The organism is Allofrancisella frigidaquae, assembly GCF_012222825.1.
Taxonomy (GTDB): domain Bacteria; phylum Pseudomonadota; class Gammaproteobacteria; order Francisellales; family Francisellaceae; genus Francisella; species Francisella frigidaquae.
The window spans coordinates 749,729-807,399 of the sequence record NZ_CP038017.1 but is presented as its reverse complement, the minus strand read 5'-3'; the positions used below and the strand labels follow the sequence as shown (position 1 = coordinate 807,399).

Here is a 57,671-nt window from a genome sequence, read left to right as displayed (position 1 = left end):
GAAAACCACATTGTCGACTACGCCATGAGATACGGTAATCCTAGTATTGAGGCTAAAATTAAAGCTCTACATGAGCAAGGTGCTACTGAAATAGCAATATTCCCACTATATCCACAATACTCTGCTACTACTACGGCTACAGTTTATGACGAAGTATATAAAGTTTTAACCAAACTTCGATGGCAACCAACTATAAAAGGTATAAACCCTTATTATGATAATAAACATTATATTGAAGCTATTAGTCAACAGGTTAGTCAACACTTGCAAAAATTAAGCTATATCCCAGATACAGTTTTATTCTCATTTCATGGTTTGCCAAAAGAGTATTTTGATGCTGGCGACCCTTACTATTGTCATTGTCATAAAACTTATCGTTTAGTTAAAGAATCTTTAGAAACTGAATATCCAAATATGGATTTTGAGCTATCTTTTCAATCACGATTTGGGCCTAAAAAATGGTTAGAACCATACACTACAGCAAAGTTAGAAGGTTTTGCTAACCAAAATAAAAAGGTTGTTTTAATAGCGCCTGGATTTAGTGTTGATTGCTTAGAAACTCTAGAAGAACTTGCTATTACAGAAAAGCAAAATTTTATAAAAAATGGTGGCGAAAAATTTAGTCTAATCCCATGCTTAAACGATTCTCAAGCTCACGTTGAAATGTTACACAAAATACTAATCCAAGAACTATGAAAAAAATTGCTATCCACTGGTTTAGGCAAGATTTACGCCTGGCTGATAACCCAGCTCTTAGTCACGCAAGCCAAGCTGATGAAACTATAGCTATATATATTTTTGATGAAAAGCGTCTTATTGGTGGAGCAAGTAAACTATGGTTACACTACTCATTAACAAAGCTAAATGAGTCTCTTAATAACAAACTTAATACCTATATAGGTAATCCTCTTGAAATTGTGAAAACACTTGTCAAAGAAAATAGTATTACTGACTTCTATTGGAATAGATGCTATGACAAATATAGTGTCGATAGAGACACTCAAATTAAACAACTTCTCCAAGAACATAATATAAATGTTAAAAGCTTCAATAGCAGTTTACTTATAGAACCATGGCAATGTAAAAAAGCTGATGGCACACACTATAAAGTTTATACACCATTTTATAAAGAACTTATTAAAATTAGAGAAAATAGACCAAACCTTGGAAAACCAAAATTTAAAAAGCTTACAAAATTAGCTAAGGCAGTTAGTCTAGATTCTTTAGGTCTACTAAAACCAAAACACTCATGGCAAGAAATTATCAAACAGTGGAAAGTTGGTGAAGAAGCAGCTGTCAATATATTGGAGCGATTTTTAGATGAAAAAATTAAAGACTATAAAGTAGCGCGTGATTATATGAGTTTAGATGCAACATCAAACTTATCGCCACACCTACACTTTGGTGAAATATCACCAAATCAGATCTATAATGCTGTACAAAATTTAGATTTAATAGGCAAAAATGAAGAGCATTTTATAAAAGAACTAGTCTGGCGTGATTTTTGTTATTACCAAGCTTATTACTACCCTGATTTAGATCATAAAAATATCAATCCAAAATTTGATAAATTTGAATGGCAAAGTGACCAAAACCTACTAAAAAAATGGCAACAGGGACAAACAGGCATACCTATAGTAGATGCGGGTATACGTCAACTTTGGCAAACTGGTCATATGCACAATCGTGTACGTATGATAACTGCTAGCTTTTTGGTTAAAAATTGCTTAATACACTGGAAAGAAGGTGAAAAATGGTTTTTTGATACTCTTTTTGATGCGGATTTTGCTAGTAATAATGCTAATTGGCAATGGGTAGCTGGCTGTGGACTTGATGCAGCGCCCTACTTTAGAATATTTAATCCAGTTTTGCAAGCAGAAAAATTTGAAGCGTATGATTATATTCGCAAATTTGTACCAGAATTAAAAAATTTACCAGACAAATATTTGATAAAGCCATGGGAGGCTAGTGAAGCTATGTTAAAAGAAGCCAAAATTACGCTAGGTGAAACTTATCCAAAACCTATAGTTGACCTTAAAATATCTAGAGAAAGGGCTCTAAGAAGATATAAAAGCTTATAAAATAATCTAAAATATACTTCGAGCCTTTCCACTTAACTGTGTAAATTCACTTACATGAATCTCTGAATTCTATGCTCAAACTCGATAGCGAAATAAGGCATAGCCTCATTCCAATATTTAACAGGCATAGACCATTTTTTAGTCAAATAATCTATAGCCAAGTACAAAGATTTGAAAACAGAGTCATCTTTAGGAAATAGCTTTTTATTCTTAATGACTTTCCTAAACTGGCTATTAAGCGATTCAATCGCATTAGTAGTGTAAATAACTTTACGAATTTTTGGAGGATATTGCAAGAATACAGTTAAATTATCCCAATTATTTATCCATGACTTTGAAATTAAAGGATATTTAGTATCATATTTATTTGCAAAGTTATCAAGCTCAGATTGAGCTATTGCAATGGTATCAGCATCATATATTTTCTTTAACTCTCTAGCTACCTCTTTCTTGTCTTTATATGGCACATACTTAAGACTATTACGAATTTGATGAACGATACAAAGCTGATGCTTTGTCTCAGGGTATATAGCTTGTATAGCATCAGACATGCCTTTTAAATTATCAGTACATGCTATAAATATATCCTGTAAGCCTCTATTCTTTAATTCAGTAAAAACACTAAGCCAATATTTAGCACCTTCATTTTGACTGATCCAAAGACCTAATACATCCTTATGACCAGTTAACGATATGCCAAGAGCCACATACACAGCTTTATTAATAATATGCTTGTCTTCTCTAACTTTAACGACTATACAGTCAAAAAACACTATTGGATAAACTGACTCTAAAGGTCTATTTTGCCATGCTTTAACATCATCAATAATAGCTTCTGTAACATCACTTATAAAGCTTGTACTTATCTTTGTATCATATAACTCAAATAACTGTTGTTGGATATCTGTAGTACTCATACCTTTAGCATACAAAGATATAATTTTTTGGTCTAAGCCGTTTATCTTGGTGACTCTTTTGGGAACTATTTGAGGTTCAAAGTCACTATCTCTATCTCGTGGAACTGATATTTCCAAATTACCTGTGTCTGTAGCTAATGTCTTGTTACTATAGCCATTCCTAGCATTTGATGAATTAGTCCTTTGGTGTTTTGAATAACCAAGATGACTATTCATTTCTGCATCTAGTGCTTTTTCTAATAATCGTTTTGTTAGTTGCTTTAGCAAACCATCTTTCTCAAACATTTGATTAATATCAACACCTGAATCTATTATTTGATCTGCAATAGCTGTGTAAATATCTTCTGACTTCTTATTCTTAGACATTGTTTCTATCCTTAATATTTCGCTAGAAATAATCTAGCAGGTTAATTAAGAATTTACACATTTATTTGGAAAGTCCCTATACTTCTTAACTAAGCCTTTTAGGTTATAGAATTTCCTTTATAGTATTTAAAATATCTCTAGCTATTTCTTGCTTATGTTTATTTCCAAACTCTAAACTACCATCGTTCATCTTAGAAAAAATAGTTATACTACTACTATCTTGACCTAGTACAGATATATTATTAGCGATCACCATATCTAAGTTCTTCTTTTCTAGTTTCGCTTTAGCATACTCTATTATATTTTGTGACTCTGCTGCAAACCCTATAGCAAATATTCCTGGGTAATGTTTTTTACAATTAGCTAAGATATCAGGGTTTTTTACAAACTCTAGAGTTAAAATTTCATCACTTTTTTTTATTTTATGCTCAAATTTTTGTTTTATTTTATAATCAGCTACTGCTGCACACCCTATAAATATATCTTTGTCTTTTGCTAGCTCTAACATAGTTATATTCATACTATCAGCACTAAGTGTCTCAACTATCTTTAAGTTAGGATGTCTAATACTAAAATCTATAGTTGTTTTAGCTTTTAAAACAGTAATTTGCGCTCCTCTTAGTAAAAATTCTTTGATTAGCTCAAAACCCATTTTTCCAGAACTATAGTTAGACAAATACCGAACACCATCTATATCCTCAACTGTAGCACCAACTGTTAGTAATACTTTTTTATCTTTAAAATCTTGCGATCCTGTTAGTAGCTCAAATAACTGTTCAGGTTCATGTAACCTACCGTATCCAATATCACCACAAGCTTGTTCTCCCTGGTCTGGCGAAATTATATTAAAGCCTAAACTTTGTAATTTTGATATATTTTCTTGAGTAAGTTTATTCTGCCACATATTTACATTCATAGCTGGAGCTATATAAACTTTAGAGTAATCATTATTTGCAAGTAGGCACTGACTTAATAAGTCACTAGCAAAACCAGTAGCAAATTTAGCTATCGAATTAGCAGATGCAGGTACAATTATTATTTTGTCAGCCCAACGTGATAAGTGTATATGCGCCATACTTTGCTCATACGAATACATATCTAAATTGCAATCGGTATAAACTTGACAACCCAAAGCAACTAAAAGCTCTGGCTTAATAAATTCTAATCCACCTTTTGTGATAATACTCTTACACTCGTAACCACTTTTTATAAATAGTCGCATAAGGCCAATAGCCTTAAAAGCAGATACACTACCAGTTACACCAAACAAAATTTTATTAGACATTTTGTAGCTCTCTAAATAAACATCCTTTAAGAACTAGAAATAAATTATACAGCCAAATCAGATGTGTAACTATATATAATGACAGTTCCTTATTTATAGAATGCGTTTTCTTTTATAAATAAATATTATCAATAACACCATAAACGCTATAGCTACAGCCATAGTGTTTATATTACTTCTAAAAGTATTTTCATCTGTGATCCAGTATGCAAGTACCATCCCAAAAAAAATACTACTAGTCCGACCTAATGCAAAGATCATGTTACAAGAGAGAGACCTAACCTCTGTGGGAAATTCTCCAGCAGCGTATTGGGCCCACATTATATTATAACCACCTCCTATTAAGCCTATAACTACTCCATAGAAGAATATTGTAGCTGAAGATATATAACTATATATAAATATGCTTAGTAAAAAAATAATTATGTTTATTATAAAAAATAAGTTTGGAGTTTTAAAAAACTGGTTGTAAATACCGCTTAAAATACAACTTATAATGTTCCCTGTAAAAAAGCCAAATAAAAATACTTTTACTAAGATGGCAAAATCAATCTCGGAAGAGATAAACCTTACTAAAGCAAACATAACTGTTATTACGAAAAAATATGGTATTGTTATTAAAAAGTTTAACAGTAAAGGTTTACTATAATTTTTGAACAAGAAAAATATGTTACCAGCGTTTTTAAATTTATCAGACGCATATAAGTGTATAAAATGTGGAGATTCTTCTAATACTTTCCTAATAGCATATATCCCTAAACCAGCAACCCCTCCAAATATAAACATAAATTTGTAAGAAAAAACTCCAAAAAGTGTTGCTACAATACCCCCAAGAACTCCTAGTATATACAAGAGACTCATTCCCCAAGCAGCTAATTTAGGTGGGAAAAATTCAACTATAAGTACTGTAGATACAGCAAACTCACTAGCTAATCCTAAGTAAGCCAAAAATCTTAAGGATAAAAAGACATAAATACTACTAACAAATATTGACAATATAGTAGTAACAGAATAAAGCAGTATACTATATTTAATTACTGTAATCCTGCCAAATCTATCTGCTAATATACCAAATAATATTGCCCCTATTAATATACCGGCCATTTGCACATTATTGGTTAGGTAATACATCTGTTGTATAGATGTTGAATTTAAAACACCAAACTGCTCTTTGAACAAATCTACATAAGAAACGCTCATTACAGTTAAATCATAAAAATCTATAAAATAACCTAAGCATAAAATAGCAAGAATCCATTTAGTATTTTTTTTCATATGAATGAATCTAATTTAATAAAACTAAAACAATATTATAAGAGCAAAAAATTTATATAGCTATAGCCAATTTATTTATTAATACTGTTACAAAACAAAATGCTTAAAAATATCAACAACGTGGTTGATAACGTAGTAGTTTATGGCAAATTAACTTATATCAATCGACAATAATGTTTTTCTCATTAGCAGTTGCTTTACAAAAAGTCACATAACGTTTGTCTGTTACTATCCAATAAAATATAGCTCCAATAAAACCTTCTAACAGATAGTTATCAAGCGGTGCAACAATAGCTAAAAATATTATAAATGGAAGAATTAGACAAGCCAATTTTTTAAAACCTACTCTTTTGTATTCAATACTTCCATATAGAGCCATTAATATTACTAATACTATACTCATATTAATATTTGTTTGAACCTCAATAGTATTTAAAAGTAAAGTTAAAAGTACAAATACTACCAAACCAAATAAGCGTGTACGAGGTGCTAAAGCACCCATACTAATTGGAGCAGCCATATAGCCTATTATATGAAGGCCTGTTACAATTATCATTAAGCCCGCCCAATTATCTGAAAATAATAAAAATATTGCTGATAAGCAAAAATTAGCAAGCAATGATCTTCTAGAGACATTAACTTTGGGTGTTATTTTTGCAAAGTATCTCGGCATTTGTCCTTCAGAAGACATCGCATAAAGCATCCTAGAAGATGCCCCTAGATAGCTATAACCTGTCGCAGATGGGCTTAAAATACTATCAGCGATCAATAAAAAAGCTATATAACCTAACCCCAACATAGTAGCTAGCTGCAACAATGGCGACTCAAAATCTAAACCTGACCAACCGCCTTTTTCTACCAAATAAGCATGTGGCACTGCTTGCATAAAAGCGTATTGTAAAGCTGTATATAAAGCCAATACCAAAATTAATGCTATTATAATAGCTAGAGGTACGTTTCTACTAGGATTCTTAACTTCACTGGCATAAGCTACTACTGTTTGGAAACCATTAAAAGAATATATCAAACCACCTGCAACAATAGCAGTTAAAGCGTTAGAAAATCCAAAGTTGCTATTGTTAGGAATCTCTGAAGAAAACATACTAACATGCTCATTGCTATGTGTAACAGCATATATTATAAATATTATTACAATAAGAACTGGTACAAACATCTTAAAAACTGTAATAGCATTATTAACTTTAGATAAGAGTTTAACTCCATAAAAATTAACTAATAGATATAATGCTAGAATAAATAAAGCAAAAAGCTCCCCTGGAAAGGTAAGAGCATTATCTGTCATAAGCCAGGTCATACTCTTTACTCCAGCAAGATATTGAGTAGTAGCTAATGCTTCAGTAGAAATAACTACAACTATTCCAAACCAGTTTGCAAATGCAAATGGCATGGCGAAGATACTGTTGTGAGAAATAGAGCCTTTCCACTTAACTGTGTAAATTCACTTACATGAATCTCTGAATTCTATGCTCAAACTCGATAGCGAAATAAGGCATAGCCTCATTCCAATATTTAACAGGCATAGACCATTTTTTAGTCAAATAATCTATAGCCAAGTACAAAGATTTGAAAACAGAGTCATCTTTAGGAAATAGCTTTTTATTCTTAATGACTTTCCTAAACTGGCTATTAAGCGATTCAATCGCATTAGTAGTGTAAATAACTTTACGAATTTTTGGAGGATATTGCAAGAATACAGTTAAATTATCCCAATTATTTATCCATGACTTTGAAATTAAAGGATATTTAGTATCATATTTATTTGCAAAGTTATCAAGCTCAGATTGAGCTATTGCAATGGTATCAGCATCATATATTTTCTTTAACTCTCTAGCTACCTCTTTCTTGTCTTTATATGGCACATACTTAAGACTATTACGAATTTGATGAACGATACAAAGCTGATGCTTTGTCTCAGGGTATATAGCTTGTATAGCATCAGACATGCCTTTTAAATTATCAGTACATGCTATAAATATATCCTGTAAGCCTCTATTCTTTAATTCAGTAAAAACACTAAGCCAATATTTAGCACCTTCATTTTGACTGATCCAAAGACCTAATACATCCTTATGACCAGTTAACGATATGCCAAGAGCCACATACACAGCTTTATTAATAATATGCTTGTCTTCTCTAACTTTAACGACTATACAGTCAAAAAACACTATTGGATAAACTGACTCTAAAGGTCTATTTTGCCATGCTTTAACATCATCAATAATAGCTTCTGTAACATCACTTATAAAGCTTGTACTTATCTTTGTATCATATAACTCAAATAACTGTTGTTGGATATCTGTAGTACTCATACCTTTAGCATACAAAGATATAATTTTTTGGTCTAAGCCGTTTATCTTGGTGACTCTTTTGGGAACTATTTGAGGTTCAAAGTCACTATCTCTATCTCGTGGAACTGATATTTCCAAATTACCTGTGTCTGTAGCTAATGTCTTGTTACTATAGCCATTCCTAGCATTTGATGAATTAGTCCTTTGGTGTTTTGAATAACCAAGATGACTATTCATTTCTGCATCTAGTGCTTTTTCTAATAATCGTTTTGTTAGTTGCTTTAGCAAACCATCTTTCTCAAACATTTGATTAATATCAACACCTGAATCTATTATTTGATCTGCAATAGCTGTGTAAATATCTTCTGACTTCTTATTCTTAGACATTGTTTCTATCCTTAATATTTCGCTAGAAATAATCTAGCAGGTTAATTAAGAATTTACACATTTATTTGGAAAGTCCCGAGAAATAGCGCTAGACCTAGTCGTAGCACCTCGCACAGGGTACATTGAAACAACTTTGCTTAAGCACAATGCTATTAACAACACAATACCTGCTGCTAAAACCCATGCTAAAAAAGCCCAATTTCCAGCATTTTTCACAGTCAACTGAGCACTAAACAGCCAACCTGAGCCAACCATACTAGTTGCACCGATCAAAACAGCGCTCACCAACGACATCTTTTTAGAACTATCATCAATATTCATATCGCTTCCTTATTATTAAGTTTAGATTTACCACCAACTCAATTCTCAAATAAATAAGTATTATAAAATTAAACTTAGCATTATTTTTTTTAGTTTACAATAAATTTTACTCCTCTAAACTCATTAAAGATGCATTACCGCCTGAAGCTGTAGTATCAACACTTACAGTTTTTTCTACCACAAATCTACGTAAATAAAGCGGAGATGCTGTTTCTATAGCAAGCTTAGTGCATCTACCATCTTTGGCAACGCTTTCAGCTACAAAAGGTATAATCGCTCCTCTACGTAGTGCCAAAGCTTGATGAACTTGTTTTACAGCAGATACACTACCAGAGAAAGCTACTAGTGACACTTTACTATTAAATAGCAATGCTGATGTTACTTCTTCTGTATCTGATAAAACTAGTTGTATAACCTTAGAATTTATACCTGCTTTTAACATTAGTTGAACAACCTTATAGGCTGTAAGACTTCCTGTATACGCCGGTTTTGCTACTACAGTATTACCAGCAAGCATAGCAGCAGTAGTCTGACCTATAAACCTTATAAGAGCATCGTCACTTGAGCACATGCTTACAACAACACCGCGTCCTTTTAAGCTTAGCTCATCAATCTCACCAGTAGGTCCTGGTAATCGCTTAGGATGAGCAAGCTCTTTTTTAGCTTGTAAACAATAATATGCTACTTGTTGAATAGTCTTATCTATTTGAATGTGAGCCTCTTCTACTGATATTTTTGATTCAGTTACCAAACTAGCAGCAATCATATAGCGCTCTTTCTCCAATAAACTCAAGAACTTCTCTATAAAATCTGCTCTTACTTCAGCATTTACATTATTCCACTGGTCAGATTCAGAATAAGCAATCTCAATTGCTTTATCTACAACATCTACTGTTGCCTGAAAAACTTTACCAATTGTCGTACCGTTGGTGTCTTTTAAGTCATTAAAGCTATTTTTACGAGGAGCATCTCCATTGACGATACTAGTAATGCTGTGTCTATTTTTTATATACTTGCTAGTTAGCTTTTCATCTGTAGCTATTTTTTCAGGGTTATAAACTTCCTCACTAGCTCCTACACCAGATAATTTTTCATTTGCTAGTCTATGCATATAAAAAGGTCCGCCTGCTTTAGGACCTGTACCTGACTTTCCTTGACCGCCAAATGGTTGCACCCCTACAATAGCGCCAACTATATTTCTATTAACGTAAACATTACCAGCTTTAATATGGTTTTTAACATAGTTCATAACTTCATTTATCCTGCTATGTACGCCTGCTGTTAGACCATACCCTGTAGAGTTAATGTCTTTTATAAGTTGAGAAAGTTGGTTTGCCTTAAATCTAAGGATGTGTAAAACAGGACCAAACTGTTCTCTACCTAAATCTGATAGTTTGTTTATTTCAAAAGCTACTGGCATTACAAATGTGCCTTTTTGAGTATTTTCGTTGGTTGGTAATTGATACACTAACTTAAATTTAGACTTTTTCTCTTCAATATACGCATTAAGACTATCAGCAGCTTCTTTATCTATAACTGGACCAACATCTGTATCTATACACTTAGAATCACCAACTTTAAGCTCTTTCATAGCTCCAACTATCATTTTTATGTAGTTATCAGCTATATCTTCTTGTAAACACAATACACGTAAAGCAGAACATCGCTGGCCAGCGCTATCAAAAGCTGATTTAATAACGTCTGCAGTAACCTGCTCTGGTAAAGAAGATGAATCAACAATCATAGCATTTTGACCACCAGTTTCAGCTATAAAAGGTACTATCTCACTATCTTTATTTGCTAAAGTTTGGTTTATAATGGCTGCTACCTCAGTTGAGCCTGTAAAAATCACTCCTTTACAAATAGAACTTTTAACCAAAGCGCTACCAACTATCTCACCAGCACCTGGTACAAATTGTAAAACTTTTTTAGGTAATCCAGCTTTAAATAAAAGTTTAATAGCCTTATAAGCAATTATAGGTGTTTGTTCAGCAGGTTTTGCCACCACAGTATTACCAGCTGCTAAACAAGCTGCGATTTGCCCTAAGAATATTGCTAATGGAAAATTCCAAGGACTTATACATACCATAGGGCCTCTACCACTAAATTCTATTTGCTTTAGGTTTTCTGACAAAGCTGGTAACTTAATTGGCCCATTAAACTCTTCTCTAGCTTGGGCTGCATAATAACGGCAAAAATCAACGGCTTCCCTAACTTCATCTATAGCATTACTTAGCGTTTTTCCAGCTTCAATCATAGCTATAGCTATAAACTCATTGACGTGCTTTTCTAATAAATAAGCGAATTTTTCTAAAATGTCAGCTCTTTGGGAAGCTGGTGTATCGTTCCACTGTTCAAAAACTTCATTAGCATTTTTAAGTGCCTTTTTAGCAATTTTTGCGTCAGCGTTTATCACGTATCCTATAACTTCATTAGTGTTCGGATTTATAACATCCTCATAATTATCATCTAACTCTTTTATACCTGATACTATTGGTTTAGCTTTATAAGAGTTTTTAGAGGTATATTTTTCAATTTCTTTATATATGTTATCTAACACCGCAAAATCATTAATATTATAACCTTTTGAATTAAGTCTAGGAGCTACAATATCTTTTGGATATGGGATATTTGGATGCTGCCCACAGCCATGATTTATGGCTTTTTTAACTGGATCCTCTATCAACCCTTCTATAGGCAAATTTTCATCTACAATCCTATTTACAAAGGAGCTATTCGCACCATTTTCAAGTAGTCTTCTTACTAAATAAGCTAACAAATGCTTATGCCCACCAACTGGTGCATATATTCTACAAGGAATATCTTGATACTCTACGTGACCAACAATATTGTCATATAAAGCGTCGCCCATTCCATGTAAACACTGAAACTCATAATCTTTATTGCCGTTAGACAACTCTAAAACTATAGCTACAGTTTGAGCGTTGTGTGTCGCAAATTGCGGATAAATATACTTATGGTTTTCAAAAAGCTGTTTAACACATGCTTGATAAGAGACATCTGTATGATATTTACGTGTAAATACTGGATAACCTTCTAAACTTTGCTCTTGTGCATGTTTAATCTCAGCATCCCAATATGCTCCTTTTACAAGTCTAACCATAAACCTTCTATTAGTTTTTTTAGCCAAATTGGACAAATAATCTAATACATATGGAGCTCGTTTTTGATAAGCTTGCACTACAATACCGATACCATTAAACCCATCCAGTGCGGGTTCATGAGCTAGTCTTTCAACCAGCTCTAATGATATTTGTAACCGTTCTGTTTCTTCTGCATCAATATTCATACCTATATTGTATTCTTTAGCTAGTTCTGTAAGTTTAAGTAACTTTGGATAAAGTTCGGTATGAACTCTCTCATGCTTCGCTACTTCATAACGTGGATGCAAGGCAGATAATTTTACTGAAATCCCAGGATTTTTCTTAATTTCTTCATGTTTAGCATATTTTGCTAATTGATCAATAGCATATAAATACTGCTGATAGTAATATTGAGCATCTTCCATAGTCATAGCAGCTTCACCAAGCATATCAAATGAGTAGGTATAACCTTTTTCAACCTTAATTTGAGAAATTTTTAAAGCTTCCTCTATTGTTTCCCCAAGAACATACTGTTTGCCAACTATCTTCATAGCCTGCTTCATAGCTTGACGAATTACAGGCTCACTAGTTCTTTTAACAAAATTTTGAAACACCCTACGAAAAGATTTTTTAGTATCTTTTAAAATTTTACCTGTAAGTATCAAACTCCAAGTTGCTGCATTAACAAATAGATGCTTTTCGATACCAACATGCTCTTTCCAAGCAACACTTGTAAGTTTATCTTTGATTAACAAATCTATAGTATAAGTATCTGGAACCCTTAGTAATGCTTCAGCTAAACACATAAGTACTATACCTTCTTCTGAAGATAAATCATACTCAATCATAAAAGCATCTATACCAGATTTCTTAAGCCTATCTTTTCTAACTTTTGATACTAAATTGTACGCTAACTCTCGAACTCTAGCTTGCTGGACACTCGATATCTCAGCTTTTTTAACCAGATCCGTTACAGCTTGTTTTTCATCTATCAACCAATAGTTAGATATACTCATTATTTCTCTAGAAACAGGGTAGTTACCTGTGTGACTTAATAATTTATTCATATAAAAACAGTCCTCTATTTTAAATTTTGCTCATTAAACTTCTTTTTCTCTTGGATTATCTTATTAACTAGCTTCTGAAATTTTTCTGGAGGTTTGACACCTTTAAATAACCAGTCAAACATATCACAATCTTCGTTAGTTAAAAACTCAACAAACAATTTTTTACTTGCCACACCCTCGTTCATATAGCAATTATCTAAGTATGGTGCCAGCATAATATCTAGCTCTAACATACCTCGACGTGCAGAATATTTTATTTTACTTATAGAGCTAAATATTTGGTCATTGTTTTTTATTAGCATTTTACAAAAAATGGTTGATATATAGTAGATTTGGTTAAGTTTATACTATAGAATCTTCGCTACCAAGAGCAGTAGTCAAAATTATTTTAAAATTGCTCTTTTAATTATGGTAATATTTTTGTATCATTTTTAACAAATTTTAATAATTTTCAAGTTATTAACATCTTTTCTAATATATTTTCATAAAATAATAAGGATTAAAATCTAATGGCAATTAGTCAAAGTGCAATCAAAATACTTGAGCAAATCGATGAACTAGATTTATTTAGTAATATCTCTGATGAATGGTCGACTCTATTAAATGAGCCTGATAATGAAATAAAAATCAAAAAGCTTTACTCTGCTTTAGTTAAAGAGAGTGTTCGTCGTGAAACAGCTGAAAGATTAGCTAAAGATGCAAAATCATATTGCGATCTTATCCAAGAGCAATCAAAACAAAGAATATCAGACCTAAAAGAAAGTTTAGAAAGTCAAATCACCTTCTTAACGCAACAAATAAAATCTCTAAAAGAAGAGTCTACTAAAAATTTAGATTACTACAGAAATGAACTTAGAAAAGCTACTAAAAATTTAGCAGAGAATAAAAGCTAATTTAAAAACATTCCTAATTCTTTTTGAGGTTTAACTATTATTTCTAAATCTCCTGCTTGATTAAGTAAAATAAACTTAAGTTGTCCATTACTGTTTTTTTTATCAACCAGCATAGCATCTAGATACTCGTTTTTGTTTATATTTTTAGGAAATTCTATAGATATACCAAAACTGCTTATAAAACCTTTAGCTGCTTTAGCTTTTTGACAATCAATCATACCTAGATAATGTGAGAAATCTATAGCTTGTGCCATACCAACGCCAACTGCTTCACCATGTTTTAAGCCTTGATAATTTTGACATTTTTCTATTGCATGACCAAAAGTATGACCAAAGTTTAGTATCGCTCTAGCTCCAGTTAATTCTTTTTCATCCTCAGCAACTACTTGAGCTTTTATTTGGCAACTCTTCTTTAGCATTTCTATAAGAGTCACCGTATCTTTTTGTAGTATTTTTTGTCTATTAGTTTCTAACCAACTATAAAACTCTCTAGAAATAAAACCATATTTTACAACCTCAGCCATCCCTGAAATATATTCGCGTTCAGGTAAAGTTTTATAAAACTCTATCGAGGTATAAACTACTTTAGGTTGATAGAAAGCTCCTATCATGTTTTTACCCAATGGATGATTTATCGCAGTTTTACCTCCTACGGATGAATCAACTTGAGATAGTAAAGTAGTTGGAATTTGTAAAAAATCTACTCCTCTTTGATATATAGCTGCTGCAAAGCCTGTGATATCTCCTACCACACCTCCTCCTAATGCTATAAGAACTGTAGATGCTCGAGTAAATTTATACGTCAGTAGCGAACTTAAAATTTTATCTAAACTTTGCTGAGATTTATACTGCTCTCCATCCTCTAAAATACAAATTTTAATTTCTGTTGCTATAGTTTTTATGTCATCTAATAAAGCATCAAGATATAATTTCTGGAGCGTGGTATTCGTAACTACCAGAACCTGTTTATTAGTTATAAAAGAATGAATATTAGAAAAATCTAGAGAAGAGTCTATTAGTATATTGTAGCTATCACTAGATGTAGGATTTATTTGTAATTTATCGCTCACAATATTGATTCTTCTACCAAAAATGTAGATATTTTATTAACTATATTTTTAACTGTTGCGCCATTTGTTTCAACTACAACGTCAGCTATACTTCTATATAACGGCTCTCTTTCTTCCATAAGCTTTTCTAAAACTGGCTTTTTATCATCTACCCTTAAAAGAGGTCTTTTAGTATCTTTAGCTGTTCTTTCTAACTGTTGCTCTATAGTTGCTTCAAGGTAAACCACCTTTCCACGAGATGATAATAATGATCTAGTATCAGGGTCTAATATAGCTCCGCCCCCGGTAGCTAAAACAATATTTTGCTTTTCCGATAAAATTTCTGCTATAACGTCTCTTTCACGATTACGAAAACCATCCTCACCTTCTAGATCAAATATCCAGTTGATATCTACTCCACACTTTCTTTCTATAGTTTCATCAGAATCAATAAACTCTAATTTTAATTCTTTTGCTAATTGTTTACCTATAGTAGATTTACCAGCACCGACTGGACCTATTAAGAATATATTTTTTGTTCTTATCATTTTTGACTCAAAATTATAAGTTAATTATACACTGTGATAGTTAGTACTAATCACCCCTTTAAATAATAAATTATAGGTAAATAAGATACCTAAAGCTTTTGTTTTTTTCAACCATTATCTTTACTATTAGCTTTATTATTAGCTTTATTATTATCTTTCTATTTTTGTTTCTAATATTTTTGGTGTTATAAAGATCAGAAGTTCTTTATCCTCATTCATTATCCTCGTGTAGCTAAATAAATACCCAAGATACGGAATATCCCCCAAAAGAGGTATTTTAGTACGAGTTTCTTCTTGCTTAGTTTCATAAATCCCCCCTATAACTATAGTTTGTCCATCTTTAGTCATGACCTTTGTGGTTATCTCCCTTGTAGCAATACTAGGCGGTAATGGAGTATCTCCTGAAGATCCTCCTGAATTAGGGATTACCGAGTTTTTTGTCACTAGAATTTCTAAAATAAGGTTGCCATCTGGTGCTATTTGTGGAGTTACTTGTAACTCTAAGACAGCCTCCTGAAATGCAATAGAAGCAGCACCTGAAGCTGTTGATTGATTATATGGCACCTGCTCACCTTGCTTAATAAATGCTGTTTCATTATTGGCAACTATCAAATGAGGAGAAGCCACTTGATTTAATAAAGCTTCAGTCTCTAATGCTTGAATCTCTATATTTAGTTTCATACCGCCAAAAATAGTGTATGCAAGTTCAGCAGTTGCTCCTAAAGCATTCTCTGGCATTTTGAAAGTATCTAAACCTATATTAACCACCTTACCAGTAGCATCAGTAAGACCATAGTTAAATCCAAGTTCTAATGATGTATTCCTATTAACTTCCACTATCCTTGACTCAATTAAAACCTGGTCGTTTGGAATATCTATCTCGTTAACAACTTTCTTAATCTGAGGAATTTTCTCTTCAGTATCAGTTACTATCAAAGTATTAGTACGTACGTCAGAGGTAATACTACCACGTGGTGACATAATACCACCATTTTGTTTAGCCATAGATGTTACAACTGTCTGAGCAGCTTGAGCTGTAGTATAGTTTAAAGGTATAAACTCAGTTACTAAAGTAGCATTATTCTCTAACGATCGTTTAGTTTGTAATTCAAGCTGCTCTTGAGCTGCTATCTCTGAAGCAGTAGCAACGTACAAGATGCTATCCATCTTTTTAGTAGCCAAACCTTTACTAACTAAAACTATGTTCATCACTTCGTTCCAAGGCACACTTTTTAAATCAATAGAGATATTTCCTCTTACACTACTACTTACTACAAGGTTTAAACCAGCAAATTCAGATAATACTTGAAGAACAGTTTGCACTGGAGCATCTTGAAATGAAAGTGATATAGACTCATTTATGTTAAAATTCTCAATTCTACTTTTACGTCTATCTATTTTAAAAGTAAAGTTATTACCTTCTTTAAAATCAGTAAGAGCTATTCTATCAAGCGAGTGAATTATAAAAACTACATCATTATTTTCATTACGTATCTTTATGATATCAACTATGGTATTAAAAACTCTTGTATCAATATTACTAACCCACTTATCAGAAATAGAAGTATTTTTAAAAGTTACTGTAAGAGTATACCCATCTCTAGAAAGCTCAGTTTTATAATCAGAGAAATTTCCCACATTCTCCTCAAAATCGACATTAAAAACTGCGCCTCCATTTAAACTTCTATGAAACTCAAGGTCTTTAATGTGGTGTCTAGTTAATGTTTGTTTACTTTCTTCTCTACCAACAATTTTTACATCATCTTCACTAGCTTTCACTGCTGCAGTTACTGTATCCTTTTTAGCAATATCAGTATCAGCAAATGCCGTACTAAATCCTACAACACTTACTAGTGTAATTAATAACGTCAGTAGCTTCTTTTTACCCAAAAACATCCTCTAACCTTAATTAAATTAATGTATAACTATTTGTGTTTTTTTCCAAACTCTATTTTGCATATCTTGATACCATTGGCTTATTAAAACACCTTCTTTTGTAATATCCTCAACCTCTCCGTAATCCGGACCTATTAGCTCACCTTTTTTGATGTATATAGGTTTTGCAGGTTCTCTAGTATTTTCAACCACACCCCATATGTTTTTATCTTGATAAACCATACCTTTAAAAGAAAAGGTATTTATAGGGTAAGTTTGTAGTTTTGTTTTTTTAGCGTTCATTACCTTCTCTAATTCTGGAGGCATGATTATAGGTTTTGGTCTAGCAACTTTTGATTCTTGTTGTGGTAAGGGTTCTCTTTTTTCAAAAGGAAGATAATGATTCATACTAAATATATTACGTATTTTAGATAACCTTTCGAAAGTTAAAATATCACCCTTATATTCAGGAACTTTAAGTTTCTCTGTGCTTTTAGTAGTTTGTATTTTATTTATTATCAAATTATCAATTTCTTTTGTTTTAGCGGCATAGTTAGCAAAAGCTATACCATACCCTTCCCCGATAAAAACTAAAATAAGCAAAAACCTTAACACGTAGATTTTAAAGTTAAAACACATGTGGTCTAAGCCCCCACTCCTTGACGAGAGTAAGTTTGTAGATTTAACTCTACAACTAGATTTTCATCAGCCTCTCTTTTAATAGCCATATTAGTGATTATAGCTATATCTTTCATATCAATCAAAGCTATAAACAACTTTATTAATTCTGGAAAACTACAACTTAATTTTGCCCTAAAGTTTATAGCGTATAAATCTAAATATTTATTTTTCTCTACTCCAGCTGGTGATAAATCAATAATTGTGACACCTGAACTACTTATAGCTTCATTCAAAGATGATAAAAATATAGGTACAGAATGACTTTCTGGTATACTAAACTTTGTTTCACGGTTGCTTTGCTCTAAGATCTCAACCTGTTCTTTTAATTTTTCTAAATCTTTTTGTTTCTTTATTAATAAAGGAATTTGTTCCTTCATATAATTTATATGATTTTCAACAGAAGCATTATTTGTAAGCACTGGACTAACAAAAATACCATAGAAAATTAATGAAAATAACACTAATAAAACTAGCATTGCTACTAGTCTAAACTTTAAAGGAGCATAAATAGCTTTGTTGATATATCTATTAGATAGGAGAGATTGTAACTTATCTATCATTTTACATAATCTCCTCTAAACGCATTCTCTTCACCAAATTTGAATTGTAAAGAGAAACTTCTTTGACCATTTTTTTCAGGACCAAGGCTTTTTAACTCAACTTTTTTTATTTTGAATTCAACCTCTAAGTTTTTCATAAACACAGAAAGTAGCTTCAGGTCTTTAGTCTCACCATTAAGCACGATCTCATCCTCAGACGCAATATAAGTTATACCTGAAACATCAAGCTTGTCTGTTATAGCTCTAGATATTTTTTCTATACCAAGTAGCATATAAAACTGACTTGCTTTAATATTTGCCAGGTTATCAACCACATCAATCAATTTATCACGTTGCTTTTTAATCTCTTGGTACTGTAAAGAATTTTTATTAAGCTCTGTAATTTTAGTTTGAATATACTGCTCAAGTCTCATGTCTTCTCTACTTGACCAAGATAAGATGATAGATAAACTAAACATCGCAAAAAAAGCAACTAAAGCGGTAAATCCTATATCAATAGCGATATACGTTAGCTGCATTTTTTTATGACGATCTTGAATAAAATTTAATGGTTTCATCACAATGCCTCCATCATAGCTATTGCTACAGGCATTACATATCGATAAGGAGCTTTAATATCTACCTTGTAGTTTTGCTTTTGAATATTTACAAATGGATCTAAAATACGACAATCTTTTGTTGAAAGTTCTTTTATTAACGCAAAAATCTCTTCAAAATTTGCTTTAATCCCATAAATATATATAGCATTATCTTGAGATGAAAAATCAGAAAAATCTAAAGACATGAAATCTATAAATCTTAATAATAATTGAATAGCCTCATCGACATAAGTAGCATCTGTAATCTTAGTGTCAAATATTTTCACAGCTTCATAATTTCTAAGTTCACCACTAGGAGAAAAACTGTATATACATAATTTATCAGTGTATAGACCAAATAAAATACTATTAGTAGCATGTTGTGAAATTTCCGACAAAAACAGTTTCTGCACAAAGTTGCTAATAACGATATTATCAAGAGCGCATACAGAAACAGTTTTCTTAGATTTTTTAGCAATGTTATATAAACGCCCTGTAATCTTAGTATCTGCAATGTAATAAATAGTTATTATTCCTTTTTCCTCTAATTCATCATAAAAATCAAAAGCGATATCTGAGTAACTTTCTGGAAATTTCTTTTTTAAGAAATGTTCTTTTAGGTAAAATTCAACACCTTCTTTTATAATTATTTCAGAGTTTTTTTTATCACATACTATTTCTTCTTTTGATATATCTATGTCTTTATAGGTAACAAAACCCAATCTAGTAAAAAAACCAAGTTTATTTTCTAAAATAATATTGCTAATTACATTTCCTATGTAATCACAAATGAGTTCCCCCTCGAAATACGCTTGCTCAGAAAATATATCACTACTGCAACAAACTAACGAATACTCTTGGTTTTTTTTATCAAGCTTAACCGCTGCTAAGGAATTAAAGTCATACTCTATACCCAAAACAGTTTTTTGCGCTTTTTTTCTTTTTTTTTCAAGTAACAGTGATAGCATCTAAAATAGGCCTATTTTTTCCTTAACAAATTACCTAGCAGATTACATAATACATTAATTCTAGATATATTATTGTAATTATTTTATAATTAAAACCAAATTATGTAAACTATACTTTTAAAAGGTTATAAATAAATGCAAATAATTCTCTTAGGAGCTCCAGGAGCCGGTAAAGGTACTCAAGCAAAAATTATTGAGCAAAAGTATAATATCGCACACATTTCAACCGGTGATATGATTAGAGAAACTATAAAGTCAGGTAGTGAAATTGGTAATCAATTAAAAAAAATTTTAGACTCTGGACAGTTAGTATCCGATGAATTTATTATTAAGATAGTTAAGGATAGAATTTCAAAAAAAGATTGTGAAAATGGTTTTTTACTTGATGGTGTACCCAGAACTATTATACAAGCTGAACAATTAGATAAACTAGGTGTCAACATCGATTTTATAATCGAAATAGATGTTGACGATAAGTTACTAGTAGAAAGAATAACAGGTCGTAGAATTCATCCTGCTTCCGGTAGAGCTTATCATGTAAAATTTAACCCTTCCAAAGTTGAAGGTAAAGACGATGTAACAGGTGAAGACTTAATTATCCGTTCTGATGATAATGAAACAACAGTCAAAGAAAGACTTTCTGTATATCGTGAGCAAACATCCAAATTAGTAGAATTTTATAAAAACTTTAAGTCAAATAACACAAAAACACCGGAGTATATAAAAATCAACGGTGATCAACTAGTTGAGAAAGTATCTCAAGATATTTTTAATGCATTAGGTTGGATTAGTTCATAACTTCTCATATATCTAAACTGATACATTCCAAAATTAACTCAACGAAAGAAATATATTCCATATTAGAGTGGTAGCTAAGACCAATCTGGCAGCTACGATTGAAGCTTACGCCTATATCGCAACCTTTTATTTGGTCTGCTAATGAACTTAAGCTATTTGCATTTAACTCTGGGGTAGTAAAACCCTTATCGCCAGCAAAACCACAACAGTAAATTCTTTCTGGCAGTATAACTTCATTACAGCACAGCTTTAAAAGGTTGGTGTATTTTTCATCGAGATTTTGTTTTCTGGTTGAACAATCAATATGAAGAGCTATCTTATTAAACTTTTTGGTAAGTTTTGTAGTATTAATATTTTCTATAATAAAGCTATTTATATCAGTTAAAGCTATATTTTGTTGTTTTGCAAAACTAGCACAAGAGCTATTATCAATCACAACATAATCATATTGGTTCAAGTTTTGGCTACTAAGTAATTCTTGGGATTTATGTTGCTGAGCATAATTAGCTTTTGAATTATACATCTGACCACAACATATATCCTGAAGATCTTCTGGATAATGGACATCAAAACCTAGCTTTTCTAAGACTAATTGATTAGGATATTTAGAATATTTTTTATTACTAGCAAATATTTTATTAGGACATGATGGTATTAGTAATACCCTATTGTCATTATTGGTTACTGAGTTCTTAAAATGTACATCTTGAACTTTAGGCATAGTTTCTAAATATACCGGTATAGATTTAAAGTGATTATGTAAAATCTTAGTTACCTTTTGCAAATTTGTCTTTCCAATAATATTTCCAGCTAGGTTGGCTAATTTAACTTTTCGCTTAGCTTTATTAATTTCTTGAGAGTGATTAACTAACTTATTTACCAGCTTTTTCTGTTTTAAAATAAAAGCTCCTGTATCTATGTCAACGGGGCATCTAGTTTTACATAAACTTGTAGTTGCACATGTTTTTACACCATAATATTCAAAATCTTTTTGCCACTTTTGTTTATCACCATCTGGTAAAGTAGGTATTTTTCGTATAACAGCATTGCGTTGACGAGGAGTAAGGCTTAAATTACGTGATGGGCATACTGGTTCGCAAAACCCACATTCCATACACTTATCTATTTCACTTCCAATTACACTAAGCTTTTTGAGGTTTTGAATATGTAAGTTTTTATTATGTGTTAACTTAACGTCAGGATTTAAAATGTTTTTAGGATCAAATAACTTTTTTATTTGCCACATGATATTCCAACATTTTTCTCCCCATTCTACTATTGCAAAAGGCGAAATATTTCTTCCACTGCCATGCTCAGCTTTTAGTGAACCATTAAAACCTTTGGTTACTATATCTGCTAACTCATGCATAAATTTGTCATATACCAATACTTCTTCATTATTATGAAAATCTGGTGTTATAACAAAATGTATGTTTCCTGCTAACACATGCCCAAAAATAGCAGCATTAATATAACCATACTTGTCAAAAAGCTTCCTCATCTTAGTTATTAGACTTGGCAAATCTAAAATATTTACAGCTATATCTTCTATAATAACGCTAGAACCTGATGGTCTTAGCCCAGCTATGGTAGGTACTATCCCATTGCGTATTTTCCATAGAGTTTGTGCTTTAGCTTCATCTTGGATAAACCCAACTTGATGAATTATATTTGTTTTTTCTATGTAACTATTTATAAGTTCAAGCTTATCATCTAAATCTTTTTGGTTTGACTCTGCAAGCTCAATCATAATACCAGCTATTTGAGAATCTTCTAAAGAGATTAAAAAAGGCTTTAGCTCAGCATTATTAGCGACAGATTTGAGAGATGCATTATCTAACAATTCAACTGAAGATAAATTAAAAGCTTCAATTTGAGTTGTAAGTTTAACTAAGTCATCTAATTTACCATATATTAAATTTAAAGCTTTATACTTATAGTCTGGTACCGTATTTAAAGTTACATTACTAACAAATCCAAGCGTACCTTCTGAACCTACTATTAATCTCTCTACTATTTTAACAGGGTCTTTAAAATCCAAAAACGCATTTAAGCTATAGCCGCTCGTGTTTTTAATTGAAAATTTCTTTTTTATGAAGTTTGTTAACTCATCATCTTGTAATATTTGAGTTTGAATCTCTGAAATTGTATTTAAAAAGCTTTTTTTAGTTTGCTTAAAATTTTCTATACTTTCACAATCTGAAGTGTCTAAAATGCTACCATCATTAAAAACGACTCGCATGGAATCTAGTGTTGCATACGAATTCTTAGCTGTACCACAACACATGCCACTTGAGTTATTAGCTATAATACCACCAATTTTAGCTGTATTTATAGAGCCTGGATCTGGTCCTATTTTGCGATTATAAATTTTCAAGTATTTATTAGCTTCACTTCCGATAATGCCTGGCTGTAATTTTACCTTTTTTCCATCATTATAGATTTTATATTCTAACCACGAATCTGAAGCTAAGATTACTAAAACTTGATCTGTAACAGCCTGGCCAGATAAACTAGTACCTGCTGTTCTAAAAGTTAATTTTATATCATACTCATTTGCTAATTTAAGGATTTTTTGAACTTCTTGTTCCAGCTTAACCACTAAAACTAGCTTTGGAACCATTCTATAAAGACTAGCATCAGTTGAGTAAGCGTACCTTAATAATTCATTTTCAACAATCTGTTGTTTACTTAGTAATTCTAACAATTCTAACTTAAATTTTTCTAACACAACAAATCCATATACCACAAATCATATAAAAGTCTACTATATTATATAGTTTCATTTTATTACATCAAAATGATTTTACTTTTGATTATATTCCAAAAGTTGTTTATGATGTTGTAATAATTAAAACTACATTGATATTATTAATATATGACTTTACTTGAAAAAATTTCTCGAACTGGCTATTGGAGTGATTTTTATATATATCCTATTACTACTGTCTTTTTTTTAGTATTAAGCTTTAGATACTTCAAGGGTAATTTATTGTGGATACTTGCTTTTGTTTTGTTGGGAATTTTTATTTGGACTTTTATAGAATACATAGTTCATAGATTCTTATTTCATCATTTTTCATTCCTCAAGGAATTACATGCTGTACATCATCAAAATCCTATAGATTTAGTAGGTAACCCAACGTATATTTCGTTACCAATCTACACTATTACACTGTTTTTACCTTTATATTTAGTATTTGGTTTAGGTATAGCAAGTGCAATTTATAGCGGGGCTTTACTAGGAGCTTTGTTTTACTTCTTCATACATCATAGTGCCCACCATATAAAAGCAAAAAAAGGCTCTATTCTATTTCTATACAAAAAACATCATGCTTTACATCATCATTATGAAAATACAAATTTTGCCGTAACCTTTCCATTATGGGATAGGATATTTAAAACAAAAAAATGATTCCTTTGTATCACAAATTTTCTAAAATAATTTTCTTAGCAAACAACCTAATATGATTTTTATCTTTAAAATTACTTTTATGTAGCCACATTTTAAGTGTCCTATTTGAACCCTCTTGGAAAATATAAAGATAAATCCAACCATTTATAATTATATATTTTCTTATTCTCCAAAAGTCACTTTCTTGATTATCTATAATTACTTTAAAGTACTTCCCATTTTCTTTAGGTAAAACAATTGCCTCTAGGACTGGTAAACTAAATAAACACTCATAAAAAATAGATAATATTATCAAAGCAAAACCAATATACAATAAATAGCTATTTCTAAAGTAAACTCCTATTACAAAGCTACTAAGCACAACTGTTAAAATATAAAATAATTTTCGGTATTTACGTGATTTATCTAAGTAAATAACTTTTTGCATAGAGAAAATTTATATCAAATCGTATCCTAATGATTTTAACGCCCTATCATCATCAGACCAACCACTTTTAACTTTAACCCATATTTTTAAGTTGGCCTGCATACCTATCAGATGCTCAATATCTTTACGCGCATCAATACCTATTTTTTTAAGTTTAGAGCCTTTTGCACCAATAACTATACCTTTTTGGCTGTCTCTTTCAACGAGGATACTCGCATAAATATCTGCGATATTTTTTTGTTCATCAATTTTATAGCTATCAATCTCTACAGCTATTTGGTATGACACCTCACTACCTATAGTACGCATAATTTTTTCACGAATTATTTCTGAAACTAAAAACTTAATACTTCTATCTGTAATTTGGTCATCACCATAAAAGAAGTATTCAGATTCAGGAAGTAGCTTTTCTATTCTTGACTCAAGCTCATTAATATTATGCCCTTGCTTAGCTGAGACATAAATAACATCATAAAAAGTAAATTTGTTTTTAATAGACTCAATAAACACACTAGCTTCAAGTGATTTTTTTTTATCAACTTTGTTTACCACTAAAAATATTGGGATTTCTGAATTTTTAATTTTAGCTACTATATTATCCTCTAATTCTGTCCACTTACCCATCTCAACTATAAATAAAATCACATCAACATCTTTTATCATTGTTGTTGCTGCTTTATTCATAAATTTATTTATTGCTTTAGGCTCTTTAATATGGATACCTGGGGTATCCACATAAACGAATTGAGTATCCTCAACTGTCTTTACTCCTATAATTTGGTGTCTTGTAGTTTGAGGTTTACGAGATGTTATACTAACTTTATACTTAAGAATATTATTTAACAGTGTTGACTTACCAACGTTTGGTCGACCTATTATAGAAATATAACCACATTTTTTCATAGTTTAAGTTTTAGATTGTAAGAGTATAATAATATTAAGATTGTAACACACTAGTTAACTCTCTCTGAAAAAGTTTTTTAATCTTAAATTGCCCACATTCTAAACCGAAGTGCGACACATATTTAATTCTTTTTCAAACACCTGGTTTGGTGTTAGCCATTGATGTCGTTTTCTTGGTCTATTATTAATTACCTTGCCATAACTTCACTCATGAAAAGATAGCCACTTCTTAGATGGATAGCCTGGAACTTCTTTGGTTAATATAGGAACCATAAACCCTGAAGAAATTTCTGAAAGTTTTTTCATAATATTTCTAGCGTTGTCAACATTATAATGCTTAGTTCCTGAGACTGTATCTAACAAATGTATATAGTATGGAATTACTTTAGCTTTTATCAGTTTTGTACTTAAAGCATAAAGCACATCAGCATCATCATTTATATCTTTTAGCAGCGTACTTTGATTTAAAATAATTATGCCAAGTTTATGTATTTCACTTAAAACTCTAGTAACATTATCATCTATTTCATTAGGATGATTTACATGTATAACTAGTATCGTATCTAAGCTATGATTTGAAAGAATTTCTAATAACTTAGTAGTTATCCTCTCTGGTAGCACCACAGGTATCCTTGAATGAATTCTAATCCTTTTGATATGGGCTATTTGCTGTATATTCTTTAAGAAAAATTCTAAGATTTCATCATTATTTAATAAAGGATCTCCACCACTTAGGATAACCTCTTCAATACTTTTATCATTTGTTATGTAGTCAAAAGTTTTCAACCAATCTTTTCTACCTGGAATATTATCTTTATAATTAAATTCTTTACGAAAACAGTATCTACAATGCACAGCACAGCTTGTTTGAGCAACCAATAAAACTCTACCGTGATATTTATGTAATAAGCCAGTAACTTTATTATATTTTTTTTCTTCTAATGGATCACTAGTATAGTTTTCAGCTATCACTTCCTCATCTACGGTTGGTAATACTTGTTTTAATAGGGGATCATTAATATTACCTTTTTGCATTTTATTAGCAAAAGATCTAGGGACAATCATCTTAAACTTCTTTGTAATTTCTGATGAAATCCTAGCTTCTTTAATATCTATTTTCAAGAACTCTAATAATTCTAAAGGTGAATAAAAAGATTCTTTAAGTGCTTTTTTCCAATCATTAGTAAACATATATTTGTATTTGATTTTACGGAGTTGCTAGCAAACTTTATTCAAAACATCCGCCAATTTTCTCATATCGTATTAAATTGTCAATTTTTAACTAAAAAACAAGGTTCTCCATAAAGAAAAAATAGGTGATATAAAACATTGATTTATCATAACATTATAGATATATTAAATAAATATAAATTCTATTTTTGAAAGATGATTCTAAAATGATTAAATACAGATATAAAATAACTAGCTTTACAATCCTAATCGTATTGATAACAACCGGGGCATTCGTATATATAAAACATACAGCTAATAACCAATATCAAACACTTCCTAACAATAATGGATCTAATTTAACTGACACATCTTGGGTTAAAAATAAATACTTAAATATAGCATATGCTGCGGTATCTGATGCCCAGAAACTAGACATTTACTTACCTAACGATAAAAAATTTCCTAAACCATATCCAGTTATAATAGCTATACATGGTGGAGCATTCTTAGGTGGAGATAAGGCTGACTACCAACTAAAACCGATGCTTGAGGGTATAAAATATGGCTATGCTGTAGTAGCCATTAATTACCGCCTATCAGGGGAGACAACATTCCCTGCAGCGATCCAAGATGTAAAAGCAGCTATAAGATTTATCAAAGCAAATGCTACTAAGTATAATCTAAACCCAAATGCTATAGCTGTTTGGGGCGATTCCGCTGGTGCAAATTTGGCTGCTCTTGCTGCAACCTCAGGAAATAAAATAACTCAACTAGACGATTTAAGTTTAGGTAATAAAAAGTACTCAGCAAACGTACAAGCTTGTGTTGATTGGTTTGGGCCTACGGATTTTAGCAAAATGGATGATCAGTTTAACCAATCAGGTTTAGGCAAAGCTAATCATTCCCAAGATGACTCTCCTGAAAGTTTATATATTGGTAGCAATGTTGGTAATAGTCCTGAAAAAACCAAGTTATCTAACCCAGAGACGTATATAAGTAAAAAAACTCCACCATTTCTTATAGAACATGGCAGTATTGATAATATGGTACCCACCCAACAAAGTATAAATTTCTATAATAAATTAGTTAAAGTGATTGGAAAAGACAAAGTTGAATTAGTGATTATTGAGGGGGCCAAGCATGGTGGTGAAAAATTTGAAACTAAAGATAATTTAGAGCTTGTATTTAACTTTCTTGATAGAATTCTTAAATAAGAAAAACTCTAAAGAAGGTCACATCTAGTCACTTTGAAGTATTTATTTTTTAGACCTAATTGTGTTTTGTAAAGCTTTACGTATAACCTCTGAAACATCGCCTGCATCTACTAGGGAACTTCTGACCATTTTCTCAGCATCCTTTTGCTTATATCCCAATGCTAATAAAGCATCTACAGCTTCATTAAATATAGAATTAGAAATAACTGTCGTGCTATTTTGAGCTGTTGGATTTTTTGATAGCTCAGTAGAGTTTTTAGTACCAGACTGACCATAAATTTCATTAGCTAATTTAAGTAATTTATCATATATTTCAACAACTAACCTTTCTGCTGTTTTTTTACCAATCCCAGGTACAGTTGCTAATAAACCATAATCTTTATTTTCTATACAATGAAGTAACGTTTTACAGTCCATTCCAGAAAGTATTGCGATAGCGGTTCTGGCACCTATACCACTAACTTTTATTAATTCTTGAAAAACTTTTTTATCAACTTTAGTTTTAAAGCCATAAAGCTGTTGTACATCTTCTCTGACAACAAAATGTGTATACAAGCTTATCTCACTATTAGTCTCACCAAGAGTGTAAAAAGTAGTCATAGGTACGAAAACCTCATATCCAATACCGTTTACATCTACCAATAACGCGGTAGGATCTTTTTCTAGGAGAGTACCTCTTATAAAACTTATCATAATAATTTATTTTTGGTATTTTACTTTTAAGAATAAAGCTTATTTGGCAATAATCAAGTTAACTTTGTGTCTTTATCTCCATAATTTTAGGGACTTTCCAAATAAATGTGTAAATTCTTAATTAACCTGCTAGATTATTTCTAGCGAAATATTAAGGATAGAAACAATGTCTAAGAATAAGAAGTCAGAAGATATTTACACAGCTATTGCAGATCAAATAATAGATTCAGGTGTTGATATTAATCAAATGTTTGAGAAAGATGGTTTGCTAAAGCAACTAACAAAACGATTATTAGAAAAAGCACTAGATGCAGAAATGAATAGTCATCTTGGTTATTCAAAACACCAAAGGACTAATTCATCAAATGCTAGGAATGGCTATAGTAACAAGACATTAGCTACAGACACAGGTAATTTGGAAATATCAGTTCCACGAGATAGAGATAGTGACTTTGAACCTCAAATAGTTCCCAAAAGAGTCACCAAGATAAACGGCTTAGACCAAAAAATTATATCTTTGTATGCTAAAGGTATGAGTACTACAGATATCCAACAACAGTTATTTGAGTTATATGATACAAAGATAAGTACAAGCTTTATAAGTGATGTTACAGAAGCTATTATTGATGATGTTAAAGCATGGCAAAATAGACCTTTAGAGTCAGTTTATCCAATAGTGTTTTTTGACTGTATAGTCGTTAAAGTTAGAGAAGACAAGCATATTATTAATAAAGCTGTGTATGTGGCTCTTGGCATATCGTTAACTGGTCATAAGGATGTATTAGGTCTTTGGATCAGTCAAAATGAAGGTGCTAAATATTGGCTTAGTGTTTTTACTGAATTAAAGAATAGAGGCTTACAGGATATATTTATAGCATGTACTGATAATTTAAAAGGCATGTCTGATGCTATACAAGCTATATACCCTGAGACAAAGCATCAGCTTTGTATCGTTCATCAAATTCGTAATAGTCTTAAGTATGTGCCATATAAAGACAAGAAAGAGGTAGCTAGAGAGTTAAAGAAAATATATGATGCTGATACCATTGCAATAGCTCAATCTGAGCTTGATAACTTTGCAAATAAATATGATACTAAATATCCTTTAATTTCAAAGTCATGGATAAATAATTGGGATAATTTAACTGTATTCTTGCAATATCCTCCAAAAATTCGTAAAGTTATTTACACTACTAATGCGATTGAATCGCTTAATAGCCAGTTTAGGAAAGTCATTAAGAATAAAAAGCTATTTCCTAAAGATGACTCTGTTTTCAAATCTTTGTACTTGGCTATAGATTATTTGACTAAAAAATGGTCTATGCCTGTTAAATATTGGAATGAGGCTATGCCTTATTTCGCTATCGAGTTTGAGCATAGAATTCAGAGATTCATGTAAGTGAATTTACACAGTTAAGTGGAAAGGCTCTAATTTTAGCTATGAATAACTCGTATAAATTGTTGCTTTGATAAATATAGCTAGCTATACCAAAAAGTAGTACGTCATTCCATCAGACAGTCACTGAACGAAATCGAAGTGGTTGACCATGGAATTGTTTGTAATAATTTGTATTTTATATATAGAATCGGCAAAGGCTATTTAAAAGTCTATTTATTCCAATAGCTAGAAGAGGTTGCCGGCCAGTTATCTTTATCAAACCCAGGAGCTTGCTCTAATTCTTCTTTTGTTTTGTTTAGTTTAAACTGCGAATTTGCTGTATCAACTTCAAAAGTAGTCATCGGGATAGCAAATAGTTTATCTCCCATTCCAAGCAACCCTCCAAACGATACAACTACGTAAGCTACTTTACCTGAGCTAGGGTTAACCATAATTTCTTTTACTTTCCCCAAGTTTTCCCCTTTATAGTTGACTACCTTTTCACCTATTAGGGTACTTGCTGGTAAAGCTAAATTTGATATAGCTTGTTTATTTTTAACCGCAACTTTTGATACTACGGTGTCGCTGTTTTCATTTGAATAACCTAAACCTATACCACCAGCTAACAATATGGTTGTTATAATTAATTGTGTTTTTTTCATCGTAGACTCTCCTAATATTTTTTTTATTTTTATAGTATTACCTCTACTTAATCTTTGCTTTTGACACTTCCCCATATTATCTCCTCCTTTTTGTTTATAGTCTCTTTAAATTAACATATAAGATTGCTTACATGAACTTTTATACAGCAGGTTTTCAACGTTAGCTATTTAAAAACTGTAATCTTTTGGCTTTCAAGACGGTAGATCACCGCGTGAAGCACGAGGGTAACCAGTTATGTAATATTTAATAAGCTTTTAGTGTTAATGACATTTATTTAATTCTTTTTTGAGCCACTCGACTTGCCCCAACTATTTTGGCTAAGGATTTGCTACTATGGTAGTGACATATAGCTATAGCTAAAGCATCTGCTGCATCTTCTGGTGGCTTTTTACTTAACCCTAATAAAGACTGTACCATATGTTGAACTTGGGACTTTGCTGCAGCTCCTGTTCCAACTACTGCTTGTTTTATTTGCTTAGCTGAATATTCACTAACGCCTAAGCCATTTATGGCTAAAGTACACATAGCGACACCTCTTGCCTGCCCTAACTTTAAAGCACCTGTTGGGTTCTGAAACATAAAAATCTGCTCAATAGCAGATTCTGTTGGAACGTATGTGTTTATAACTTCTGTGATACCATCTGCAATTTGTTTGAGTCTATTTGCTGTAGTTACTTCTGTAATGCGTATACACCCACTAGCAACATAATATAGTTTATTATCTTGAGCCTTAATAACCCCAAAACCCGTAATTCTTGAACCTGGATCTATACCTAAAATTACCATTTAGCTCCTAGATTTATTGAGAATGTAATATCTATCAAATATGGTTAACCAAGTTGTTCCATTAACTCTTGAGTAAAATTAGCGTTAGAGTATACATTTTGTACATCATCAAGGTCTTCTAATTTATCAATTAGATTCATAACCTTTTCTGCTATTTCCGAATCTAACTCGACTTTAGTTTCTGCATCGAAGGTAACTTCAGCACTATCTGGATTAAAACCTTTTTTTATAAGTGTTTCTTGCACATCAGAAAAATCTTGAGGGGCTGTTATTACATCTATACTACCATCTTCATGGTTAATTACATCATTAGCTCCTACTTCCAAGGCTAGTTCCATTAGAGTATCTTCATCTACTCCACTTGCAAATGAAATAATACCCTTCTTAGTAAACATATATGCCACTGAGCCATCTGTCCCAAGGTTTCCACCGCTTTTAGTAAAGGCATGGCGAACTTCTCCAACTGTACGATTACGATTATCTGTCATACAGTCTACCATAATAGCCACACCATTTGGTCCATAACCTTCATAGCGTACCTCTTCTACGTTGGCTCCTTCTTCACCACCAGCACCTTTGGTGATAGCTCTTTCTATAGTATCTTTACTCATATTATTAGAAAGTGCTGTAGCAATAGCGGCTCTTAGTCTTGGGTTAGCATCTTTATCTCCACCACCTAACCTAGCTGCTACTGTTATTTCTCTGATTAATTTAGTAAAAATTTTACCTCGTTTAGCATCTTCTTTTGCTTTTTTATGCTTGATATTAGCCCATTTACTATGACCTGCCATCTTTTATATCCTTAAATATAACTAACTACTTTTTCAACTAATTTTTCTATACCCTGTGCTGCTTCTAAAATATTTTTAGCACACATATACGCTGGGGTAGAAACTACTTTTACTCCCTCATCAACACAGATATCTGTAGCATCCATTATTACAGCTTCAGCACCCTTTTTTTCTAAAATCACTGCAGTGTTCTCATCATTACCAACAGTTACTTTTGTGCCTTCTGGATAAACTAAAGGTATCATCAACGGAGAAATACAAATATAACCAGCTGGTTTATCTGCAAGGTAAAAAGCTCTTGCAAACTTTAGCACTTCTTCGTTCATTTGATAACTATCATCACCAACAAATGCAAAATCCATAATATTTTTAGCCGCACCAAAGCCTCCTGGAAATATTACAGCATCATAGTTATCACTATCTGCTTCTGCAAGATCTATAACATTACCCCTAGTAATACGTGCTGACTCTTCTAATATATTCCTAGGAGAAGCTTTTGTATCGACAGATTGGTTTAAATGGTTTACTACATGCTTTTGATTCTCATTTAAAGCAACTCCCTGCCATTCTACACCTTGCTTTTCTAATGCTAGTATAGTTAGTATAGCTTCATGTATTTCTGTGCCATCAAGATGCCCGCAACCTGAAAATACTATTGCTACTTTTGCCATTTTTTCACCTTTTGTTTTGATTTTATTTTATAAATCTAAATTATTTTTCTTAAAAATTCTATCTGCTCTATAGCTAGAACGAACCATCGGACCAGATGCTACTTCTAAAAATCCTTTTGCTAAACCTACTTTACGGTACTCATCAAATTGTGCTGGCGTTACAAACCTTTGTACGCTTAAATGATGCTTAGTTGGTTGCATGTATTGACCTAATGTCAAAACATCAACTCCTACACTTCTAGCGTCATCCATAGTTTTATAGATTTCTTCTTCTGTTTCACCTAGACCCACCATGATACTAGTTTTAGTTAAAACGTTAGGGGATTTTTGCTTCACATACTTTAAAAAATTAAGAGTCTGCCAATACCCCGCTCTTGGGTCACGTACAGGATGAGTCAAACGCTCTACAGTTTCGATGTTTTGTGCGATAACATCAACTTGCGTATTTATAATTTTATCTATATTTTGTTCTACACCACCAAAATCTGGTGTTAAAGCCTCGACTTTAATCTCAGCGTTAAGTTGTTTTATTGCTGTAATTGTACTAGCATAGTGCGCAGCTCCACCATCTTCTAAATCATCACGATCTACTGATGTCAAAACCACATATTCTAGATTCATAAGCCTTACACTTTCAGCTGCATTTTTAGGCTCATCTTTATCCAGCCAGCCTTTTGGATTTCCTGTGTCAACCGAACAAAACTTACATGCTCTAGTGCAAACACTCCCCATTAGCATGATGGTTGCTGTACCATGAGACCAACATTCATTAATATTTGGGCATTTTGCTTCTTCACAAACTGTGGAAAGCTTATACTTTTTCGTTATAGATTTAACTTTAAGATATTCACTTGAATCTTGTTTTTTAACCTTCAACCATTCAGGTTTGCGAATATGTACAGAATTTTCTTTTTTATTTCTAATACCATCTTTAACTGCATGAAAACCTTGCTCTGTAGTATATTTACCACCACTTTCAACCTTTACTTTTAAATTAGAAATTTCTCGCATAAATATATAACACTTAGATGTAAACTTAATAAGCTAGCCACTATTATAAGGAATAACCTAAATTTTATAAATACATCTAGTCAGATTTTACTTTAAAATAGTTGTTTTAAACCTTTAGAATGCTTTAGACAAGTACTTACTATCAGGTCAAGTTTGAATTATTACACTTCTATTATCTATTGCTTTCATGCACTTTTTTATGTCTTTTCAAATCACTTGCTTTAGCATATCTTTTGTTACAGCCTGCAAAGTCACACACATATGGTTTTTCCTCTGTATGTCGTCTTTTTTTATGGGTTTCCAACTCTACTTTTGTAAGAAATTTTTTATCACATCCTTCAAAGTCACACACACATAGTTTCTCCCCTGTATGTCTTTTTTTATGGGTTTCCAACTCTAATTTTGTAAAAAATTTTTTATCACAGTCTTCAAAGTCACACACATATAGTTTCTCCTCTGTATGTCTTTTTTTATGGGTTTCCAACTCTAATTTTGTAATAAATTTTTTATCACAGTCTTCAAGGTCACACACATATGGTTTTTCCCCTGTATGTGTTCGTTTATGTCTATTCAACGTTCCTTTTGTAATAAATTTTTTATCACAGTGTTTAAAGTCACACACATATGGTTTTTCCCCTGTATGTGTTCGTATATGTGTTTTCAAAATATTTGCTCTAGCAAATCTTTTGTTACATCCTTCAGAGTCACATACATATGGTTTTTCCCCTGTATGTATCTGTTGATGTTCTTTCAAATTCCCTGAATGAATGGCTTCATGATTACAGCCTGGGAAGTCACATTTATATTGTTTTTTTGTAGATATTTGCTCTTGCTTATCAAGACTATTTTTATTATTAACTACTCTTTCCACAGCAAAACTTTGCTTACTACTGTTTCTTTTTTGGCTTAGTATATTATCAGAAGCTTGTTGAGATAAATTTTGGGAGCGTCTAATGGGTTCACTAGTTTTAAAATTAGTTTGTTTGACAATATTTATAGGTGTGTCGCTAATAGTCTTATTATTCACTATTTTTTCTAACTCAGAAGTCGATATAGAAGCTTTTCTTTTCTTGATTTTATTAGGGTTTTTGTTGTCAGTTACTTCACAATCTTGGCACCATGAATTAATAAAATTAGTTACATAATCTTTAGTTTCATGGTTATTATCACATCTAATAGTAATCTCCGCAGTATAACTATCAATTTTATCTCCACCAGCTATTACTGCACTATTATGGTGACTTTTAATAAGGTTTTGGATTTCATTTTTAGCATTATGAGTATAAATTTCGTCATGTAATCGCGCAAAACTAAATTTATTAAAAAAAGTATCGTTACTTTTAGGACTCAATGGATTATTAACCATATCTGAACCTACGCTAGGGTGTCTAACATACTCAAAACTCTGATCATTATGAAAATTTTTATACTCATCAAAAAAAACTCTATTTTGTGGGCTTAGTGGCTTGCCTGGGCTATTTGAACCTATACTCAAACATCTAGTATTTGTATTTATTTTATCTCTTATAGCTTCATTGGTATTTGAATGCTGAGATTCTAAAAAAGAAGCTCTATTTGCTAAAATATAAGGGCTTTGGGTTTGTTTTTTATAAAGTATGATATATGGTTGAGGGTTTTCGTTGCCATAGCCAGATTTAGAGCCCTCAATTACAGCGTTTATATCTTCATTAGGTGTTATACTTACATTTTTATCATCATATATAACAAAATTGTCTTGGCAGGTATTACGAGATACTGCTATATAATGACCCTCATTGATATTTTGGCCAATATGTACAATACAAGCAATAGGTTTGTAACATAGCCCTTGGATTTCTATATCGTTAATATAAATGTTTCCATCATATTTATTTCCGGAATTATCAAATAATACCAAATGTACAAGTATATAGTCTTGATTTACGAAGTCATAATATTCTTCGCTTATTGCATTTTGCTTAGTACCGCCACAAATTCGGCTAGAACATTGGTATTTATTTTCTTCTTTTAAACCTTCTATTGAGGGATTATTTCCAGTGAAAACTGCATTAGAAATTACTAAATGGGGTTGATTACAATTAACTCCTATAAACGTTTGGCGCTCATCTATAATGCTTTCCCCACTACAATTGGAGCATGTTATTCTCCTTTTATGTATTACACTTGGGTTATCTAGTACAGTTATATTTAAAAATTTTATTATAAACTCTTGTGCATCTTCTTGGGTATTCTTGAAAATAGGAACATTCAGAGCGCTACTTTTTACTTTTGATTGATCGAAACAAGATAATAGTTTACCTATATTTATAGGAGTCTCTCTACCATCAGTTAACTGAGTCATTATTTCATTAATTACGTTAAAAAGGTTAGTAGAAAGAATATAATTCTTATATTGCTGTTGAATAGCACCATCTTCAGATAATCTTTGTGAAATTGCAGATGCTCTTTGATTTATAGCGCTTATATCTGTTAGTTGGCGTAAGATAGGTTCCATACATGAGAGTAATTGTAAACTTGCATTAATATAGCAGTTAACACGATGATTAACTATACCGGCTCTTATACTTGCTTGTTGTTTACCATAAAGTTTTAGTACAGTACTTGGTTTATTAATAGATAAGCTAGGGTTTTTAGTAGTGAAATTATTTATTTGATTTTGAGCATTTAAGTTTAATAAATCAGGTGATCGATGTAAATCTATACTGGATTTTCTAGAACCTAGTATTCTATAAAACCTATTATTTTCACCAGAAAAACTTCTATTTTGAGGATTTAATAGATTATCTGACATTTCTGCATCTATATTAAAAACTCTAAGATCTTTAAAACTTTTATAAGAATCATCATGTCCATCAAATATGCCGTTGTTTTTCAATCTTAATTCACTATCTATACTAGATCGCCTAGAATCCTTAAAACTCAAGCCCTTATAACTATTATTCTCACCAAATAAACCTTTACTTTTTGAACTTATATTTGGACTGGGTAAATTGATTGGAGTGTATGAATTTAAACCAGAATTTCTAGAATTAGAATTTAAACTCATAGTAGCTCTTATAGATTCATTTGGATTTAAATACAGCTGCGGTTTTAAAAAAGGAGTTTTGCTTGCTAAGTTACGTGTTTGAGCTTGTTGTTTACTATAAGGTGTTGGTGTAATACTTGGTTTATAAGTATCAAAGATAGGCGTTTGTAATTTTTGCGAATATAAACCAGTTTTTATTTCATCATCACTTGTCGCTAAAAGACATTTGAGATTTTCATCAAACTCTCCAGTATAATAAGCTTTTTTATATAAATTTATTCCACCGGTGTTATTAGGAAATTTACGCATTATTCGCCCAAGTATTTGCTCACCTTTTGAGCCATACAAATCTCCTAACTTAATAATATACCCTAAATTAGGATCATCAAAACCTATCGTTAAGCTTCTATAGGTTATCAATACGGCATTATCTTGTTTGTTTTTAAAGTTTTCTAATTTATAAATATTCAGATTATCAGTATCATCTATATACTTTTTATTATATTTTTTACTATATATATAATTAATACTTACGTTTTGAAAACACTCTTGTAGATATGAGGTTAACAACTGTAAGCCGTGTTTTGCTGAGTTTGCCTTTTTAAAACTTTGAGGGATTGTTCTTATAAGCTCTTCTAATCTCCTTTGTCCACTCACATAAATTATCCCTTTAAGCGGTTTATTTTCTAGAATTTTGGATTTGATTTGATCAATAGTACAAGCTATTTTATAACTTCTTACTCTCCTTATCACATCAAGTTTAAATGCATTGCTATAGTCTAATTTATACGTGTAATTACTGCTAAATTCTGATCCAGACATTAGTAACTTATCGCTAGAGTTAGGTAATTTATTTAGTAACTCAAACGGAGCGGTTATCCAGGCTTCGTCAAAAATAAAACTAACGTTATTTAAGCTTTCGCTACCTACAGAATCAAATAAATTTATAAAACTAGAATAACTAACAATATATATTCTTTTTTCCCTTGAATGTTGCGGTTCTCTCATCCTCTGAGCAAAATATGCCAATGTAAGACACCTATTGTAACTTGTAGCAATCTTAAGGACAGGAAACTTATACTTAATATCCAAGTTAGGTCGAGGTATATTCTCTAAGATTTCTCTTTTAAAAAATGTAAACATTTGATCTACTAATGACAAAAAAGGTTCTATAATAATTACATCTTTGCCTTTGATATAGTCATTAAGCGCTTTATAAAAAATCACATACGTTTTACCAGTTCCAGTTGGCAAAAAAACTCTTTTAATATTTTCTCGTGAGGATTCTATTTGTTTTAAGGCTTCTTTTTGATAATCCCTGTAATTATTCGTAACATATGAATTAAGTGTATAACTATCTATAGCCGTAGCTAACTTAGAAATATTCTCTTCAGGTATATGATTTTGTAACATGAAAAGTTTTAAATAAGGTATATTTATCTTACATCTTGGATAACGTTTAATAATAGTTTCTTGGAGAGCCATTATGATAGAATCTTCTACATCACTTGCGCCTCGACTTACTGTTAAATATTCTTCAACCCCTTTTAGATCCAAGGATAAGGCGGATTTTCTATATCTAAAAACTTTGATATTGTCTATATCTATATCTATATCTATATAACCATTTTCATAATTATAAGCTGGATTTTGTTTATATAAAACTTCTAACGCTATTAATGTATATGCTGAATCAGCAGCATAATTATAATATTTTACCGGTATCAATTCCCAAAGATTATATCCTGCGTATTTAAAGAGATTTTCAAAGATATAAGAACTATTATAATAAATAATAGCTGTTATACCACTGCGTGTTTTTTGTTTATATTCTTCTTGCCCAATTAAGCCAACAATATGACCATTATTGGTTACCATTTGTTTAGCATATTGATACAGTGACGACCAATCATAGGCACAGTCATTGGCACTTACAACCAGATTTATATCGCCTTCTATAATAAGAAAGTCATCTATGCTCTGAGAATAGGCATAATGCCAAGCAACATATTTCTTTATTACTATATACCTGGCTAAGTCATGGCCTTTATCGTCACACTTTAATTTGATAAAACTTATATTATCTTGTAATCCAGTTATTTGATTATTGTTGACTAATATTTTTTTATATTCAGCAGATGTACATATGACTATTATTTGAATGTCATTATTGCGTATGTAAGGAAGCTTGATATTTTCAATATCGATGCTTATTACAAATATTACTGGCTTTCCCTTTAAATTGATATTTTTTTCTTTTGAAAGTATATAATAACTTAAATCTAATGTGTTTCCTGGAAACGTTATTTCGGGCGTAAAAAGTGCGCTTTTTATAAATACAGAACAATCAGAGTTTGACAAATCAAACAAAGGTAAAATATTTACTTCATTACTTTGCTTTTTGAATACACTACGTGAATCCGCTTTCACACCTACAAGCATTTTATAGTGAATCCCAGTTTTATCAACAAATTCTCTTATACTTAAGAATTGTTTTCTCTTCGCTAAAAAATCCTTACTGTATTGAATGTGCATTCTACAAAGCTGCATAACCCTAACTTTGTCACAATATAACTTGTGAAGTTTTATTTGTACTTCATTAACATTAGATCTCAAATGGGGCTTATTTGCACATTTTTTACAATTATAATTCTCACCACTCATAAGGAGTTTTACAGGTTTAATAGAGAAATAACCACATAGTTTACACATACAGTAAATAATACTCTCATAAGTATCTATAAAACCAACAAAAGCAAGATTATGTTGTTGGTATTTAGACATTAGACCTTTATGTAGAGTTTTATTGCTATAATATAACCCAAAGTAGTCTGGGCTTGCTTTAAATTTATCTGTAAGTAGGGCATCAATTTGCTCTCCATAAACCTTCTCGAACAGTCCTTCATATTGCTTGCATATTTTTTTACATTGTTTGCATATTAAGCCAGAACTCTTATATCCTACTCCTAAAATATTTCTCTCTTTAACTAGCTCAAATGTTTGTTCTATATCATGAAAATTGCATTTAATAATAACCTTAATATGGGTATAGCTATTATTAGATAAAACTTCCACGTTATAGTTATAGTAATTAGTATATGCATAATGCTCTAAAGCGTATTTGAGTTTAACAAATGAATCATACGTGCCATCATATGTACGAGCTATATGATTGAGTGTAATGCAATGAATATTTTGAAGTGACAGCATAAGTTATATTTCTACAAGTTAATGTTTATTTTAAAACAATAATAATACATTTATTACACATAATAACATAATTATTGTTTAATTTATAACTTGTTATTAAATTAAAGAAATTTTATTATCTTGCTTTTGCTTACCCTGTTAAGAATATCGTGGTGCTTTGGTAAGTTGGCAGGTGCATACAGTGTTTGAAAAAGGCCTAAAAGAATCTATTTAAAGGGGCTGTAAGCTGGAATTAGATGGGGTAGTAACAAGCAAAAATGTTCGAAAAAGCACAGTTTACACGTAATAAATGAGCATTTTGAGAATATTTTTAACACAGTTAGACACATATAATTTTAGTTTGCAACAATACCTTAAATCATATGGTGTGCTTGTTACAAGGCTTTTGATTATGGAACCCACATGAAAAAGCTATTTATAAAAATTTTTTGTTAATGAAAGAGCCTTTCCACTTAACTGTGCAGCTCCACCATCTTCTAAATCATCACGATCTACTGAGGTCAAAACCACATATTCTAGATTCATAAGCCTTACACTTTCAGCTGCATTTTTAGGTTCATCTTTATCCAGCCAGCCTTTTGGATTTCCCGTATCAACCGAACAAAACTTACATGCTCTAGTACAAACACTCCCCATTAGCATAATTGTTGCTGTACCGTGAGACCAACACTCATTAATATTCGGACATTTCGCTTCTTCACAAACTGTGGAAAGCTTATACTTTTTTGTTATTGATTTAACTTTAAGATACTCAGTTGAATCTTGCTTTTTAACCTTCAACCATTCAGGTTTGCGAATATGTACAGAATTTTCTTTTTTGTTCGTAATACCATCTTTAACTGCATGAAAACCTTGCTCTGTAGTATATTTACCACCACTTTCAACTCTTACTTTTAAATTAGAAATTTCTCGCATAAATATATAACACTTAGATGTAAACTTAATAAGCTAGCCACTATTATAAGGAATAACCTAAATTTTATAAATACATCTAGTCAGATTTTACTTTAAAATAGTTGTTTTAAACCTTTAGAATGCTTTAGACAAGTACTTACTATCAGATCAAATGAAGTAGCTTAAATTTAAAAATCCATAACTCCGTTAAAAGCTCTTTGAAAACCTTATCTTATATAGCTTTTATTATCGAACCTAGATTATTTTTAATAGTAGCAGTTTTTTATTGATACAGATTTTATGAAAAAATACTAATAAAATACCCGTATAAAGTTTTAGTAAAAAGGATGATTTATGAGTATTGAAAAACAAGCAAATTTAGAAAAAGCTGGTTTTATAGCAACAATAAGAGGTAAAAAATCTCTATACTTTTGTAAGCAGAATGCAAATGTATTGGCCATAGAATTTGATTACTATTATCTTTTTGTACACAGAAATTGGTTAAATGAATTTTTAAAAAATCCTGAACATAGATTTGAAGTTTTTCTAAGCGCTTATGGACAGCCTAATGGAAAAACTATAACTATAAATCTAAGTTGTCAAACTATATACAGCTATACTCGACATAAAACTTCATTATCAGGCGAATCGATAGCTGGATATTTAAATGGAGAATACAAACCGTTTGCTATAACATCAGGCAAATTTCCTTTAAACTCTCCTTTAGCAGGAGTTTCAGATTATACTTTAAAAAAATATGAATATACTCATGAATATTTTCAGGAACTTATCTTAGAGTTGGGTAAAGGTAGTTCACATCAAGGAGTTATGATAGTCAGAAATCGTAGTATGGGAAATGGATCATTAAGTGGAGCTATGGACGTTTTATTAAAAGAACATGAGTTCAATGTATATTCATGGCACTTATTGTTTTGTTTTAATAATAAGACTACAGATCATACTTACGTCAAACAAGGACATAACAATTATAACAATACAACTATGGTTAATACAGATTTAATCACAGATAACAATATATATAGAGAAAAATTAATTAAAAATTATATAATGAATACTTCTTTATTTGGAAAAAGCGATGAAGCGGTCTCTCAATTTGTAGATTTGTTACAAGATCATACTATAGAATTTAAGGATCTTAAACACATAAAGGATTTAGGAGTCTCTGCACATGCTGTTGGGATGTATAAAAACCCTGCTGAAAATGATAAATTATATTTTGTTAAACGATTTAACATTCACGACTCACCTAAATATGACGAAGCTATAGCAGATGCTATAGCAGAGATTATATATTGTAAAATTTGGAGATACTTTATTGGCAACCGTGCTAGTAAGTCAGTGTTGGTTATAAATAACAACCGTATAGAGGGAATTGCATCGGAAGGGTTGAATAAATTCAAAGAATTTGGCGAAATTGATTTAAATGATAGATTTAAATACCCTGGTTTAGCAACTATTTTATTTTATTCACATATATTATGTGAAGAAGATCTCCACATATATAATTATGGTGTATCTGAACAGTATTCAACTAATCAAGGTAAGAACATCCCTGTTTATTGTAAGATTGATCACGATTATATTATAAGTCATCTTAATAAACTGACAGAATTCATTAAGAAACCCTTGGACCCAAGAATATATTGCTTTACTGATATAAACCAGAGAATCTCTTTGTTTAAAGAGCTTATATCAAGTATGCGGTTTACCCCAGGAAAAGCAGACTTAAAACTAGTTTTTGGACATAGTATCCGTCAACTCTATAACTCAAATGCTAAAGTAACAGCTACTACAAACGATATCCAACAAGCATTTGAAGAAGCTATTTCTTTAAATCGTCATTTTCAGGAAGAAATTAACATTTGTTTTAACAATTTTACATATAAAATAAAAAATCAAAAAGTTGGTGAGTACTTCAATTCATTAAAAAATTTATTGAACAACTTTAATGATTTACAAAGTATATCCATTCAGCGTAGGCATATAGATAAATCATTTAAATTATTAAACTTACTTACCCAACGGTTTCAATGTAACACAATGGAATTACTGAGAATTCCTCAAAAATAAAAAAATCTACCTTGGGCCATAGGAAGCCGATGAACAGAGAATTATGGATTCTGTCACAAATTGTTAAATTTATATGTAAAAGTCTAGATCAGATATGACAGTTACCTGTTTTAGACAAGTCTTTATTATCAGATTAAATTTAAGCTTTTACAAACCCAATATTTTTAAAAATTTTTCTATAAACTCTATACGTTGTTCAGCTGTTTTAGTTGTTTTTGTTATCAATAGATCTTGATCTTTACTTAATCGAAAATCCATGGGACTAGACTGAATAATTTTTATTAACTTCTGTAGCTCAAACTTAGTAGAGTCAGAAAATACTATTTTACCAGAACTAGCAAACATTTTGATTTGAGCAATACCTAAATCAATAGCGTCTAATTTTAAATGTGCAACTTTAAGTAAATATAAAACCTCTAACGGTAACTTACCAAAACGGTCTATCAACTCTATTTTTATATTTATCAGCTGCTTATGATCAGCTTTAGATATACGTTTGTATATATTTAAACGGGTGTTAACATCATTTACATAATAATCAGGTATCAAAAGTGGGATATTTAACTCAATATCACAAGTGGTTGAATTTACTATCTCCTGTATATCAAGTTTTTTACCAGCTTTTAAATTATTTATAGTTTTATCAAGTAACTCCATATACAGATTTAGACCTATACCGTCAATATTACCACTTTGCTCTTTCCCAAGAATTTCACCGGCTCCACGAATTTCTAAATCATGATTTGCAAGTGTGAAACCTCCGCCTAATGATTCTGTGCTACTAATAGCCTCTAATCTTTTAGTAGCATCTTTTGTAATAGCTAGCTCATTTGGAATAAGTAAATAAGCATATGCTTGATGATGAGAACGCCCTACTCTTCCACGTAGTTGATGAAGTTGAGCAAGACCTAAGTTATTTGCATTTTCGATAATAAGAGTATTTGCGTTTGGGATATCAATCCCTGTTTCAATAATAGTTGTGCATAGTAAAATATGGTATCTATTATGCTTAAAGTCAAACATAACTTTTTGAATTTCTTTTTCGCTCATTTGACCGTGTGCAATAGCTATTTTCAAGCGTGGAAAGGTCTCTTGTAAAAACTCCTTTTTCTTTTGAATAGTTTCTACTTTATTATATAAATAAAATACTTGACCGCCCCGAATAGTCTCACGAGTTACAGCCTCACGAATTATACTGTTATCATATTCTTTAACAAATGTTTTTACTGACAAACGCTTAGCTGGGGGTGAGGCAATGATAGATAAATCACGCAAAGCTGAAAACGCCATACTCAAACTACGTGGAATAGGAGTAGCAGACATTGTTAAAATATCTATCTCTGCCTTTAATGATTTAAGTTTTTCTTTTTGAGCTACACCAAAACGGTGTTCCTCATCAATTATTAATAAACCTAAATTATTAAAATCGATTTTTGCAGAAATTAGCTTATGCGTCCCTATGACAATATCAACTCTACCACTTTTAAGATCTTCAAAAAGCTTTTCTTGTGCTTTTGAAGTTTTAGATCGAGTAATCACTTCTATATTTACAGCTGTTCTGGCAAATCTATCTTTAAAACTATTATAGTGCTGTTGAGCTAATATAGTTGTAGGAACTAAGATAGCTACTTGCTTTTGATTTTGTACCGCTAAAAATGCTGCTCGCATAGCAATTTCTGTTTTACCAAAACCTACATCACCACAAATTAATCTATCCATGGGTTTACTAGAAATCATATCTTTAAAAACATCACTAATAGCTCTTAGCTGATCAGGGGTTTCTTCAAAAGGAAAATCTGCACAAAATTTTAAGTACTCTTTTTCATCTAACGAATTACTAAAACCCTGTCGCATTTCTCTCTTTGCATAAATCTCTAGCAAGTCCGCTGCTACATCGATAATTTTTCTAATAGTTTTTTCTTTCTGCTTTTTCCATTTATCCGATCCAAGCCTACTAAGAGCTATACTTTCAGTCACAGAAGAATTATAAATACTTATTAAGTTTAGTGATGTAATAGGGACATAAATTTTGGCATCAGCGGCATATCTTAATAAAATAAACTCATCTTTTTTGCCATTTAACTCAACGATTTCCAACCCCTCATATCTACCAATTCCATGGTCTATATGTACCACATGCATCCCAGGTTTTAGGTCCGTAAGGTCTTTAAGATCTGTCGTGTCATACTCGTTTTGTTGGAAGTTTTTTGATACAGTTTTTGTATGTTCAGGAAATAAATCTGCCTCTGTAATTAATACTAGCTGATCATCTAATATTATGCCTTCTTCAAAAGGTGAAACTATAAGAAAATATTGAGCTTGAGATGCTAAAGCTTGCTCAAAACTATCACAAACTTGTATATTTAAATCTATTTTAGTTAGATGCTCTAAAAGTATCTCTGCACGACCATTTGAATCTGTTGAAAAAATCACTTTCTCAAAATTATTTTTTGAAAGTAGATCTAATAAATGCTTAAAAGGATTAGAAAGCTTATAGTTTGCTGAAATTCCAGCTAGTGTTTTTAAATTTATTTTCTTTGATTTTGATATCGATTCTGATAACCACTTTATAGTTTTGTATTTTTCTATGAAATTAATAAATTCATTTTGTGAATAAAAAAGCTCTTCGTAATGTAATACAGGACGGCTTACATCAAATTTTAGCTCACTATACCTAAGTTTAACATCACTAAAAAAAGCTTCTATACTATTAGGAACGTTTCCATATAAATGTATATTTGTAGTCTTTGGTAAATAATCAAATAAACTGAATAACTTTTTATAAAATAATGGTAAATAAAACTCTACCCCGCTAAAGTATTCTTGATTTTGTATAAAACCTGCTATATCTGAATTAAGTGCAGTTCTTGAACAAAGATGTTCTAATTTATCAAAGGCTAGATTTGTTGTATTATCAGTATAAACAAACTCATGTGATGGCATTATATCAATGTGGTTCACATCTTTTTTTGAGCGTTGTGAGTCAATATCTAACTCTTTAATACTATCGACTTCATTGTCAAATAAATCTATTCTATAAGCTACTTTTGAACCTATTGGATAAATATCAATGATACTACCACGGATACTAAATTCGCCTTTAGCAAAAACATTATTAACTAGTGTATATCCAGCCTCAATAAATTGAGATTTACGTTTTGTAGTATCAAAAATGTCTCCTGCTTTTAAAATAAAACTATGCTCTTGTATAAAATCTACTGGAGCCAGCTTTCTAAGGGCATTCTCAATGCTTGTGACTAAAACTATATTTTTTGAGCTCTCATTCGCTAGCTTATAAAGGATTTTTTGACGTTGTGATATGATATCAACCGAAGCAGAAAATCTATCATAAGCTAAAATCTCTAAGCTTGGGAAAAACAAAACTTCTATATTAGAAGTTTTAGATAAGTATTTTAACTCTTTATAAAACCTATATGCTTGTTGTGGTTCTTCTGTAATTATAAGGTTAAAATCATCATTTCTTTTAATATATTCTTTGAGTAAAATACTAAACGATGCACCATAAACATTGGAAATTACATTATCTTTTGGAGTTACATGATTTAAAAGCATTTATAAAAATTTAGGAAATCAAAAGTTATAGCAGATGATAATATAAATTATTCTTTATCGCCAGCTGCAATCCCGAAAATTTGTAATAGAGTAACGAAAATATTGAATAAAGAAACATATATATTAACAGTTGCTAAAACATAATTATTCTCTTCACCTCTAACTATAGAGTTAGTTTGCCATAAGATAAAACCACCTGAGATAAATGCAAAAACTAGCGAAATCACAAACGCTAAGGCAGGTAACTGTAAGAAAATATTAATAACTAAAGCAACCAAAGCAACTATAGCACCAACAGCACAGAATGAACCTACCCTATTATAATTTCTAGAAGGGTTCATCGCTAAAGCAGATAGACCTAAAAATATTAGGCCAGTAGTACCAAATGCCATCATTATTAATTCAGCACCATTTTTAAACATAGTGATATACGCGTTTAATATAGGACCTAATGAGTACCCTAATAATCCCGTTAGAGCAAAAGTTAACACTATTCCCATAGGTGAATTTTTAGTAGCATTTATACCAAATAATAATCCTATGTATACCACTATCATAATTATAGGGTTCATAAAACCAGCATTAGTTTGCATAGCAATAAATGCAGTCAAAGCACTAAATAATAAAGTCATAGATAGTAGTAAATAAGTATTTCTCAGTACTTTATTTGCTCTTAAAGCTGACTCTTGTGTTAATGAGTCAATAACTCTAGTATTATTAAAATCGTTCATTTCTTCTCCTTAGAAGTTTTCTGAAATTATACATCATTTATTATAACATAGGTGTTATATACTTTGTTCTAAAATGTGAATTCATAGCTATTTTTCAAGTATTTTCTAGATATTAATAGAAATATCATACAAAAAAGATACAAACACCAATGATGAATATATTAAGTATAATAAAGTTGTCGTTATAGTTTCATTTTTACCACCTGCTAATATTTTTCCTAAAGAAAAATAAATAGGAACTATAAATATATTAAGAATAATAGACAATGTTATAGATATGATAAACATCATATTGCTCACTAGATTATTATCAATAAATACTGCTATTGCTAATATAAAAACTTTTGTTACTTCTAAGTAAAGCATCACTTTTATCAATTTAGAGTTTATTATTGACTCTATTTTTAAGCTTATAATCTTAAATTGCCAAGCGATATAAACAGCTATACAAAGACCATAATTAAACATAAGGAATATAAATGTACTAATTACTGAATTAATATATTTTGGATCTATACTATTATGGTCATACTTAAGAAAAGTAAGATAAATCATTTTATTTAAAACTATAAGTACTAAACTAAAATACACATATTTAAGAAGCTCTAAGCCAGTTTCTTTATTATTAGTCACAGTCAATACATGTAAATAGACTAAAGAAACGGGTAACACGATAAGATTAAGGCTGCTAAAGATTTTTAGATTAAGAAGTAAGTAAAACAATATTACTGAAAAAACAAAAAATATAATAAAAACACCATAAAAACTTATATCGACTCTTTCTGTTTGACTAGTTAAAGACGTGTTAAGCTTATAGCTATTTTTTAAGAAAAAAATTAGCAAGAATATAATAGTAAAAAGGTAAAACAATTTAAATGAATACGCATCTTTAAGAACAATAAAGCAAATAAAAACACCTATAGCTATTCCCAACAAAGCACTCGAGTATACTCCAATAAAGCCATATAAGCGACGGGAATCGGTCTTTAGGTAAAAAGAGCTTAAATTAAAAAGTAAATTAACTATAACGACAGAAACTCCTGTCCATAAAGCTGCTAAGCTAAAAAGATAGGTATTTTTTATAAAAGACAAAATAATAGCAATGATTACAAATTGTAAGCCATGAATTATCGATTTCGTTGAACCAAAAAAATAGTTACTTATACACCCAAAAACACCAGCAAAAAACATTACAAAAATATGGTCATTTCGGTTATAAAAGAAGTTGATATCGCCATAATGAGTTAAAAGTGTTACAAAAGGAGCTATACACAAGCATAGACAAAAAATCATTATTGCAATGATATGTAAACCCACTGGTTGCTTAAAATCAACGTTAGTTTTTGGAACGCTTCTACCTATAATTTTTTTCATTACTTACTCTTTATTTTCTACTCAAGCTTCATTTTTTTAGTAATAACTGATTTAATTTATCTAGATAAACCTTGTCCTCTGGAAGAGCATTGTATTTTTGTGATTTCCACATCTCTTCAGCTAGATAGTCTATCATAATATGCTGGACTTTATGCTCATCGAAATTATATTTAGCTAGTAACTTTGTATATATACTTGCTATACCTGCTGGACGATTAGTTTGAATTTGCTCAATAACAGCAAGATGTAAGCTAATATGTAAGAAAGGATTTATTTGCCCCATTTCAGGAGAATAATCTTTATCAATATTGTTTATATTTATTTGGTTATGATATTCTGGGTGTAGCTCTATGATCCTAGATATTTGCTCTTCTATAGCAGTTAAAGGCTGTCTATCTTGAAACTTTTGCCAACTATCTATAAAAAGTTTACGCAATTGATCTCTATCTTGGGAAAAAATCATACAAATTTTTCCTTATCTTTAAACTCACAATATTGATAAATTATACAATTTCTACATTTGGGTTTTTGAGCTGTACAAATGTATCTACCATGCAAAATTATCCAGTGGTGAGCATCTTTTAAATACTCTTTTGGAATTACTCTTAAAAGCTTTTTTTCAACCTCATTAACATTTTTTCCCTTCGCCAAAGGAATACGATTAGCAAGTCTAAATATGTGGGTATCCACAGCCATGGTTGGCTTACCAAAAGCTGTATTAAGTACCACATTAGCAGTTTTTCTACCAACTCCTGCTAAGGAAATTAAATCTTCAAAGTTATCAGGTACTTCGCTATTAAACTTTTCTATTAAATCTTTACATGTTGCTATAACATTTTTTGCTTTTGTTTTATATAGCCCAATTGATTTTATATACTCAGCTAGTTTTTGTTCACCTAAAGCATATATTTGCTTTGGAGTATTAGCAACTTTGTATAAAACAGCTGTAGCTTTATTTACACTTACGTCAGTTGCTTGTGCTGAGAGTATCACAGCTATTAGCAACTCAAAATTAGAAGTATATTCTAGCTCTGTAGTTGGAGTTGGGTCATTCTGTTTCCAAGTTTCAAAAATATTTATGCGCTTTTCTTTATTCATCAGAAGTAGAGACTTTTTTCTTATTTCTAAATTTCGCCAAAGAAGCTGCTATATATGCTTTTTTATCTATTTCTTGTGCTGTAGCTATATTTTTATAAATTTCTCGTTGTTTAGCTTTTGTTTGCTTAACTCGTTGCTTGTGAAATTCATACCTTTCACGATAATGATTTTTTTGTTGTATATATTCTTCTTCAGGTAGATTTTGAGGTTGTTTACTCTCTATAAGGTCAACCAAAGAAATACAATCCATAGGACAAGGTTCGATACAAAGCTCACAACCTGTACATTCTGACTCAACAATTGTATGCATAAGCTTTTTGGCACCAACTATAGCATCTACAGGACATGCCAATATACATTTTGTACAACCAATGCACATACTTTCATCTATCTTTGCTATAGCACGAGGCTTTACTATTTCTAAGCTTTCATCTAAAGGAATTTGTGGTTTACCCAAGAGTTTTGATAGTTCTTTTAGAGTTTTTTCCCCACCTGTTATACATTTATTATATTTTTCGCCATTTGTAATGGCCTTAGCATAACTATAACAATCTTGGTAAGTACATTTCTGACATTGAGTTTGAGGTAAAATTTTATCTATACTTTCAATCGATACTATCATATTTAGTACAACTCTATATTTGTTTTATTTTCAATAGACTGGATATATTTTTTGATACTATTAGGGATTTCTAGCAAATCTTTTGCCATAGTTAAAATATAAAATATTGGAAAAATATTTATATCATCCCATGAAAACTTATCACCATTTATAAACGGGGTATTTATGTATGAGTCTATTTCTAAAAGAATCCTATTTATTTCATTGATAGAATCTTTAGGTGGATTTCTTAGGAAAACATCCATACCATCAATATACTGTGATTTTTTATTTATAAAATACTCTTTTGCGCTTTGAGTGGGAAAATCACACTCATTTTTAGGGTGATACGGTATCCTAGGGTAAACAACTCTACGATAATGCGGTGCTAACTCTGCTATTAAACCTTTTACAATAGGACTTATACTTGAGTTGGCTATTTCAAAAGATTGAATTTCTGCGATGTATTTGCATATCTCATCACTTTCTTTTAAAAACGTACCATCATTTTTTTCTAAAAAAGGTACTTGTTTAAAGCCAATTCTATCTATATGAGCTTTCTCATCATCATTTGCTAAAAACTCTAACTGATAGTCTAGCCCACTTAGGTCAGCAACTAGCCTAACTTTGATACAATAAGGACAATGGTTATATATATATATATTCGCGTTTTTACTCTTATTCATAAATTAATAATATAAGCTATATATTTATTTGTTAGGAGTTATTATAGCATAAATTACTTTGTCGTACCGTGGCTTGACTATGGAATCTATTGTTAATTCTACTTTAAGGCCATAGCTTCAGCGACACGTGTGCTGAAACCTTCTGTATAACTAGGACATACTACAATATATAGATTCCTAATAACACTCAAATGCTTTTTTGAAAGCTATAAAATTAACAAATTAACGTTCTAAAGAACCACTAAGCTGACCTTGTTTATTAAAAGCAGCTGCGATAATAACTACAAGAGCCAAAAACATAATCCCTTTACCATACGCCATCATAGAATCAAATAACGAATTAATAAAAAATGTTACAACTAGTAATATAGAAATGTTAAATGATAGTTTAATTCCAGTATTTTCTTCCCTTTGAAGAAGAAAAAATGCAAAAGTACTTACCCAAAAAACACACCAAAAAATAGCTCCAATAACCCCCATTTTTCCTAAACTATTAAAAAAATCGCTATGAAAGTGCTGATAGTCCATCGCAAGAAGTGATGCTTGATTTTTTTTCATAAGATCTTCTTTTATTGTATTTGCTTGCTCTATATTACACCCAACAAAAGGATGCTGTTTAGCACATATAAGTGATGCCCTATATAATTGAAGCCTTATTCCTGTAGAATTTGAAAGAACTTGATTCTTTTCTGAAATTTCAATACTATGAAACATCTCTGAAAATCTTTCTACATAAGAAGAATTCTTAAACCCTGTAAACAAAATCCCCACTATAAATACACTACAAGTTACAAATAAAAGAGTTTTCTTCCAACTTAAAAGAAAAAAAGGTATACAAAATATTGCAATTAACAGGCATATAATAGCCCCTTTACTTGCCATATATAAACATGCTACAGACATTACAACAAAAACGAAAAACATTAAAGTTGATAATAAGTATTTTTTGTTTTCTAAAAACAAAATCATGAAGTAAAAACAACAGGCCGCCTCTGTTGAAGAGAAAAGACCTGAGTAAATAGTATTATAATGTGTTGGATCAAACCTTACTGCGCCAATATGAACGGCCATGAACACTTCAATTAATGTGATTATAGCACCTATCAAAGTGCAAATTAGAAAAAGACTCTTTTGCAAAGTAATATAATTCAACGACATAATTAGAATAAACGGAATAAAAAACACTAAAGGTATAGCCATTAACCGACCATCTAAATGAATAAGTGCCATAAATAAACTATATATTGGTAAAAGCAGTAGTAAAAAGATAAACCGTCTATTTTCTTTAAAAAGCTTATTACACTCTTTTACGTTCTTTATATAGAAAAAAATATTTAGTAATATCAAGCTTACAGCAAGAATTTCTATAGTTCTTAAAGGCGTTAATAAAAAAATCAAACCAAAAGCTAATAAATAATTTGTACACCTTGAATAAAAATTTACACTCATGATATATTTGATATAAATTAAATCGAATTAATAGCGATTATACCCAAATACCTACTAAATACATAACCCTTTTTACTAAAAAAGTGATCTGTCTCAGTATACAATAATTTTTATAATTTAAGCTCAAATACTGCTTTCGTGAGCATTTTCAGACATAAAAGGTATGACATAACTCTTTCATATTTATTATTAGCTATAATTCCAGGACAATTCTAAGTCCCGCAATAAGTAGCTTTTATAATTTCATCTTCTTTTGGCTCTAACATATGGCTTTGATATTGTTTATCAAATTCGTATGGGTGTTTTAGGGCTTTGTTTAAGTTATGAAAATCTCCTAGATTACCACCTTCTGCTGATTTAATGGCTTTTTCAACTTGGTGATTACGTGGTATAACAAATGGATTAATTTGTTTCATATCAGAAGTATCAACTTTTTGAGACCTAGAAATCCATTTATCTAACCAGTTAGCTAAACCTTGGTTTCTTAAAATTTCAAAGTTTTGGTAAGATAAATTATAAAATGTATTCGTATAATCAAGATTATTCTTATACATCTCTATCAACAGTTCTGAAATTAAACTTTCATCTTCGTTTTGGTAACTAGCCAGACCAAGCTTTGATAAAAACATCTTTTGCCACTTAGTTTTATAAATTTCAGAGTATTTTGCAAGCGCTTCTTCAACTAGGCTTATAGCTTCTTTTTCATCTTCAGATATCAAAACTAACAAGCTTTCTGCAAGTCTTGCAATGTTCCATCCACCAATAGAAGCTTGGTTTGCAAATGCATAGCGCCCATTTCTATCAATAGAACTAAAAACAGTTTCTGGATCATATTTATCCATAAATGCACATGGTCCATAGTCTATTGTTTCACCTGAAATAGTCATATTATCAGTATTCATAACGCCATGAATAAACCCTACTCTCTCCCATTGGGTAATTAAGCTAGTTTGCTTGTCTATTACGTAATCTAATAAGCTTAAAGCCTTATTCTCACCATAAGGAATACTATGCCTTTTTATAGTATAATCTAACAAACCTTGGCCATAATTCTTACCAAGCATTGCTGCGTATTGAAATGTTCCAACCCTTATATGGCTACTAGCTACTCTTATAGCTATAGCACCTTGTTCAACTGATTGTCTTTGAACATTTTCACCTGTGGTTATTACCGCTAATATTCTGCTGGTTGGTATATTCAAATTATGCATAGCCTCACTGACTATATATTCTCTAAGCATTGGTCCTAAGACTGCTTTTCCATCACCTCCACGTGAAAATTTAGTAAGTCCAGCCCCCTTTAAATGGATGTCTACTACTGTACCATCTGGCTTTTTATATTCCCCAATAAGTATTGCTCGACCATCGCCAAGCATTGTGAAATGCCCAAATTGATGTCCAGCGTATGCTTGGGCTATTGAGTTTTCACTTTGGTAGCCTAGCAGAAAATCTAACAACTCTGTTTCATCTAGTTGCTCTAACTTTAAACCAAACTCTTTTGCTAATATATTGTTAAAAACTAATAGCTTTGCTTTTGGATATTTATAAACCGGTTGTTTAGAATAAAATTCTGGTGGTAAGCTCAAATAACTATATTCTAATTGAATTAACATAATTTATAGAAATGTTTACTAATTTAGTAACATTTTAACAAAAGATAGCCAATAAAATAGCTTTTAGCTAAAATAATAATATAGACATGTTTTGGAAACTAATAAATGGAGTACCTTAGGTTAGCTATAGTTGATTCAGAAAATTACAATAATTTTGCTGGCGTAGCAGAAAGCAATTTTGATAGAGTGATAGTTTTCACTAATAGCCAAGAACTTGAATCTAATTTTAAAAAAACTCAAATTTACAGCAACTTTGAACTTGTTCCCATTATCTACGGTGAAGGAAATAAGGATAATATGGATGGCTATATTTGTGCTAAAGTTGGAGAATATGTGGAAAGATACCGTAACTATCGTACTTATCTTAGTATTACCATATTTAGCAATGATAAAATATTTAAAGGTATCGCTGCTTACTACACTCGTAAAGGGTTTAACATAGCAACAGCTGCACCAAATGGTTGCGTTACAGGCACCAGTAATACAGACCCAAAAGTTAGAATAAAAAATTTTCTAATGTGCTCAGAAGAGGTAAAAAGCCAAAGCTTTAAAAAAGGTTTTAGTGAAACCGCTAAAGATGCGTTTTATCGATTAATTAGTAAAAAATTAGATAAAGATATCCCTAAAGAAATTACAGATACATTTATTGATAGAAAAGCTGTGTTTTTTTCTAACCATTCACGTAAAATAGCCATTGATGAAGCGAAATTATAGTAGCTACCGGATAAAATTAAAGAGAGTAAATTTATGCAAAGAGTTAGCACTTCTTTTTTTAATCAAGATGCACTCGCTTTAGCACCTGATTTATTAGGAAAAGTCATTTGTAGATACTATAATGATCACTGGCTTTATGCTCAAATTATTGAAGCTGAAGCATATGAATTAACAGATAAAGGAAGTCATGCCTCTTTAGGCTTTACACTTAAACGTAAAGCCTTATTTATGCCAGCTGGAACAATCTACATGTATTACTCTCGCGGTAAAGATTCTTTAAATATTTCAGCTAATGGAGAAGGTTGCGCTGTTTTAATTAAATCAGCTATTCCCTACGGAGACCTTTCCGATAATCAAATGCTTGAGGTTATGCACCAACTTAACCCACTTCCAAATGGAGAAAAACGTTCAACTCATAGACTAATGTCGGGACAAACTCTACTTTGTCGTGCTTTAAATTTAAAAGTTCCTGACTGGGATCAACAACAGTTCTCACAACAGTTTTTTATAGCCGATACAGGTTATCAACCCCAAAAAATTATCCAAACGACACGTCTAGGCATTCCAAAGGGACGTGATGAACATTTACCATACCGTTTTATTGATGCTGACCATGTAAAATCATGTACAAAAAATCCACTAACAAGTCGTATTCCTATTGACTATAAAATTTTAAAGCCTGAATAATCTTTTCTCTCTGCACTCAATAAAAGAATTTCCAAACTCTTTAGCTGTAATATACTATATACAAACTTTATATTTGAATAGGAATCTAAAACTACTATAAACCTAAATCATAAAACCATCACTATAGTTAATCTTCATATCTTTATAGATATACACTTCTTATAATGCTAAAATACGATCATATTTATTTTACACAGTTTTGAATAAAAGTTATGGAATACAGAAAATATATTTGCATTGTTTGTGGTTTTATCTACGATGAGGCTGAAGGTTGGCCAGAAGATGGTATTAAGCCAGGTACTAAATGGGAAGACATACCAGAAGACTGGGAATGTCCTGATTGTGGTGTAACAAAAGAAGAGTTTGAGCTTTTAGAAGAATAATACTTTCATTACTAATGCCATCTCTCTTCCAAGAAGTTACTTTTAATGATAAACACTTTATCATTATGAGAGATGATTTAAGCCACCCTATTTTCTCAGGCAATAAAGCTAGAAAATTAGCTTATATTTTAAAAAATCCACAAAAATACTCGCATGTCAAATCTATCGTTTCATTTGGTGGTAATCAGTCTAACTTTATGCTTGCATTATCACAACTAGCCAAGCTTAATAATTGGCAGTTTCATTACTGGATCAAGCCTCTACCAAAGTTTCTAAAGCAAAATCAAAATGGCAACCTTAAACTAGCTCTAAATAATGGTATGCAACTTTTTGAAACCCAACAACACTCCTTAAATCTAGAAAATATAAAACTAGAATATACAAATCCCAAAGATATTTGTTTTTTTGATCAAGGTGGTAGGAACCCTAATGCTGAAATAGGTATAGCAGAATGTGCTAACGAAATAGCAAAATATTGTAAAGAAAATAATTTTCAAGATTATAGTGTAATAGTAGCATCAGGCACAGGCACCACATCCTTATATTTGGAAAAATACCTACCTAATAAAGTTTATACTGTAGCTTGTGTTGGTGATGAAGATTATTTGAAAAAACAATTTTTTATGGTTGACCCCAAACAACCACCTCCTGCTGTGCTTGTAAAAAACTTCAAATCCACATTTGGTCAACTAGACATAAATAACTATAAATTATATGCGGAGCTACTAAAGCAAACCAACATCGAATTTGACTTATTATATGATCCTATCACATGGAAAGTATTATTAAAAAACTACGATCAATTGCCAAAACCTATAATATATATTCATTGTGGTGGCACGTCAGGTAATATTACTATGCTTAACAGATATAACAGACTAGTAGCTAATTAGTATTTGGCTTTTTAACTTTTTTGGCCACCCCTAAAATGGCTATTAAAAAAACTCTACTATATGGTATTATCCTTAACATTAATTACTAACATTTAAACTTATCGGTATGAAATTTTATTTTAAAAGAATCATAGCTATAACAATACTACCTTTAGCTTTGATTTCTCAATCAATCGCATGTACTGCTGTTACTCTTGTTGATGCAAAGCAGCATGTAGTCTCAGGACGAACTATGGAGTGGGGTTTAGACTGGGACTGGAGAGTTATTTATATCCCTAAAAACACTGAGCAATCCCTAGCAGCACCAGCTGATCTAGTATTACCCATACAAACTTATAAATCTAAATACTCCATTTTAGGTACTGGCATTAAAAATGATCATCAAACCATACTTATAGATGGCCAAAATGATCAAGGTCTTAGCGTTAGTGCTAATTATTTACCAAATTTTACTCAGTATCA

Annotated in this window: 46 protein-coding genes and 3 pseudogenes (2 of these 49 running past the window's edge); 13 read left to right on the top strand and 36 right to left on the bottom strand. The window is 31.1% G+C overall.

The features are described from left to right. Both hemH and E3E15_RS03740 read left to right on the top strand, forming a co-directional pair. Positions 1 to 696, top strand: the 3' portion of a protein-coding gene (gene hemH, locus E3E15_RS03745) for a ferrochelatase (protein ID WP_172106630.1). Its footprint begins 294 nt before the window's first position; only the last 696 of its 990 coding nucleotides appear in the window; the start codon falls outside the window, past its left edge; it ends in the stop codon at positions 694 to 696. Beyond that, on the top strand, positions 693 to 2,081 hold the full coding sequence (locus tag E3E15_RS03740; RefSeq protein WP_172106629.1) for a cryptochrome/photolyase family protein: 1,389 nt from the start codon (positions 693 to 695) through the stop codon (positions 2,079 to 2,081). Before hemH ends, E3E15_RS03740 begins: the two co-directional genes overlap by 4 nt. 50 nt (positions 2,082 to 2,131) lie before the next feature. Here the strand turns inward: E3E15_RS03740 and E3E15_RS03735 are convergent, their stop codons facing one another. The 8 genes and pseudogenes from E3E15_RS03735 to E3E15_RS03700 all read right to left on the bottom strand — a co-directional run bounded on the left by E3E15_RS03735 (position 2,132) and on the right by E3E15_RS03700 (position 13,414). Beyond that, a complete protein-coding gene (locus E3E15_RS03735) occupies positions 2,132 to 3,364 on the bottom strand; it encodes an IS256 family transposase (protein ID WP_172106156.1) in 1,233 nt (410 codons plus the stop codon). 103 nt (positions 3,365 to 3,467) lie between these two features. Beyond that, positions 3,468 to 4,649, bottom strand: a complete 1,182-nt coding sequence (coaBC, locus tag E3E15_RS03730) for a bifunctional phosphopantothenoylcysteine decarboxylase/phosphopantothenate--cysteine ligase CoaBC (protein WP_172106628.1) — start codon at positions 4,647 to 4,649, stop codon at positions 3,468 to 3,470. Positions 4,650 to 4,742: 93 nt separating this feature from the next. Continuing rightward, positions 4,743 to 5,924 (bottom strand): MFS transporter, encoded by a 1,182-nt coding sequence (locus tag E3E15_RS03725; protein ID WP_035719034.1) that lies wholly within the window; start codon positions 5,922 to 5,924, stop codon positions 4,743 to 4,745. Positions 5,925 to 6,084: 160 nt separating this feature from the next. Continuing rightward, positions 6,085 to 7,359, bottom strand: a pseudogene (locus E3E15_RS03720) (APC family permease); the annotation flags it as partial. A 28-nt stretch (positions 7,360 to 7,387) separates the two neighbouring features. After that, complete coding sequence (locus tag E3E15_RS03715) at positions 7,388 to 8,620, bottom strand: IS256 family transposase (RefSeq protein WP_172106156.1); 1,233 nt, start codon at positions 8,618 to 8,620, stop codon at positions 7,388 to 7,390. 72 nt (positions 8,621 to 8,692) lie between these two features. Further along, positions 8,693 to 8,875: pseudogene (locus E3E15_RS03710) on the bottom strand (APC family permease); the annotation flags it as partial. A gap of 172 nt (positions 8,876 to 9,047) precedes the next feature. Next, positions 9,048 to 13,112: a bifunctional proline dehydrogenase/L-glutamate gamma-semialdehyde dehydrogenase PutA gene (putA, locus tag E3E15_RS03705; protein ID WP_172106626.1), complete on the bottom strand. Its 4,065-nt coding sequence runs from the start codon at positions 13,110 to 13,112 to the stop codon at positions 9,048 to 9,050. 14 nt (positions 13,113 to 13,126) lie between these two features. After that, positions 13,127 to 13,414 (bottom strand): FAD assembly factor SdhE, encoded by a 288-nt coding sequence (locus E3E15_RS03700; RefSeq protein WP_172106625.1) that lies wholly within the window; start codon positions 13,412 to 13,414, stop codon positions 13,127 to 13,129. A 207-nt stretch (positions 13,415 to 13,621) separates the two neighbouring features. On the opposite strand from E3E15_RS03700, the gene E3E15_RS03695 reads away from it, so the two are divergent. Next, positions 13,622 to 14,005 carry a kinesin gene (locus E3E15_RS03695; RefSeq protein WP_172106624.1) on the top strand — a complete coding sequence of 128 codons (384 nt, stop codon included), beginning with the start codon at positions 13,622 to 13,624 and terminating at the stop codon, positions 14,003 to 14,005. Here the strand turns inward: E3E15_RS03695 and aroB are convergent. The 7 genes from aroB to E3E15_RS03660 form a co-directional block, all read right to left on the bottom strand. Continuing rightward, positions 14,002 to 15,075, bottom strand: a complete 1,074-nt coding sequence (gene aroB, locus E3E15_RS03690; RefSeq protein ID WP_172106623.1) for a 3-dehydroquinate synthase — start codon at positions 15,073 to 15,075, stop codon at positions 14,002 to 14,004. The genes E3E15_RS03695 and aroB overlap by 4 nt on opposite strands. Continuing rightward, positions 15,072 to 15,602 carry a shikimate kinase AroK gene (aroK, locus tag E3E15_RS03685; RefSeq protein WP_035719018.1) on the bottom strand — a complete coding sequence of 177 codons (531 nt, stop codon included), beginning with the start codon at positions 15,600 to 15,602 and terminating at the stop codon, positions 15,072 to 15,074. Before aroK ends, aroB begins: the two co-directional genes overlap by 4 nt. A gap of 150 nt (positions 15,603 to 15,752) precedes the next feature. Further along, entirely contained in the window at positions 15,753 to 17,498 is a 1,746-nt protein-coding gene (locus E3E15_RS03680; protein WP_035719016.1) for a type IV pilus secretin PilQ, read from the bottom strand. Positions 17,499 to 17,516: 18 nt separating this feature from the next. Continuing rightward, entirely contained in the window at positions 17,517 to 18,116 is a 600-nt protein-coding gene (locus E3E15_RS03675) for a pilus assembly protein PilP (RefSeq protein ID WP_035719015.1), read from the bottom strand. Between the two features lie 5 nt (positions 18,117 to 18,121). Further along, positions 18,122 to 18,718 carry a type 4a pilus biogenesis protein PilO gene (pilO, locus tag E3E15_RS03670; RefSeq protein ID WP_172106622.1) on the bottom strand — a complete coding sequence of 199 codons (597 nt, stop codon included), beginning with the start codon at positions 18,716 to 18,718 and terminating at the stop codon, positions 18,122 to 18,124. Beyond that, on the bottom strand, positions 18,715 to 19,275 hold the full coding sequence (locus tag E3E15_RS03665) for a type IV pili associated protein (protein WP_172106621.1): 561 nt from the start codon (positions 19,273 to 19,275) through the stop codon (positions 18,715 to 18,717). The genes pilO and E3E15_RS03665 overlap by 4 nt, the downstream gene beginning before the upstream one ends. Further along, entirely contained in the window at positions 19,275 to 20,264 is a 990-nt protein-coding gene (locus E3E15_RS03660; protein ID WP_035719010.1) for a hypothetical protein, read from the bottom strand. Before E3E15_RS03660 ends, E3E15_RS03665 begins: the two co-directional genes overlap by 1 nt. 135 nt (positions 20,265 to 20,399) lie before the next feature. Here E3E15_RS03660 and adk point away from each other — a divergent pair, with 135 nt between their 5' ends. Beyond that, complete coding sequence (gene adk, locus E3E15_RS03655) at positions 20,400 to 21,062, top strand: adenylate kinase (RefSeq protein WP_172106620.1); 663 nt, start codon at positions 20,400 to 20,402, stop codon at positions 21,060 to 21,062. Between the two features lie 4 nt (positions 21,063 to 21,066). Here adk and E3E15_RS03650 read toward each other — a convergent pair whose 3' ends face one another. Next, positions 21,067 to 23,793: an FAD-binding and (Fe-S)-binding domain-containing protein gene (locus tag E3E15_RS03650; RefSeq protein WP_209451686.1), complete on the bottom strand. Its 2,727-nt coding sequence runs from the start codon at positions 23,791 to 23,793 to the stop codon at positions 21,067 to 21,069. Between the two features lie 147 nt (positions 23,794 to 23,940). Here E3E15_RS03650 and E3E15_RS03645 point away from each other — a divergent pair, with 147 nt between their 5' ends. Next, positions 23,941 to 24,477 carry a sterol desaturase family protein gene (locus E3E15_RS03645; protein WP_172106619.1) on the top strand — a complete coding sequence of 179 codons (537 nt, stop codon included), beginning with the start codon at positions 23,941 to 23,943 and terminating at the stop codon, positions 24,475 to 24,477. A gap of 10 nt (positions 24,478 to 24,487) precedes the next feature. On the opposite strand, the gene E3E15_RS03640 is transcribed toward E3E15_RS03645, so the two are convergent. From E3E15_RS03640 to epmB, 3 genes are all read right to left on the bottom strand, one after another. Next, positions 24,488 to 24,904: a hypothetical protein gene (locus E3E15_RS03640; RefSeq protein ID WP_172106618.1), complete on the bottom strand. Its 417-nt coding sequence runs from the start codon at positions 24,902 to 24,904 to the stop codon at positions 24,488 to 24,490. 9 nt (positions 24,905 to 24,913) lie between these two features. Then, entirely contained in the window at positions 24,914 to 25,807 is an 894-nt protein-coding gene (era, locus tag E3E15_RS03635; RefSeq protein ID WP_172106617.1) for a GTPase Era, read from the bottom strand. A 204-nt stretch (positions 25,808 to 26,011) separates the two neighbouring features. Then, positions 26,012 to 26,998: an EF-P beta-lysylation protein EpmB gene (epmB, locus tag E3E15_RS03630; RefSeq protein ID WP_172106616.1), complete on the bottom strand. Its 987-nt coding sequence runs from the start codon at positions 26,996 to 26,998 to the stop codon at positions 26,012 to 26,014. A 206-nt stretch (positions 26,999 to 27,204) separates the two neighbouring features. Here epmB and E3E15_RS03625 point away from each other — a divergent pair, with 206 nt between their 5' ends. Further along, the gene (locus E3E15_RS03625; RefSeq protein ID WP_172106615.1) at positions 27,205 to 28,194 is read left to right on the top strand and encodes an alpha/beta hydrolase; all 990 of its coding nucleotides are present in this window, start codon (positions 27,205 to 27,207) and stop codon (positions 28,192 to 28,194) included. 42 nt (positions 28,195 to 28,236) lie between these two features. Here the strand turns inward: E3E15_RS03625 and ruvA are convergent, their stop codons facing one another. Continuing rightward, positions 28,237 to 28,887: a Holliday junction branch migration protein RuvA gene (ruvA, locus tag E3E15_RS03620; RefSeq protein ID WP_172106614.1), complete on the bottom strand. Its 651-nt coding sequence runs from the start codon at positions 28,885 to 28,887 to the stop codon at positions 28,237 to 28,239. A 166-nt stretch (positions 28,888 to 29,053) separates the two neighbouring features. Here ruvA and E3E15_RS03615 point away from each other — a divergent pair, with 166 nt between their 5' ends. Continuing rightward, positions 29,054 to 30,286 carry an IS256 family transposase gene (locus tag E3E15_RS03615; RefSeq protein WP_172106156.1) on the top strand — a complete coding sequence of 411 codons (1,233 nt, stop codon included), beginning with the start codon at positions 29,054 to 29,056 and terminating at the stop codon, positions 30,284 to 30,286. Between the two features lie 209 nt (positions 30,287 to 30,495). Here E3E15_RS03615 and E3E15_RS03610 read toward each other — a convergent pair whose 3' ends face one another. From E3E15_RS03610 to E3E15_RS03580, 7 genes and pseudogenes are all read right to left on the bottom strand, one after another. Beyond that, the gene (locus tag E3E15_RS03610; RefSeq protein ID WP_245313675.1) at positions 30,496 to 31,002 is read right to left on the bottom strand and encodes a PRC-barrel domain-containing protein; all 507 of its coding nucleotides are present in this window, start codon (positions 31,000 to 31,002) and stop codon (positions 30,496 to 30,498) included. Positions 31,003 to 31,198: 196 nt separating this feature from the next. Beyond that, positions 31,199 to 31,714 carry a crossover junction endodeoxyribonuclease RuvC gene (ruvC, locus tag E3E15_RS03605; RefSeq protein WP_039125247.1) on the bottom strand — a complete coding sequence of 172 codons (516 nt, stop codon included), beginning with the start codon at positions 31,712 to 31,714 and terminating at the stop codon, positions 31,199 to 31,201. Between the two features lie 44 nt (positions 31,715 to 31,758). Further along, the gene (locus tag E3E15_RS03600) at positions 31,759 to 32,505 is read right to left on the bottom strand and encodes a YebC/PmpR family DNA-binding transcriptional regulator (RefSeq protein ID WP_035718990.1); all 747 of its coding nucleotides are present in this window, start codon (positions 32,503 to 32,505) and stop codon (positions 31,759 to 31,761) included. Positions 32,506 to 32,516: 11 nt separating this feature from the next. Continuing rightward, a complete protein-coding gene (elbB, locus tag E3E15_RS03595) occupies positions 32,517 to 33,176 on the bottom strand; it encodes an isoprenoid biosynthesis glyoxalase ElbB (RefSeq protein WP_172106613.1) in 660 nt (219 codons plus the stop codon). Between the two features lie 27 nt (positions 33,177 to 33,203). Further along, positions 33,204 to 34,187 (bottom strand): lipoyl synthase, encoded by a 984-nt coding sequence (lipA, locus tag E3E15_RS03590; RefSeq protein WP_172106612.1) that lies wholly within the window; start codon positions 34,185 to 34,187, stop codon positions 33,204 to 33,206. A 172-nt stretch (positions 34,188 to 34,359) separates the two neighbouring features. After that, a complete protein-coding gene (locus E3E15_RS03585) occupies positions 34,360 to 40,422 on the bottom strand; it encodes a C2H2-type zinc finger protein (protein WP_172106611.1) in 6,063 nt (2,020 codons plus the stop codon). 462 nt (positions 40,423 to 40,884) lie between these two features. Then, positions 40,885 to 41,337, bottom strand: a pseudogene (locus tag E3E15_RS03580) (lipoyl synthase); the annotation flags it as partial. 333 nt (positions 41,338 to 41,670) lie between these two features. On the opposite strand from E3E15_RS03580, the gene E3E15_RS03575 reads away from it, so the two are divergent. Further along, positions 41,671 to 43,407, top strand: a complete 1,737-nt coding sequence (locus tag E3E15_RS03575) for a hypothetical protein (protein WP_172106610.1) — start codon at positions 41,671 to 41,673, stop codon at positions 43,405 to 43,407. A gap of 147 nt (positions 43,408 to 43,554) precedes the next feature. Here the strand turns inward: E3E15_RS03575 and mfd are convergent, their stop codons facing one another. The 9 genes from mfd to E3E15_RS03530 all read right to left on the bottom strand — a co-directional run bounded on the left by mfd (position 43,555) and on the right by E3E15_RS03530 (position 54,532). Next, on the bottom strand, positions 43,555 to 46,980 hold the full coding sequence (gene mfd / locus E3E15_RS03570; RefSeq protein WP_172106609.1) for a transcription-repair coupling factor: 3,426 nt from the start codon (positions 46,978 to 46,980) through the stop codon (positions 43,555 to 43,557). 47 nt (positions 46,981 to 47,027) lie between these two features. Continuing rightward, positions 47,028 to 47,711 (bottom strand): Bax inhibitor-1/YccA family protein, encoded by a 684-nt coding sequence (locus E3E15_RS03565; RefSeq protein WP_035718980.1) that lies wholly within the window; start codon positions 47,709 to 47,711, stop codon positions 47,028 to 47,030. 105 nt (positions 47,712 to 47,816) lie between these two features. Then, a complete protein-coding gene (locus E3E15_RS03560; RefSeq protein ID WP_035718978.1) occupies positions 47,817 to 49,085 on the bottom strand; it encodes a hypothetical protein in 1,269 nt (422 codons plus the stop codon). 28 nt (positions 49,086 to 49,113) lie between these two features. Next, positions 49,114 to 49,548, bottom strand: a complete 435-nt coding sequence (locus E3E15_RS03555; protein ID WP_172106608.1) for a DUF1841 family protein — start codon at positions 49,546 to 49,548, stop codon at positions 49,114 to 49,116. Next, positions 49,545 to 50,183 carry an endonuclease III gene (gene nth / locus E3E15_RS03550; protein ID WP_172106607.1) on the bottom strand — a complete coding sequence of 213 codons (639 nt, stop codon included), beginning with the start codon at positions 50,181 to 50,183 and terminating at the stop codon, positions 49,545 to 49,547. The genes E3E15_RS03555 and nth overlap by 4 nt, the downstream gene beginning before the upstream one ends. Beyond that, positions 50,176 to 50,805, bottom strand: a complete 630-nt coding sequence (locus E3E15_RS03545; protein WP_172106606.1) for an RnfABCDGE type electron transport complex subunit B — start codon at positions 50,803 to 50,805, stop codon at positions 50,176 to 50,178. The genes nth and E3E15_RS03545 overlap by 8 nt, the downstream gene beginning before the upstream one ends. Before the next feature lie 2 nt (positions 50,806 to 50,807). Next, entirely contained in the window at positions 50,808 to 51,470 is a 663-nt protein-coding gene (gene grxB / locus E3E15_RS03540) for a glutaredoxin 2 (protein WP_172106605.1), read from the bottom strand. A gap of 222 nt (positions 51,471 to 51,692) precedes the next feature. After that, a complete protein-coding gene (locus E3E15_RS03535) occupies positions 51,693 to 52,919 on the bottom strand; it encodes an O-antigen ligase family protein (protein ID WP_172106604.1) in 1,227 nt (408 codons plus the stop codon). A gap of 212 nt (positions 52,920 to 53,131) precedes the next feature. Continuing rightward, positions 53,132 to 54,532: a protein adenylyltransferase SelO gene (locus tag E3E15_RS03530; protein WP_172106603.1), complete on the bottom strand. Its 1,401-nt coding sequence runs from the start codon at positions 54,530 to 54,532 to the stop codon at positions 53,132 to 53,134. A 105-nt stretch (positions 54,533 to 54,637) separates the two neighbouring features. On the opposite strand from E3E15_RS03530, the gene E3E15_RS03525 reads away from it, so the two are divergent. The 5 genes from E3E15_RS03525 to E3E15_RS03505 all read left to right on the top strand — a co-directional run. Beyond that, a complete protein-coding gene (locus E3E15_RS03525) occupies positions 54,638 to 55,246 on the top strand; it encodes a PIN domain-containing protein (RefSeq protein ID WP_035718964.1) in 609 nt (202 codons plus the stop codon). A gap of 33 nt (positions 55,247 to 55,279) precedes the next feature. Then, positions 55,280 to 55,933 carry a DNA-3-methyladenine glycosylase gene (locus tag E3E15_RS03520; protein ID WP_035718962.1) on the top strand — a complete coding sequence of 218 codons (654 nt, stop codon included), beginning with the start codon at positions 55,280 to 55,282 and terminating at the stop codon, positions 55,931 to 55,933. 212 nt (positions 55,934 to 56,145) lie between these two features. Continuing rightward, a complete protein-coding gene (locus tag E3E15_RS03515; protein WP_035718960.1) occupies positions 56,146 to 56,316 on the top strand; it encodes a rubredoxin in 171 nt (56 codons plus the stop codon). Positions 56,317 to 56,330: 14 nt separating this feature from the next. After that, entirely contained in the window at positions 56,331 to 57,209 is an 879-nt protein-coding gene (locus E3E15_RS03510) for a 1-aminocyclopropane-1-carboxylate deaminase (RefSeq protein ID WP_035718957.1), read from the top strand. A 106-nt stretch (positions 57,210 to 57,315) separates the two neighbouring features. Next, positions 57,316 to 57,671, top strand: partial view of a choloylglycine hydrolase family protein gene (locus E3E15_RS03505; protein ID WP_035718955.1) — the 5' end (the start) only. It continues 820 nt past the right edge of the window; 356 of the gene's 1,176 nt are visible here — the first part of the coding sequence; the start codon lies at positions 57,316 to 57,318; the stop codon falls past the right edge of the window.

Excerpts from the sequence above, each read along its gene's own strand:
- E3E15_RS03535 (WP_172106604.1), bottom strand. The coding sequence starts at position 52,919 with ATGAGTGTAAATTTTTATTCAAGGTGTACAAATTATTTATTAGCTTTT.
- E3E15_RS03615 (WP_172106156.1), top strand. The coding sequence starts at position 29,054 with ATGTCTAAGAATAAGAAGTCAGAAGATATTTACACAGCTATTGCAGAT.
- mfd (WP_172106609.1), bottom strand. The coding sequence starts at position 46,980 with ATGCTTTTAAATCATGTAACTCCAAAAGATAATGTAATTTCCAATGTT.
- elbB (WP_172106613.1), bottom strand. The coding sequence starts at position 33,176 with ATGGCAAAAGTAGCAATAGTATTTTCAGGTTGCGGGCATCTTGATGGC.
- E3E15_RS03530 (WP_172106603.1), bottom strand. The coding sequence starts at position 54,532 with ATGTTAATTCAATTAGAATATAGTTATTTGAGCTTACCACCAGAATTT.
- aroK (WP_035719018.1), bottom strand. The coding sequence starts at position 15,602 with ATGATAAGAACAAAAAATATATTCTTAATAGGTCCAGTCGGTGCTGGT.
- E3E15_RS03715 (WP_172106156.1), bottom strand. The coding sequence starts at position 8,620 with ATGTCTAAGAATAAGAAGTCAGAAGATATTTACACAGCTATTGCAGAT.
- E3E15_RS03600 (WP_035718990.1), bottom strand. The coding sequence starts at position 32,505 with ATGGCAGGTCATAGTAAATGGGCTAATATCAAGCATAAAAAAGCAAAA.
- ruvA (WP_172106614.1), bottom strand. The coding sequence starts at position 28,887 with ATGATAAGTTTTATAAGAGGTACTCTCCTAGAAAAAGATCCTACCGCG.
- E3E15_RS03515 (WP_035718960.1), top strand. The coding sequence starts at position 56,146 with ATGGAATACAGAAAATATATTTGCATTGTTTGTGGTTTTATCTACGAT.
- E3E15_RS03510 (WP_035718957.1), top strand. The coding sequence starts at position 56,331 with ATGCCATCTCTCTTCCAAGAAGTTACTTTTAATGATAAACACTTTATC.
- grxB (WP_172106605.1), bottom strand. The coding sequence starts at position 51,470 with ATGAATAAGAGTAAAAACGCGAATATATATATATATAACCATTGTCCT.
- era (WP_172106617.1), bottom strand. The coding sequence starts at position 25,807 with ATGAAAAAATGTGGTTATATTTCTATAATAGGTCGACCAAACGTTGGT.
- E3E15_RS03725 (WP_035719034.1), bottom strand. The coding sequence starts at position 5,924 with ATGAAAAAAAATACTAAATGGATTCTTGCTATTTTATGCTTAGGTTAT.
- E3E15_RS03625 (WP_172106615.1), top strand. The coding sequence starts at position 27,205 with ATGATTAAATACAGATATAAAATAACTAGCTTTACAATCCTAATCGTA.
- E3E15_RS03680 (WP_035719016.1), bottom strand. The coding sequence starts at position 17,498 with ATGTTTTTGGGTAAAAAGAAGCTACTGACGTTATTAATTACACTAGTA.
- E3E15_RS03545 (WP_172106606.1), bottom strand. The coding sequence starts at position 50,805 with ATGATAGTATCGATTGAAAGTATAGATAAAATTTTACCTCAAACTCAA.
- E3E15_RS03565 (WP_035718980.1), bottom strand. The coding sequence starts at position 47,711 with ATGAACGATTTTAATAATACTAGAGTTATTGACTCATTAACACAAGAG.
- E3E15_RS03610 (WP_245313675.1), bottom strand. The coding sequence starts at position 31,002 with ATGGGGAAGTGTCAAAAGCAAAGATTAAGTAGAGGTAATACTATAAAA.
- E3E15_RS03575 (WP_172106610.1), top strand. The coding sequence starts at position 41,671 with ATGAGTATTGAAAAACAAGCAAATTTAGAAAAAGCTGGTTTTATAGCA.
- epmB (WP_172106616.1), bottom strand. The coding sequence starts at position 26,998 with ATGTTTACTAATGATTGGAAAAAAGCACTTAAAGAATCTTTTTATTCA.
- pilO (WP_172106622.1), bottom strand. The coding sequence starts at position 18,718 with ATGATAGATAAGTTACAATCTCTCCTATCTAATAGATATATCAACAAA.
- E3E15_RS03675 (WP_035719015.1), bottom strand. The coding sequence starts at position 18,116 with ATGTGTTTTAACTTTAAAATCTACGTGTTAAGGTTTTTGCTTATTTTA.
- E3E15_RS03585 (WP_172106611.1), bottom strand. The coding sequence starts at position 40,422 with ATGCTGTCACTTCAAAATATTCATTGCATTACACTCAATCATATAGCT.
- putA (WP_172106626.1), bottom strand. The coding sequence starts at position 13,112 with ATGAATAAATTATTAAGTCACACAGGTAACTACCCTGTTTCTAGAGAA.
- E3E15_RS03740 (WP_172106629.1), top strand. The coding sequence starts at position 693 with ATGAAAAAAATTGCTATCCACTGGTTTAGGCAAGATTTACGCCTGGCT.
- E3E15_RS03640 (WP_172106618.1), bottom strand. The coding sequence starts at position 24,904 with ATGCAAAAAGTTATTTACTTAGATAAATCACGTAAATACCGAAAATTA.
- E3E15_RS03665 (WP_172106621.1), bottom strand. The coding sequence starts at position 19,275 with ATGAAACCATTAAATTTTATTCAAGATCGTCATAAAAAAATGCAGCTA.
- E3E15_RS03660 (WP_035719010.1), bottom strand. The coding sequence starts at position 20,264 with ATGCTATCACTGTTACTTGAAAAAAAAAGAAAAAAAGCGCAAAAAACT.
- coaBC (WP_172106628.1), bottom strand. The coding sequence starts at position 4,649 with ATGTCTAATAAAATTTTGTTTGGTGTAACTGGTAGTGTATCTGCTTTT.
- E3E15_RS03560 (WP_035718978.1), bottom strand. The coding sequence starts at position 49,085 with ATGAAAAAAATTATAGGTAGAAGCGTTCCAAAAACTAACGTTGATTTT.
- lipA (WP_172106612.1), bottom strand. The coding sequence starts at position 34,187 with ATGCGAGAAATTTCTAATTTAAAAGTAAAGGTTGAAAGTGGTGGTAAA.
- E3E15_RS03555 (WP_172106608.1), bottom strand. The coding sequence starts at position 49,548 with ATGATTTTTTCCCAAGATAGAGATCAATTGCGTAAACTTTTTATAGAT.
- E3E15_RS03695 (WP_172106624.1), top strand. The coding sequence starts at position 13,622 with ATGGCAATTAGTCAAAGTGCAATCAAAATACTTGAGCAAATCGATGAA.
- E3E15_RS03525 (WP_035718964.1), top strand. The coding sequence starts at position 54,638 with ATGGAGTACCTTAGGTTAGCTATAGTTGATTCAGAAAATTACAATAAT.
- adk (WP_172106620.1), top strand. The coding sequence starts at position 20,400 with ATGCAAATAATTCTCTTAGGAGCTCCAGGAGCCGGTAAAGGTACTCAA.
- nth (WP_172106607.1), bottom strand. The coding sequence starts at position 50,183 with ATGAATAAAGAAAAGCGCATAAATATTTTTGAAACTTGGAAACAGAAT.
- ruvC (WP_039125247.1), bottom strand. The coding sequence starts at position 31,714 with ATGGTAATTTTAGGTATAGATCCAGGTTCAAGAATTACGGGTTTTGGG.
- E3E15_RS03645 (WP_172106619.1), top strand. The coding sequence starts at position 23,941 with ATGACTTTACTTGAAAAAATTTCTCGAACTGGCTATTGGAGTGATTTT.
- E3E15_RS03520 (WP_035718962.1), top strand. The coding sequence starts at position 55,280 with ATGCAAAGAGTTAGCACTTCTTTTTTTAATCAAGATGCACTCGCTTTA.
- E3E15_RS03700 (WP_172106625.1), bottom strand. The coding sequence starts at position 13,414 with ATGCTAATAAAAAACAATGACCAAATATTTAGCTCTATAAGTAAAATA.
- E3E15_RS03735 (WP_172106156.1), bottom strand. The coding sequence starts at position 3,364 with ATGTCTAAGAATAAGAAGTCAGAAGATATTTACACAGCTATTGCAGAT.